The organism is Amycolatopsis sp. NPDC043885 (assembly GCF_056435685.1).
The window spans coordinates 252,528-304,949 of sequence record NZ_JBWKEA010000004.1 but is presented as its reverse complement, the minus strand read 5'-3'; the positions used below and the strand labels follow the sequence as shown (position 1 = coordinate 304,949).

At 68.6% G+C, this 52,422-nt stretch carries 60 protein-coding genes (1 of these 60 cut by a window edge); 23 read left to right on the top strand and 37 right to left on the bottom strand.

The window, feature by feature from the left end:
- Positions 1-209: 209 nt before the first annotated feature.
- The 13 genes from AC069I_RS16490 to AC069I_RS16430 all read right to left on the bottom strand — a co-directional run bounded on the left by AC069I_RS16490 (position 210) and on the right by AC069I_RS16430 (position 14,108).
- Positions 210-539, bottom strand: coding sequence for an avidin-fold protein (locus AC069I_RS16490; protein WP_478230109.1), 330 nt, complete (start codon positions 537-539; stop codon positions 210-212).
- Positions 536-1,780 (bottom strand): glutamate synthase-related protein, encoded by a 1,245-nt coding sequence (locus AC069I_RS16485; protein WP_478265753.1) that lies wholly within the window; start codon positions 1,778-1,780, stop codon positions 536-538. Before AC069I_RS16485 ends, AC069I_RS16490 begins: the two co-directional genes overlap by 4 nt.
- On the bottom strand, positions 1,777-2,772 hold the full coding sequence (locus tag AC069I_RS16480) for an asparagine synthetase A (RefSeq protein ID WP_478230107.1): 996 nt from the start codon (positions 2,770-2,772) through the stop codon (positions 1,777-1,779). The genes AC069I_RS16485 and AC069I_RS16480 overlap by 4 nt, the downstream gene beginning before the upstream one ends.
- Positions 2,769-4,079, bottom strand: coding sequence for a methylaspartate mutase (locus AC069I_RS16475; protein ID WP_478265752.1), 1,311 nt, complete (start codon positions 4,077-4,079; stop codon positions 2,769-2,771). The genes AC069I_RS16480 and AC069I_RS16475 overlap by 4 nt, the downstream gene beginning before the upstream one ends.
- Complete coding sequence (locus tag AC069I_RS16470; RefSeq protein WP_478265751.1) at positions 4,076-4,540, bottom strand: cobalamin B12-binding domain-containing protein; 465 nt, start codon at positions 4,538-4,540, stop codon at positions 4,076-4,078. The genes AC069I_RS16475 and AC069I_RS16470 overlap by 4 nt, the downstream gene beginning before the upstream one ends.
- Positions 4,537-5,817 carry an ATP-grasp domain-containing protein gene (locus AC069I_RS16465; RefSeq protein WP_478265750.1) on the bottom strand — a complete coding sequence of 427 codons (1,281 nt, stop codon included), beginning with the start codon at positions 5,815-5,817 and terminating at the stop codon, positions 4,537-4,539. Before AC069I_RS16465 ends, AC069I_RS16470 begins: the two co-directional genes overlap by 4 nt.
- Positions 5,814-7,565: an ABC transporter substrate-binding protein gene (locus AC069I_RS16460; RefSeq protein ID WP_478232431.1), complete on the bottom strand. Its 1,752-nt coding sequence runs from the start codon at positions 7,563-7,565 to the stop codon at positions 5,814-5,816. Before AC069I_RS16460 ends, AC069I_RS16465 begins: the two co-directional genes overlap by 4 nt.
- Positions 7,566-7,596: 31 nt before the next feature.
- Positions 7,597-8,853 (bottom strand): MFS transporter, encoded by a 1,257-nt coding sequence (locus tag AC069I_RS16455; protein ID WP_478265749.1) that lies wholly within the window; start codon positions 8,851-8,853, stop codon positions 7,597-7,599.
- Between the two features lie 6 nt (positions 8,854-8,859).
- On the bottom strand, positions 8,860-10,479 hold the full coding sequence (locus tag AC069I_RS16450) for a class I tRNA ligase family protein (protein ID WP_478265748.1): 1,620 nt from the start codon (positions 10,477-10,479) through the stop codon (positions 8,860-8,862).
- 2 nt (positions 10,480-10,481) lie between these two features.
- A complete protein-coding gene (locus AC069I_RS16445; RefSeq protein WP_478230100.1) occupies positions 10,482-10,865 on the bottom strand; it encodes a cupin domain-containing protein in 384 nt (127 codons plus the stop codon).
- Positions 10,866-10,888: 23 nt separating this feature from the next.
- Entirely contained in the window at positions 10,889-12,202 is a 1,314-nt protein-coding gene (locus AC069I_RS16440) for a lysine N(6)-hydroxylase/L-ornithine N(5)-oxygenase family protein (protein ID WP_478265747.1), read from the bottom strand.
- A 59-nt stretch (positions 12,203-12,261) separates the two neighbouring features.
- Positions 12,262-13,518: an ATP-grasp domain-containing protein gene (locus AC069I_RS16435; protein WP_478265746.1), complete on the bottom strand. Its 1,257-nt coding sequence runs from the start codon at positions 13,516-13,518 to the stop codon at positions 12,262-12,264.
- Between the two features lie 104 nt (positions 13,519-13,622).
- Positions 13,623-14,108, bottom strand: a complete 486-nt coding sequence (locus tag AC069I_RS16430) for a winged helix-turn-helix transcriptional regulator (protein WP_478230097.1) — start codon at positions 14,106-14,108, stop codon at positions 13,623-13,625.
- Positions 14,109-14,199: 91 nt separating this feature from the next.
- Between AC069I_RS16430 and AC069I_RS16425 the strand changes: the two genes are divergently transcribed.
- Positions 14,200-14,748, top strand: coding sequence for a dihydrofolate reductase family protein (locus AC069I_RS16425; protein WP_478265745.1), 549 nt, complete (start codon positions 14,200-14,202; stop codon positions 14,746-14,748).
- A gap of 159 nt (positions 14,749-14,907) precedes the next feature.
- Here the strand turns inward: AC069I_RS16425 and AC069I_RS16420 are convergent, their stop codons facing one another.
- Positions 14,908-15,315: a VOC family protein gene (locus AC069I_RS16420; protein WP_478265744.1), complete on the bottom strand. Its 408-nt coding sequence runs from the start codon at positions 15,313-15,315 to the stop codon at positions 14,908-14,910.
- Between the two features lie 124 nt (positions 15,316-15,439).
- Here AC069I_RS16420 and AC069I_RS16415 point away from each other — a divergent pair, with 124 nt between their 5' ends.
- The 3 genes from AC069I_RS16415 to AC069I_RS16405 are packed head-to-tail and all read left to right on the top strand — an operon-like array spanning position 15,440 to position 16,876.
- Positions 15,440-16,153 (top strand): GNAT family N-acetyltransferase, encoded by a 714-nt coding sequence (locus tag AC069I_RS16415; protein ID WP_478265743.1) that lies wholly within the window; start codon positions 15,440-15,442, stop codon positions 16,151-16,153.
- Positions 16,154-16,184: 31 nt separating this feature from the next.
- On the top strand, positions 16,185-16,664 hold the full coding sequence (locus AC069I_RS16410; RefSeq protein ID WP_478230093.1) for a DUF2975 domain-containing protein: 480 nt from the start codon (positions 16,185-16,187) through the stop codon (positions 16,662-16,664).
- On the top strand, positions 16,664-16,876 hold the full coding sequence (locus tag AC069I_RS16405; protein ID WP_478230092.1) for a helix-turn-helix domain-containing protein: 213 nt from the start codon (positions 16,664-16,666) through the stop codon (positions 16,874-16,876). Before AC069I_RS16410 ends, AC069I_RS16405 begins: the two co-directional genes overlap by 1 nt.
- Here the strand turns inward: AC069I_RS16405 and AC069I_RS16400 are convergent.
- Entirely contained in the window at positions 16,873-18,186 is a 1,314-nt protein-coding gene (locus AC069I_RS16400; RefSeq protein WP_478265742.1) for a cytochrome P450, read from the bottom strand. The genes AC069I_RS16405 and AC069I_RS16400 overlap by 4 nt on opposite strands.
- Positions 18,187-18,256: 70 nt before the next feature.
- Here AC069I_RS16400 and AC069I_RS16395 point away from each other — a divergent pair, with 70 nt between their 5' ends.
- Complete coding sequence (locus AC069I_RS16395; RefSeq protein ID WP_478265840.1) at positions 18,257-18,877, top strand: UdgX family uracil-DNA binding protein; 621 nt, start codon at positions 18,257-18,259, stop codon at positions 18,875-18,877.
- Between the two features lies 1 nt (position 18,878).
- Here the strand turns inward: AC069I_RS16395 and AC069I_RS16390 are convergent, their stop codons facing one another.
- Positions 18,879-19,070: a hypothetical protein gene (locus AC069I_RS16390; RefSeq protein WP_478230090.1), complete on the bottom strand. Its 192-nt coding sequence runs from the start codon at positions 19,068-19,070 to the stop codon at positions 18,879-18,881.
- An 84-nt stretch (positions 19,071-19,154) separates the two neighbouring features.
- Positions 19,155-20,117: an LLM class F420-dependent oxidoreductase gene (locus AC069I_RS16385; protein WP_478230089.1), complete on the bottom strand. Its 963-nt coding sequence runs from the start codon at positions 20,115-20,117 to the stop codon at positions 19,155-19,157.
- Between the two features lie 111 nt (positions 20,118-20,228).
- Between AC069I_RS16385 and AC069I_RS16380 the strand changes: the two genes are divergently transcribed.
- The 3 genes from AC069I_RS16380 (at position 20,229) to AC069I_RS16370 (ending at position 21,863) form a co-directional block, all read left to right on the top strand.
- The gene (locus tag AC069I_RS16380) at positions 20,229-20,561 is read left to right on the top strand and encodes a plasmid stabilization protein (protein WP_478230088.1); all 333 of its coding nucleotides are present in this window, start codon (positions 20,229-20,231) and stop codon (positions 20,559-20,561) included.
- Between the two features lie 64 nt (positions 20,562-20,625).
- Positions 20,626-21,078 carry an ATP-binding protein gene (locus AC069I_RS16375; protein ID WP_478230087.1) on the top strand — a complete coding sequence of 151 codons (453 nt, stop codon included), beginning with the start codon at positions 20,626-20,628 and terminating at the stop codon, positions 21,076-21,078.
- A complete protein-coding gene (locus tag AC069I_RS16370) occupies positions 21,075-21,863 on the top strand; it encodes a SigB/SigF/SigG family RNA polymerase sigma factor (RefSeq protein WP_478230086.1) in 789 nt (262 codons plus the stop codon). Before AC069I_RS16375 ends, AC069I_RS16370 begins: the two co-directional genes overlap by 4 nt.
- Positions 21,864-22,673: 810 nt before the next feature.
- Here the strand turns inward: AC069I_RS16370 and AC069I_RS16365 are convergent.
- From AC069I_RS16365 to AC069I_RS16355, 3 genes are all read right to left on the bottom strand, one after another.
- Positions 22,674-23,003, bottom strand: coding sequence for a DUF3140 domain-containing protein (locus AC069I_RS16365; protein ID WP_007030250.1), 330 nt, complete (start codon positions 23,001-23,003; stop codon positions 22,674-22,676).
- Positions 23,004-23,033: 30 nt separating this feature from the next.
- A complete protein-coding gene (locus tag AC069I_RS16360; RefSeq protein ID WP_478265741.1) occupies positions 23,034-23,495 on the bottom strand; it encodes a hypothetical protein in 462 nt (153 codons plus the stop codon).
- Between the two features lie 95 nt (positions 23,496-23,590).
- Positions 23,591-24,052 carry an SRPBCC family protein gene (locus AC069I_RS16355; RefSeq protein WP_340682898.1) on the bottom strand — a complete coding sequence of 154 codons (462 nt, stop codon included), beginning with the start codon at positions 24,050-24,052 and terminating at the stop codon, positions 23,591-23,593.
- 136 nt (positions 24,053-24,188) lie between these two features.
- On the opposite strand from AC069I_RS16355, the gene AC069I_RS16350 reads away from it, so the two are divergent.
- From AC069I_RS16350 to AC069I_RS16325, 6 genes are read left to right on the top strand one after another with little or no spacing between them, the layout of a single operon-like run.
- Positions 24,189-24,602, top strand: a complete 414-nt coding sequence (locus tag AC069I_RS16350; protein WP_340682899.1) for a phage holin family protein — start codon at positions 24,189-24,191, stop codon at positions 24,600-24,602.
- Positions 24,599-24,904, top strand: coding sequence for a DUF3618 domain-containing protein (locus AC069I_RS16345; protein ID WP_125674610.1), 306 nt, complete (start codon positions 24,599-24,601; stop codon positions 24,902-24,904). Before AC069I_RS16350 ends, AC069I_RS16345 begins: the two co-directional genes overlap by 4 nt.
- On the top strand, positions 24,901-25,167 hold the full coding sequence (locus AC069I_RS16340; RefSeq protein WP_478230081.1) for a DUF4235 domain-containing protein: 267 nt from the start codon (positions 24,901-24,903) through the stop codon (positions 25,165-25,167). Before AC069I_RS16345 ends, AC069I_RS16340 begins: the two co-directional genes overlap by 4 nt.
- Before the next feature lie 2 nt (positions 25,168-25,169).
- Positions 25,170-26,465: an NAD(P)/FAD-dependent oxidoreductase gene (locus AC069I_RS16335; RefSeq protein ID WP_478265740.1), complete on the top strand. Its 1,296-nt coding sequence runs from the start codon at positions 25,170-25,172 to the stop codon at positions 26,463-26,465.
- Between the two features lie 12 nt (positions 26,466-26,477).
- A complete protein-coding gene (locus tag AC069I_RS16330) occupies positions 26,478-26,981 on the top strand; it encodes a hypothetical protein (RefSeq protein ID WP_478265739.1) in 504 nt (167 codons plus the stop codon).
- 29 nt (positions 26,982-27,010) lie between these two features.
- Complete coding sequence (locus AC069I_RS16325; protein ID WP_478265738.1) at positions 27,011-28,801, top strand: thiamine pyrophosphate-requiring protein; 1,791 nt, start codon at positions 27,011-27,013, stop codon at positions 28,799-28,801.
- A 3-nt stretch (positions 28,802-28,804) separates the two neighbouring features.
- On the opposite strand, the gene AC069I_RS16320 is transcribed toward AC069I_RS16325, so the two are convergent.
- The 3 genes from AC069I_RS16320 to AC069I_RS16310 form a co-directional block, all read right to left on the bottom strand.
- Positions 28,805-29,566, bottom strand: a complete 762-nt coding sequence (locus AC069I_RS16320) for an SDR family NAD(P)-dependent oxidoreductase (RefSeq protein ID WP_478230077.1) — start codon at positions 29,564-29,566, stop codon at positions 28,805-28,807.
- 35 nt (positions 29,567-29,601) lie between these two features.
- Positions 29,602-30,198 carry a TetR/AcrR family transcriptional regulator gene (locus tag AC069I_RS16315; protein ID WP_478265737.1) on the bottom strand — a complete coding sequence of 199 codons (597 nt, stop codon included), beginning with the start codon at positions 30,196-30,198 and terminating at the stop codon, positions 29,602-29,604.
- 94 nt (positions 30,199-30,292) lie between these two features.
- A complete protein-coding gene (locus AC069I_RS16310) occupies positions 30,293-30,661 on the bottom strand; it encodes a winged helix-turn-helix transcriptional regulator (RefSeq protein ID WP_478265736.1) in 369 nt (122 codons plus the stop codon).
- A gap of 79 nt (positions 30,662-30,740) precedes the next feature.
- On the opposite strand from AC069I_RS16310, the gene AC069I_RS16305 reads away from it, so the two are divergent.
- Positions 30,741-31,265, top strand: coding sequence for a GNAT family N-acetyltransferase (locus tag AC069I_RS16305; protein WP_478230074.1), 525 nt, complete (start codon positions 30,741-30,743; stop codon positions 31,263-31,265).
- On the opposite strand, the gene AC069I_RS16300 is transcribed toward AC069I_RS16305, so the two are convergent.
- Positions 31,262-32,338, bottom strand: coding sequence for a TetR/AcrR family transcriptional regulator (locus AC069I_RS16300; RefSeq protein ID WP_478232414.1), 1,077 nt, complete (start codon positions 32,336-32,338; stop codon positions 31,262-31,264). The genes AC069I_RS16305 and AC069I_RS16300 overlap by 4 nt on opposite strands.
- A gap of 106 nt (positions 32,339-32,444) precedes the next feature.
- Between AC069I_RS16300 and AC069I_RS16295 the strand changes: the two genes are divergently transcribed.
- Entirely contained in the window at positions 32,445-33,635 is a 1,191-nt protein-coding gene (locus AC069I_RS16295) for a cytochrome P450 family protein (protein WP_478265735.1), read from the top strand.
- Between the two features lie 26 nt (positions 33,636-33,661).
- Positions 33,662-34,519: an LLM class F420-dependent oxidoreductase gene (locus AC069I_RS16290; RefSeq protein WP_340682911.1), complete on the top strand. Its 858-nt coding sequence runs from the start codon at positions 33,662-33,664 to the stop codon at positions 34,517-34,519.
- Here the strand turns inward: AC069I_RS16290 and AC069I_RS16285 are convergent.
- Positions 34,494-35,888, bottom strand: coding sequence for a serine/threonine-protein kinase (locus tag AC069I_RS16285; protein ID WP_478265734.1), 1,395 nt, complete (start codon positions 35,886-35,888; stop codon positions 34,494-34,496). The two genes, AC069I_RS16290 and AC069I_RS16285, sit on opposite strands and share 26 nt — an antisense overlap.
- A gap of 229 nt (positions 35,889-36,117) precedes the next feature.
- Here AC069I_RS16285 and AC069I_RS16280 point away from each other — a divergent pair, with 229 nt between their 5' ends.
- Together AC069I_RS16280 and AC069I_RS16275 are read left to right on the top strand one after the other, a co-directional pair.
- Positions 36,118-36,810 (top strand): IclR family transcriptional regulator, encoded by a 693-nt coding sequence (locus tag AC069I_RS16280; protein WP_478230069.1) that lies wholly within the window; start codon positions 36,118-36,120, stop codon positions 36,808-36,810.
- Positions 36,811-37,156: 346 nt separating this feature from the next.
- A complete protein-coding gene (locus AC069I_RS16275; RefSeq protein ID WP_478265839.1) occupies positions 37,157-38,719 on the top strand; it encodes an amidase in 1,563 nt (520 codons plus the stop codon).
- A gap of 227 nt (positions 38,720-38,946) precedes the next feature.
- On the opposite strand, the gene AC069I_RS16270 is transcribed toward AC069I_RS16275, so the two are convergent.
- Entirely contained in the window at positions 38,947-39,486 is a 540-nt protein-coding gene (locus AC069I_RS16270; protein ID WP_478230068.1) for a TetR/AcrR family transcriptional regulator, read from the bottom strand.
- Between the two features lie 90 nt (positions 39,487-39,576).
- A complete protein-coding gene (locus AC069I_RS16265; RefSeq protein ID WP_478230067.1) occupies positions 39,577-40,176 on the bottom strand; it encodes a TetR/AcrR family transcriptional regulator in 600 nt (199 codons plus the stop codon).
- Positions 40,177-40,213: 37 nt separating this feature from the next.
- Here AC069I_RS16265 and AC069I_RS16260 point away from each other — a divergent pair, with 37 nt between their 5' ends.
- Complete coding sequence (locus tag AC069I_RS16260) at positions 40,214-40,723, top strand: anthrone oxygenase family protein (RefSeq protein WP_478230066.1); 510 nt, start codon at positions 40,214-40,216, stop codon at positions 40,721-40,723.
- 65 nt (positions 40,724-40,788) lie between these two features.
- Positions 40,789-42,084, top strand: coding sequence for a pentapeptide repeat-containing protein (locus tag AC069I_RS16255; RefSeq protein ID WP_478232572.1), 1,296 nt, complete (start codon positions 40,789-40,791; stop codon positions 42,082-42,084).
- A 4-nt stretch (positions 42,085-42,088) separates the two neighbouring features.
- On the opposite strand, the gene kstD is transcribed toward AC069I_RS16255, so the two are convergent.
- From kstD to AC069I_RS16230, 5 genes are all read right to left on the bottom strand, one after another.
- Positions 42,089-43,834, bottom strand: a complete 1,746-nt coding sequence (kstD, locus tag AC069I_RS16250; protein WP_478230064.1) for a 3-oxosteroid 1-dehydrogenase — start codon at positions 43,832-43,834, stop codon at positions 42,089-42,091.
- Between the two features lie 130 nt (positions 43,835-43,964).
- Positions 43,965-45,002: an LLM class flavin-dependent oxidoreductase gene (locus AC069I_RS16245; protein WP_478265733.1), complete on the bottom strand. Its 1,038-nt coding sequence runs from the start codon at positions 45,000-45,002 to the stop codon at positions 43,965-43,967.
- Positions 45,002-45,520: an SRPBCC family protein gene (locus AC069I_RS16240; RefSeq protein ID WP_478265732.1), complete on the bottom strand. Its 519-nt coding sequence runs from the start codon at positions 45,518-45,520 to the stop codon at positions 45,002-45,004. Before AC069I_RS16240 ends, AC069I_RS16245 begins: the two co-directional genes overlap by 1 nt.
- 48 nt (positions 45,521-45,568) lie before the next feature.
- Entirely contained in the window at positions 45,569-46,084 is a 516-nt protein-coding gene (locus AC069I_RS16235) for a winged helix-turn-helix transcriptional regulator (protein WP_478230061.1), read from the bottom strand.
- Positions 46,085-46,144: 60 nt separating this feature from the next.
- A complete protein-coding gene (locus AC069I_RS16230; RefSeq protein ID WP_478230112.1) occupies positions 46,145-47,068 on the bottom strand; it encodes a tetratricopeptide repeat protein in 924 nt (307 codons plus the stop codon).
- Between the two features lie 538 nt (positions 47,069-47,606).
- Here AC069I_RS16230 and AC069I_RS16225 point away from each other — a divergent pair.
- Positions 47,607-48,020 carry an SsgA family sporulation/cell division regulator gene (locus AC069I_RS16225; RefSeq protein ID WP_478230060.1) on the top strand — a complete coding sequence of 138 codons (414 nt, stop codon included), beginning with the start codon at positions 47,607-47,609 and terminating at the stop codon, positions 48,018-48,020.
- Positions 48,021-48,075: 55 nt separating this feature from the next.
- Here AC069I_RS16225 and fgd read toward each other — a convergent pair whose 3' ends face one another.
- The 5 genes from fgd to AC069I_RS16200 all read right to left on the bottom strand — a co-directional run bounded on the left by fgd (position 48,076) and on the right by AC069I_RS16200 (position 52,170).
- Positions 48,076-49,080: a glucose-6-phosphate dehydrogenase (coenzyme-F420) gene (fgd, locus tag AC069I_RS16220; protein ID WP_126730730.1), complete on the bottom strand. Its 1,005-nt coding sequence runs from the start codon at positions 49,078-49,080 to the stop codon at positions 48,076-48,078.
- Positions 49,081-49,434: 354 nt separating this feature from the next.
- On the bottom strand, positions 49,435-49,911 hold the full coding sequence (locus AC069I_RS16215) for a DIP1984 family protein (protein WP_395875435.1): 477 nt from the start codon (positions 49,909-49,911) through the stop codon (positions 49,435-49,437).
- Positions 49,912-49,954: 43 nt separating this feature from the next.
- Entirely contained in the window at positions 49,955-50,401 is a 447-nt protein-coding gene (locus AC069I_RS16210) for a hypothetical protein (protein ID WP_478265731.1), read from the bottom strand.
- A 98-nt stretch (positions 50,402-50,499) separates the two neighbouring features.
- A complete protein-coding gene (locus tag AC069I_RS16205; protein ID WP_478230058.1) occupies positions 50,500-50,916 on the bottom strand; it encodes a CBS domain-containing protein in 417 nt (138 codons plus the stop codon).
- 60 nt (positions 50,917-50,976) lie between these two features.
- Positions 50,977-52,170 carry a zinc-dependent alcohol dehydrogenase gene (locus AC069I_RS16200; RefSeq protein WP_478265838.1) on the bottom strand — a complete coding sequence of 398 codons (1,194 nt, stop codon included), beginning with the start codon at positions 52,168-52,170 and terminating at the stop codon, positions 50,977-50,979.
- Between the two features lie 90 nt (positions 52,171-52,260).
- Between AC069I_RS16200 and AC069I_RS16195 the strand changes: the two genes are divergently transcribed.
- On the top strand, positions 52,261-52,422 hold the 5' end (the start) of the coding sequence (locus tag AC069I_RS16195; protein ID WP_478230057.1) for a VOC family protein. Its footprint extends 198 nt past the window's final position; only the first 162 of its 360 coding nucleotides appear in the window; it begins with the start codon at positions 52,261-52,263; its stop codon lies beyond the right edge, outside the window.

Below are 52,422 nucleotides of genomic sequence, written 5' to 3'. Positions count from 1 at the left end.
GTGTCCTGAGGGGGACGGGACCGCGGTGGGGGGGGGGGGGGGGGGGGGGGGGGGGGGGTTTTGGGGGGAAAACCAAAAACCCCCCCCCCCGACCCCCCCTGACCCAACGCCTGCCGCCGGCAAGCCCGCGGGTTCGCGCCCCGAACGCGCGTGAAGGCCCCCTTCCCTCGGCTGACCCAAGGGGAAGGTGGCCTTCACGCGCAAACGAGCTACTCGGCCACCTCTTCGATGGCTGAAGTTCCGCGGGAGCCGGGATTCCCATACCGTTCCCACACCTCGTTCAGCCGGATCCGCCCGTCCGGCAGGAACTCCGGCGTGTTCGTGCTGTGCCCCGCGATCACCTGACCGCTGACCAGCACCATCGTGTAGGCCATGTCGATCGTCCCGTCCTCGCCGCACTTCCCGGTCAGCGAGCCGAGCCGCACACCGCCGCCGGTCAACTCCGCCCACACCAGGTCGTCCTTCTGCCGGTACAGGGTGACCGGCGCGTTCGGATCCGTGCTGACCTTGCGGAACCGTTTACCGTCGTAGTTGATCATTCGTTCTGCTCCGTCCGGGTCGGGAACCAGAGGTCGTCCGAGGTCAGATCCGCGAGGTCGTACTTCCCGAGCGCGCTGGTGAGCAGCCGCAGCTCGAGTTCGAGGCAGCGCACCAGCCGCACGAGCCCTTCGGCCGCGTCCTCGTCGACGGCGAGCAGCGCCGCCCGGCCGAGGCCGACCGCGGAAGCGCCCATCGCCAGGCACTTGAGCGCACGGGCCCCTTCCCAGATCCGCCCCGACACCAGCAACGACGCGTCGTGCTTGCCGACCCGGCGCAGGCATTCCACCAGCGGCAATCCCACCTGGTCGAGGAAGACCGACGGCGCCCAGCCGGTGCCGCCCTCGGCACCGTCGACGGTGACGGCGTCCGCCCCCGCCGCCCACGCGACCCGCGCGGCCTCGCCGACGTCGCGGCCCGGATGCAGTTTCACCCAGGCCCGGGCCCGCGGGTAGTTGTTGCGCATCAGGTGGATCTGCTGGCGCAGGATCTCCCCGGTGAAGGTGCCGGGGCTGCTGGAACGCAGCACCATGGCCTGTTCCTTACCGAAGGCTTCGTCCACTGTGTACTGTTCGGCGATCTCGCCGGCGGCCGTGCGCGAGAGCACGGTCATCCCGCCGAGCCCCGGTTTGGCGCCCTGTCCCACCTTGAGCTCGAACGCCAGCCGCCCGGTCTCCAGCAGTTTCGTCGCGGACGGGTCACTGTAGACGAGGTTCCACACCTCCGCGTCGGCGTCTTCGGTGCTCTGCTGCACGACGACACCGCCCAGCCCGTCCGGTACGGCGTCGGCGTACGCGCGGATCCGTCCGAGCAGGCCGTCTTCGGCGCTTTCGCCCATCCGGCCGTATCCGTGCATCGGCACGACGTTCTCGCCGATCACCATCGGCATCCCGAGTCTGCCCGCCTGTTCGCTCGCGGCGATCCCGAGCCCGCTGCCCGCCACCTGCGTGGAGCCGAACGCGCACAGGAACACCGGCGACGGCGCGGTGAACCCGCCGAGGACGGTCGACAACCCGACATCGCCGTACACCGGTTCACGCGCGAGGTCGAACATCTTCTCCAGGCGCCGCGGGACGAACACCGGCGGCACGATCCGCGCGCGGTCGAGTTCATCGGTACCCGAGTCGACGTCCGCGCCGAACAGCGACCGGCCGTATCCCGCGACGTCGGGGAAGACAGCCGCGCTGCCTTCCCGCGCCCTGGCCCGGATCGCGTCTTCGGGGAGCTGCCGCGCGGTGATCACGGCGCCGCGATCCCGGGCAGCTTCGGGTACGCGTTGGCCTGCCAGATCGCGTCCAGCCCGGCGATGTACCGCGTCACCCGCTCCAGCCCCATCCCGAAGCCCGCGCTCGGCGGCAGCCCTTCGCGCGCGAGGTCGAGGTACCAGGCGTACTTCGCCGGGTTCTCCCCCGTTTCCCGCATCCGCTCGATCAGCCGCCGGTACTCGTGCGTGCGCTCACCGCCACTGCAGAGTTCGCCGAACCCGTCCGAGGCGATGAGGTCGAAGTTCCGCAGCACCCCCGGTTCGGTGCTGGACTCACCATCGGTGAACCCGCGCGAACCCTTGGGGTAGTCGACGATGAAGAACGGCCGGTTCGTCTGCTCCGAGATGATCCGCTCGCCCTGCCAGTCGATCTCCGCGTCGGCGCTCTGCCCGTGCCGCAGGCCCTGCAGCCGCGACACCGCCTCGCGGTGCGTCATCCGCTCGAAATCCTCTTCCAGCAGCGCCGTGAACGCTTCGGGATCCCGGCCGAGCGTGGCAAGGTCCACTTTGGACTCTCGCAGGGTATGGGCGACCACGTGCCGGAGCAGGCCCTGAGCGACGTCGAGGACCTCCTCGCGGCTCGCCCGCGCCACTTCGACGTCGATCTGGGTGAACTCGACCAGATGCCGTCCGGTGGTCGAGGTCTCCAGCGGCTCCAGCCGCACGTTCGGGGCGACATAGAAGATCTTGTCGAACGCGAGCAGCGAAGCCTGCTTGTACAGGATGACGCTGGTCATCATCTTGTACTTGTGCCCGTAGTAGTCGACGTCGACCTGCTTCGCACCACGGCATCCCGGGTCGGTGACCGGCCCGATCAGCGGCGGTTGCAGTTCCACGAAACCGTTCATGCCGAGGTATTCGCGGGTGCCCGCGGTGATGCTGTTCTGGATGCGCAGCGCCGCCTGCGTCACCGGCGACGTCAGATGCTCGCGGGTGCCCGGCGGCAGTGCCGCGGCCGATGGTCCGGTCATGTCCTACTCCCCTGTGTCAGTCGGTTCACGGGCTCGATTCCCGGCAGCCCGTACTTCTCGTCGAACGACCGCTCGACGTAGCGGAGCGCGTCCAGCAGATCGCCCGAGGTCATCCGCCGTTCCGCGGGCAGGTCGACGAGGTCGCCCAGCGGCATCGCGCCGATCCGCTGCCACTCCAGGCGGCCGCCGGCGTCCAGCCGTCCGCGCGCGCGGCCCGCGTTGTCCGGGTGCAGGCAGAACGGGACGTCCAGCTGCCCCCGCGCGAACGCCGTGACCAGCGCCCTGCCGAGGTCGGTGTCGAGCGAAAGAACGTTGTCCACCAACGCTTTCGCCTGCGCGTGGATCCCGGTGTCACCGAGCCTGCCGATCCGGGACGCACCCCGCGCGGCCTCGGCGGCGTGCTCCAGCGCGGTCACGTTCTCCGCCACGGTCGGCAGCCGGTGCGCTTCGGCGGTGGTCTTGACGATCAGCCTGCTCGCGCCGGTGCGGGTGGCCAGCCGCGCGGACTCCGCGATCAGCTCCAGCGCGCCGCCCGGTGTCCTCGGGTGGACGCCCATGTAGCCGTAGATCACCACATGCGTCCGCGCGTGCGGCACGTATTCCGCGATCAGCGCGTGCAGCGCGGCGACGGCCTCCTCGTCCTGCCCGGCGTGGGTCTGCTGCGCGTAGCTGAAGGACAGGCAGCGGATCCCGTGCCGCCAGAAGAACATCCCCTCCAGCACGCTCAGCGCGACCAGCAGCGCCGGTGGGCACAACTGACCCATCATGCAGCCGCCGAAGGTCTCCAGGTGCGGCTCCAGTTCGGGACCGCGGGCCTCGGCCAGCGTTTCGCACGAGCGCCGCCAGTTGTCGACGGCTGCCGAAAGCGGCATGCGGCTGTACGGCAGGCAATACGACACCGGACCGCCCTCGGTCGCGTGCAGCCCGAAGTCCAGCAGGGACCGGACGATCCGGCGGGGGTCCGCCGAACCGTGCCGGACCTGCACCGGGAAGTCCCCGGTCAGCACTCCGTCGAGCAACGCCGTCGTCGTCGCGGGATCGTGGTCGACGAGCGGGTACCCGTTGAGATCGGCACCGGCCGCCAGCGCCGCGCGAGCCGCCTCGTGGTCGCCGACCCTGGTGTAGCTGTCGATCGTGATCGTGCCGACCGTCGCGGCCCGCGCCGCCCTGGTCGCCAGCAGTCCCCGGGTCATCCGCCCCGGATCGGCGAACCCCATGCGGGGCTGGACGACCAGGTCACCCCTGGCGTGGTGGCGCGCGACCACCTCGCCGAACGAATGTCCCCGCCGCGGGGTGAGCACGCTCATCCGGCACCCAGCGGGACACCGGGGGCGCGCACGGACAGGGTGCGGAGGAAGGTCCGGAACGGCGTCAGCCCGCCGGAGTCCTCGAACACCGCGTCGAAGCCGGCCTCCAGCAGCCGCGCCGCGTTGCTGCCGCCCGTGACGTCGAGCTTCCCGCCGATGACGACCGGCATCGTGACCAGCTCCGCCCGCGCGCGGAAGGTTTCCATCAACCGGACGCCGTCCTGACGGCCGTGCCCGTTGAGGCTGCTGATCACCAGCAGGTCCGGCCGCCGGGTGACGCATTCGCGCACGATCGTCGCGTCCGGGACGCAGGCGCCGAGGTTGGTGACCCGGCAGCCCAGTTCCTCCAGCAACAGCTCCAGGTACACCAGGTTCCAGGTGTGCGCGTCGGACGAGAGCCCGGTGACGAGCACGTCGAGACCGGCGTCCGGGAGCGTGGGCTGGACGGCTTCGATGGTCATGGTGCGGCGCTCTCCCTCTCTCCTCGGTCCGGCCGCACGTCGATCTCGATCAGCGCGACCGCCTCTTCGGCCAGGCGCGACGCCTCCGCCGGGCTGTCCGCGGTCACCATCAGATCGCCGACGCGGTCCCACGAACTGCGCAGCCCGTCGAACCGGTCACCCGCCGAAACCCCGACGTCGCACAGGAACACGCCTTCGGCCTGCGACGCCTTCTCCACGCCGCGCACGTCCTCGATGAGACCGGGCTCGATCGAGAGGAACCGGACCGCGGCGCCGCCTTCGGCCCTGCGCGGCAACACGTCCACGACCGGTTCGTCCTTCATGACCGAGAAGTAGGCGCGGTTCAGCTCCACCGGATAGGCGCGCTGGATCAGCTCGATGATGCCGTCGCCCGCGAACCTGCCGGCGCATTCGACCAGGTACGGGACGCCGTCCGAGACGATCCATTCGCAGTGGACGATCCCGGTGCGGAACCCGGCCGCCGACGTGAGCCGCCGGGTCTCCTCGGTCAGCGTCACGGTCAGCTCGTCCGTGATGTCGGCGGGGACGATATGCGCGAGCTCGATCGGGCGCGGCCCGGGGAACAGCCGCTTGCCGGTGACGTTGGCGAACAGCGGCTCGCCGTCCCGCAGCAGCATCTCGACGCTGTACTCGTCGCCCTCGACGAAGCTCTCGGCCAGCATCTTCAGTTCCATCGCGCGGTCCGGGACGAAGATCCCCTCGTCCTGCACGACACAGTTCGCCCACGCCTGCTCGGCTTCCGCCGGGTCGGTGAGCACCTGCGTCCCCACCGATGCCTGCCGGTTCGCCGGCTTGAGCACGGTCTTCCCCGGATGCCGCGCCATGAACTCGCGGACCTGGTCCGGGCTTTCGACGTGCGCCGACGCCGGATTCGCGATCCCCGCCGCCCGGCTGACCAGGCGCAGCACCGCCTTGTCCCGCAGGATCTGCGCCGCGCCGAACCCCGCGCCCGGCAGGCCGTAGCGCTCCGCGAGCCGGGCCGCGAACGGGGTCGCGTACTCGGTCAGCGGGACGACGGCGGCCGGATCGAGGTCGTGGTGGACGTGGTAGAACTCGTCCGCCTTGCCGGGAAGGTGGAATTCCCACTCGATCAGCTCGCGCACCAGCGCCGAACCGGCCACCGTCGTCCGTGCGTCGCGTTTGCGGACGACGTCGGGTTCTTCGACGAAGATGACCGAGCCGTTCGGCTGGAAGTCCTTGATGGACGAGCCCAGGGCCGCGGCCACGAACCCGACCAGCACCACCGGCCGCGTCATGACTCGTCCTCGACGTAATACCAGTTCTCCGGATTGATCAGGCCGTACGGGTTGATCGGCGAGAACCCGCGCAGGTTGCCCGCGACCTCGAACAGCCGCCGCGGGAACGTCGGCATGAAGATCACCGGCGCCTGGTCGGCGATGTACTCCTGGTACTCGTAGAGCGCTTCGAGGGAGTCGGTGGTGACGGTCTTCGCGATCAGCTCGTCCGCTTTGGCGTCCCGGTAGTTGCTGAAGTTGCAGGCGGCGCCGCTCTGGAAGAGGTTCTCGCCGGTCGGGTAGTTGTAGACCCAGCCGCCGCCCCAGCAGGACAGCTGCCACATCCGCTTCTCGCCGGGGCCGTCCTCCGCCACCAGCACCGACCCCATCACCTCTTCGAGGCGGATCTCGATCCCGGCCTTGGCCGCGTCGTCCCGGAACTGCGCCATGAGCCGGGCCAGCGAGGGCCGCCCTTCCCAGTAGCGCAGGGAGAAGCTCAGTTCGGTGCCGGCCGGGATGCCCTCGCCCGCTTCACCGGGGCCGGTGCCGGGCCGGACGCACACCGCGGGTGAGGTGGTGACGTCCCAGCCGTTGTCGGCGAGCAGCTGCCGCGCCTTCTCCAGGTCGAACGGCCAGAACCCGCCACGCTCGGCGATCTTCGGCGAGACCAGGTCGCTCTTGGGCAGCACCGGGATCGACCCCGTCTGGCTCCAGCCGTAACCCTGGTAGACCTCGCGGGCCCCGTACTCCTGGTCGAAGCAGCTCTGCAACGCCTGCCGGACGTAGGGCTGCCTGATCATGTTCCCGGCGACGGTCGGGTTGCTGAAGTTGACCGCCATGAAGTTGATGTTGAACAGGATCTGCGGTTCCAGCTGGAAACCGTCGCCGAGCGGGTTGGGCCCGCCCTTCGTCGGGTCGCCGTCGGGCTGGACGCCCATCCCCGGTGGCAGGAAGCCGACCTGGACGTCACCGGACTGCAGCAGTTCGTACTGCTGCTCGTCCGACGTCGTCGAGACCTGGCGCAGCTCGTCGAGATGCGGCGGGTTGGGCCCGCTGTAGTGCTCGTTCGGGACGAAGGTGACGACACCTTCCTCGGTGTAGCTCTTGAGCCGCCACGGCCCGTTCACGACACTCCACACAGGACTGTCGGCCCAGCGCGTGCGGTGCGAGTTGTCCTCCTCGACGACGTCACCGTTCTCCGCCATCAGGAACTCGTAGACCGCTTCCGCCTGACCGATGTCGTGCGTCGCGTCGGCGGGCCCGGCCGCGGTGCGGTCCCATGCCTTCGGCATCGGGGTGATCATGGTGAGCTGGTTCAGCAGCACCCAGTTCTTCGAATACGCCTTGTCGAACGTGAAGCTCACCTTGTCGTCGGCGACCTTCCCGAACGACACCAGGTTGTCCGGGAAGTAGCCCTCGGAGTACGCGCCGAACCTCGGCCCCTTCACTTTCAGCATGTTCATCCAGAAGATGACGTTGTCCGCGCAGACCGTCTCGCCGTTGGACCACTTCCACGGTTTGATCCGGACCACGCAGGTGCGGCCGGTCTCGTCCCACACCGGCTCTTCACCGACGCTGAGATCCCAGTCGATCTCCGGCGCGCCGTCCCGGCCCAGCCAGTACAGCGGCCGGTACATCAGCATCTGGAACTCGTAGAGGCTCCGCACGCCGAAGCGCTCGCCCGGGGTGAAGGGGAAGATCACCGCGGGCGGGAACCCGGGCAGGCAGGCCCAGGTCGCCACGCCGCCCTTGATCGGCTTGTCCGTCATGACTTTCGCTTCCTCCGAATGTCGGCCGCGCTCAGGCGGCGGTCGCCTCGAGTACCTCGGCCGGCCGCTTCTCCTGCGCCGACAGCGGTTTCGCCAAGCTGAAGTAGGTGCCGATCACGATCGCGCCCTGCAGGATCGCCAGCCCCCAGAAGGCGTAGGGCACGGTGGTCGCGTCCGCCAGCGACGACAGCGCGACCGTCGCGCCGACGCCGAGCCCGAGTCCGAGGGCCTGGGTGCTGCCGAAGATCCGGCCGACCCGCTCCTCCGGACTGGCCCGCATCAGCAGTGTGCGCGCCGCGATCCGGCCCTGCGCGAAACAGAAGCCGGCGAACGGGATCGCCGCCATCAGCGCGATGTAGTGCAGCGGCTGGATCGCGAGGCAGATCAGGTTGCCGAGCGTGCCGAGCACGGCCAGATGGATGCCCTTGAACCGCTTGCTGACCTTGCCGTACGCGGCGGCGCCGACGATGAAGCCGACCCCGGCCAGCGCGTCGACCACACCGATCATCCACGCACCCTGGTCGAAGGTCTGCAGGATCAGCGTCGTCAGGATGACGTTGGCGACCATCAGGCCGATGTTGCCGTTGGCGTAGAGCAGCGCGAGCCGCTTGATCGGCTGGCGCACGGGGGCTTCGACCGGCGCCGACGGGTCGGTGGCCGTGGTCTCCTCGGTCACCGGGGCCTTGGCGGGTTTACGGCCGATCGCGTAGACCAGCACGGCCGAGAGCACGAAGCTCAGCGAGTTGAACACGAACAACGGTGTGGGGCCGAACCAGATCACCAGGAAGCCCGCGAGCGAGGAGGCCAGCAACATGCCGGAGTTGCTCGCCATCTCGAAGTGGGAGTTGAACTTCCCGAGCCGCTCGTCGCGGATCCGTTCCTTGATGAGGCCGTTGCTGGCGGGCATGAACAACGCCGTGGTGCAGGCGAGCATGAAGTTCGCTATGTAGGAGCCGAGGTTCGCCGGACCACCGATCCACAGCCACACCGGCAGCGCGAACGCGGTCATCGCGCTCACCAGGTCCGCCGCCACGCACAGCATCCGGCGGTCGACCTTGTCGACCAGCTTGCCGAACAGGACCGCGAGCGCGACCTGCGGGATGGACACGGCGATGAACAGCCAGCCGACCGCCAGGGTGGTCTGTTCGGCGTGGAAGACCAGGATCGCGGCGGCGGTGATCTGGAACGCGTTGCCCGCGGTGGTGATGAATCCCGCCGGGACCAGCAGGCGTTCGGCGAGCCGGGAACTCCGGGCCGCGTCGGTGGTGAGGGTGCTGTCGAGTGACATGGGGGGTCAGACCTCGCTCGTCGGAGGGAATTCCAGTGGTGGCACGGTGAAGGCCGCGGTGTGCGTGACGTCGAAGGCGGCCGGGGTGATCCGGAGTTCGAACCCGCCGGCTTCGGCGGCACGCCCGGCGAGGTCGATCAGGATCGGCGAGGCACAGCCGATCAGGGCCCGCAGTTCGAGGAAGAGGTCACCGAGCCGGGCGCGGAGCATCTCCTGGTCGAGGTTGCCCTTCAGCGTGCGTTCCGTCGCCGCACGCAGGCGTTCGACGTGCTGCACCACCAGATCGGCGGCCCGGCTGAGGCTGAAGTCCTCGAGTTCGTAGTTCAAGGAGAACCGGGAGACCATCGCCGCCGCGCGTTCCGTGGCTTCGGTCGACACCGGGAGCGAGCCGTTCTCGCCGCCGACCTCGGCGGTGAGTTTCGCCAGTGTCTCGGCGAGTTCGTTCCAGGGCGTGACCAGCCGCTCCCCCGCGACCTTCTCCAGCGCGGCACGGGAGAAGTTGGTCCGCGCGAACTCGGGGGCGGTGAGGTTGAGGTGGAACCGCGCGATGTCTCGGGGCACCTCGGCCGCCAGCTCACGGGCCCAAACCACGTGTCCCTTGCTGGTGGAGAACTTCTCGTTCTCCAGTTCGTAGAACTCGTTGACGAGCAGGGTGTCCGGAAGGACGTAACGGCCTTCGAGGGCTATCAACTCGGCGACGTGGACGACACCCCAGGTGAACAGCGGATCGAACCCCATGAACACCACGACCCGCGCGTCGTTCTCCGCGAGCCAGGCGTCGTCGTCGGCGACCTTCGGCTTCCCGTTGCGCCGCAACGCGTACTCGGTGCAGTACATCGAGGCGGGCATGCCCTCGACCCAGGCGTTGAGCCGTTGCCCCGGCGTCTGGAGGAACGGCGCCGGCAGGCCCCATTTCACCGGATACGTGATCGCGAAGTCGGGCAACGGCCCGGACAGCAGTTCCCGCATCAGCCCGAGCACGTGCGGCCGCCACGCGGGACCGCGTTCCTCGTAGTAGGCGAGGAGTTGCTCGCGGTACTCCGAGACCGGGAAGACCATGATCTCGGTCTCGCGGTAGGTCACCTCGTCGGCCGGGTCGAGCACCGAGTACGGCTCGATGAGCGCGTCGAAGTCGATCGGATGCCCGCAGCCCTCGCAGAACCCGCCGCGGCTGTCGGCGAGGCACGTCGGGCAGCCACCGCCGACGAAACCCTCGACCAGGAACTCGCCCTTGCTCTCGCTGTACGGCAGCCGCACCTTGCGCAGGCGAAGCTTTCCCTTGTCGTACAGGCGTTTGACGTAGTCGTAGACGAGCGTCTTGTAGCCGTCGTCCGTCGGCGAGAAACCGTCGACCTCGACACCCATCGCCTTGAACGTGCGCTGGATGTTCTCGGTCGACTGCTCCACCAGTTCGGGCGGCGTCAGCCCGACCCGGGCCGCGCTGGTGACGAGGTAGGTCTGGCTGTCGTCGGTGCAGGAGGCGAACACGGCCTCGCGGCCGGCCGCGCGCAGGTACCGCCGGTGCACGTCGGCACCGAGGTACGGGCCGGCGATATGCCCGATGTGCAGGTCGCCGTTGGACGTCGGGGGGCCGCCGATGATCACCACCGGTCGCTTGTCGGCCATGGTCATGCCCCTGCCCGGTCGGACGCCCGCGCTGCATGCCGGGCGGCGAACTTCGCCGTCATGTCGGAGTCCCACCAGATCGCGTACATCTCGAAGTCCTCCGCACCGTCGTTGAGGATGCGGTGCTCGGTGCCGGGCCGGTGGAACTCGATGTCGCCGGGTTTGAAGGCTCGGCGCTCTCCCCCGGCCTCGACGACCGCTTCGCCGTTGACGGCGATGAAGATCTCGTACTCGTGGTGGGAATGCGCACCCGTCGCGCCGTGCGCCGGCACCGTCACCCAGGCGCCTTCGAACGGCGCGTTCAGTGCCGCCCACGGCAGGAGCCGCTGGCCGTAGGCGCCGTTCTCGAAGACCATCTTTTCCCGCTCAAGCGGACGGATCTCCATGACTTTCTCTTCCTTCTCGTGGATCAGCGGGTGGCGACGATGGGGGCGGTTTCCGAAGTCGGCTGCGGTGGCACCGAAGGGTTTTCGCCGCGGTGGGCGAGGATGTCCTGCAGAATGTCGTTGGCTCGCGGGGCGAGGACGCTCAGCAGCGAGTCCGCGATGCCGTGTGTGGCCTCGTTGACGCCCTGGAGGTACACGGCCGTCGTTGCGGGCTGGTCGATCTCCAGCCGGTAGTCGCGGGTCACCTTGATCTCCGACAGGCCGATCGACTTCGCGATCTCCTGGACCATCCTCGGCATCTCAGGGGAGAAACCGGTGCCGAGCAGCACGAGATCGGTGCGCAGTTCCTGGGTCTCTCCGGTGCGCCGGTCGGTCAGCTCCAGCACGATCTCGTCGCCCTCGTCGCGGGCGTCGGTGATGTCGTTCATCGTGATCATCTTGAGCCGGGAACGGCCGGAGAGACGGTCCAGGTAGACGGAGCGGTAGAGCGCGTCCATCGTGCCCGGCGCCAGCCCGGAGTAGTTCGTGTGGTGCATCTCCTTGAGCATCTGCTCGCGTGCTTCCGGTCGCGCCTCGAAGAACTTGTCCACATGGGACGGGAAGAACAGCTCGTTGTTGAACTTGCTGCTCTCGTAGTAGTTCAGGCCGATCGAACGCATCACCATCGTCGGCTTGCATTCGGGCAGGTCGGCCTGCACCGAGCTGAACAGTTCCGCCGCGCTCTGCCCGGCCCCGATCACCGCGACGCGGTACGGAAGGTCCTTACGCAGCTTCGCGATTCTCGGCAGGTACTGCGTGCTGTGGATGACGCGATCCTGGTTCACCGTCCGGAGCAGGTCGGGGATCCGCGCGTCCCGGCCGGCGCCGACCACCAGGTACCGGCTGCGGATGACCTCGCCGTCGGCGACACGCGTGTCCCAGCCGGTGAGCGTGCCGTCCGTCCACACGGGAGTGATCTCGCGGCATTCCCGGCCGCGTTGCAGGTCCACCAGGGAAAGCGAGTCCGCCGTCCACTTGAGATAGTCGGCGAGTTCGACCCGGTACGGGACGAAACTGCCCATGTTCACGAATTCGTTGAGCCGGTTCGTGGCGTGCAGGTAGTTCAGGAACGAGAAGCGGCTGCGCGGGTTGCGCAAGGTCACCAGGTCCTTCAGGAACGAGACCTGTGACAGTGCCTCCGGCAGGAGCATGCCCCGCTGCCAGGAGACCTCTTCGTCCCGTTCGAGCAGGACCGATTCGCGGGCCAGTCCGGGCGCGAGCTCTTCCAGTGCCACTGCGAGCGCCAGGTTGGACGGTCCTGCTCCGACTGCGAGCAGCTCGACATCACGGTTCGCCATTTGTTTGCTCCGCCATCGTTGAGAGTGCTGGGAAGGTGTGCTGCGGTGCCGGTGCGCGGTCAGGCGCCGGCGGCCACCGAGGGCAACAGGGGATGCGCGGTCAGCCGGACCTGGGCCATGGCCTTGTCCAGCACCGCTTCGCAGTCTTCGGGGTCGGCGCCCGCGCAGATCACGTACGCGTGCCGCGAGATGAACTCCGCCGGCGGCAGCCGCATGCGCGCACCTGGCTCGACGAGCACGTCGGCGGCGAGGATTCCGTTGTTCCGCAAGGTATCCGGTACGGACACGGACTCGACGACACAGTCCTGTTTCGGGTAGCCGAACCGCACGCCGACCCACCGGGGCTCGGCCTCGTGCGGGATATGGGGACGCATGCCGAGCGCGACGTCGACCGCGGCCGCGCCCGGGTCGACCCCGGTCGCGAACTTGGCGAGCAACGGGATCAGGTCTCCGCCGAGCCTGCCGTTGATCTCCACGATCACCGGTCCGCGTCCGGTGAGCTTGAGTTCGGTATGCGTGATGCCGTAACGGAAGTCGATCGCGCTGTGCGCGTGGGCCAGCGTCGAGCGCAGTGCCGGGTCGGCGAGCAGTGCGTCCGCGGAGCTGACCAGGTGGCCGAGTTCCTCGAAGTACGGGTGCATGCCGACCGTCTTGTGTGCCACGAACATCGGCGTGTACTCGCCGTCCACGACGGCGCCGTCCACGCTGATCTCCGGGCCGCTCAGGTACTCCTCGACCAGCGCCCCGCCCTTGTAGGCGGGAGAGCCGCCGAAGCTGGCGTCCTCCGCGGTCCGGAACGCCTTCCGCACCGCGGAGGCGTCTTCCGCGAGGCTGACGCCGATGCTGGCCCCGCCCCCGCGTGGCTTGACGACGACCGGGTACCCGATCCGTTCGGCCACGCGGACGGCTTGGTCGTCGTCGTGCACGAACCCGAAATCGGGCTGCGCGACGCCGGCCGCGGTGAGCGTCCGGCGGCTGAACCACTTGTCACGGCAGCCTTCGATCGCGGAGATCCCGGCACCCGGCACCCCGAGTTCGTCCGCGACATGCGCCGCCGCGACGATCAGCGCCTCGTCCCAGGACACCACGCCGAGCACCGGCGTCGCGGCGTGGAGCGCACGGGCCGCGGCCAGCACGGCGTCCTGGTCCTGCGTGTCCAGCACCGTGGCGCCGGTGATGTAGCGCTCCTGCCACGTCGGCTCGGTCCCGGTGAACAGCCACAAGGGATGCCGATGCCCGGCCGACGCCAACAGGTACTCCCGGTACGGCCGCATCCCGCAGCCGATCACCAGGACAACACCCTCCGCTGAGCTCATTCCCTCTCCCCACCAGCCCGTCGCTCCGTCGCGGGCTACTACATCTCGGGGGCGGGTTGACCGGAACCCTTGATTCGGGAAGAACAATCAACGAGGGCGTGGCTTCAGACGGCCGCTTCGTACGCGGCGGCGAGGCGCTGCAGCACGCCGGGGCCGTCCTTCTCCGGCGCCGGCTCGCCGAGGTGGACGACCCGAAGTTCGGCCATGAACTCCGACCACAGTTCCGGCCCGCCCGCGGCGAGCAGTTCGGCCCGCACCCGCAGGCGCTCCGTCGTCGGACGATGCTCGATACCCCAGGCCCCGAGGTGCGCGAACACGGGCACCAGCTGGATCGACGCCTCGGTCAGGCTGTACGCGGCCCGCTTGCCGGGCCCGGCGTCTTCGCGGGTCAGCAGACCGGCCTTGACCAGCCGCTTCAACCGGTCCGCGAGGATGTTGGACGCGATCCCCTCCTCGGATCCGGCGAGCAGCTCCCGGAAGTAACGCCGGGTGCCGAACATGATGTCCCTCAGCACGAGCAGGCTCCAGCTGTCGCCGAACGCCTCGACCGCGGCGTTGATCGGGCAGCCGGAACGGGCGGGTTCCGCCATCCCTTACCTCCACAAGAAGTGGTTGCAATCTACCATCGCTCACTTTATCGTGAACCGGCCGATTGCAGAACGCAAGCACTAGGGGGCCGGCATGCTCGAACCACAGACCGCGGACGGGAAAGTGCTGTGGCACTTCACGATGTCCCTCGACGGCTTCGTCGCGGGCCCTGGCCACGGCATGGACTGGATGACCGGCGTCACTTCCCGGCCGGACCTGATCGACGAATACGCCACGACCACCGGCGTCGTGCTCGGCGGCCGTGATGGCTGGGACGCCTACCCCGACCCGAGCGGTATCTACGGCGGCGCCTGGAAAGGGCCGCTGTTCGTCTTGACCCACCACCCCGAAGACGCCACACCCACGGACGGGGTGACGTTCCTGAACTGCGGCGCGGACGAAGCCGTCCGGATCGGGCTGGAGGCGGCGAACGGGAAGAACCTCGAGGTGTTCTCGCCGGACATCGGCCGCCAGTTGCTCGCGCTCGGGTTGATCGACGAGATCGACCTGCAGATCGCGCCGGTCCTGCTCGGCGACGGCATCCGGCTGTACGACAACCCCGGTGGGGCACCGATCCACCTCCGCGGACTCGGCCGGGAAGACCCGCGAGGCGTGCTCGACGTCCGGTTCCGGCCTGCCTGATCGCGCGCCCCGGTCGTGGGTGATTCCGGTCGGCAGAACGACCGGGTCTCAGGTACGTACTGCCGGTGCGCGGATGGCGGTTTCGCGTGACTGGCCGGACGAAACCGCCGGCATCGGCGCCGGCCTCGTGACCACCGACGCGAGCAGGGCTGGAAGTCCCTAGGACAGAATGATGTTCACCATCCACGAGATGCCGAACCTGTCGACGCAGGCACCGAATTCGTCGCCCCACATCTGCTTTTCGAGAGGAACCGAAACGGTGCCGTCGGCGGAGAGCTTCTCCCAGTATCCGCGCAATTCCTCGCCGTCGTCGCCACTGAGGCTGATCGACACGTTGGTGCCCGGATTGTGCTCCATTCCCGGCGGCGTGTCCGACGCCATGATCGTGTAGCCGCTCGGGGAATCGAGCCGGCTGTGCATGATCTGATCCTCCGCCGGCGTTCCGGCCATACCGGACTCACCGAACGTATTCAGCGTCAGTTCTCCGCCGAACACCGACTTGTAGAACTCCATGGCCTGCCGGGCGTCGCCGGCGAAGCTGAGGTAGGGATTGAGACGGGAAGCCACTGGAACGCTCCTTCTGGTCGGGTCACGAGCATCCTGGCAGACCCCTCCCGGTGCGACAACGGCTGGACTACGGCCGGATGAATTCCTTCGCACAACGAAAATTCAACCCCGTTCACCGAATGCGGTGAGCAATTTCCCGAGTGCCACTTTAGGGTCCACGTATGCCCGCATTCCGGATCCGCCCCGGTTCGGCGACGGCGCGACGATCCTCAATCCGAAGGGGAACGACCGCGCTTGCCGGCGTCTCGCCTACCGCGCGAAATCCGCGGACTACAGCCGGTTGCGCGGAGACGAACGCGCCGAGCACGTCCGAGGCCTGTGCGCGGCGGATCCCGCACCCGGTGTGCTCGCCTACGACGGCACCACCCCGGTCGGCTGGTGTGGCGTCGGGCCGCGCGCGCACCTGCACCGCATGACGCGTTCCCGCACGATGCCGCCGATCGACGACGTTCCGGCGTGGACGGTCGTCTGTTTCGTCGTCCGGTCCGACCATCGCCGCAAGGGCGTGGCGCACGCGCTGCTGGACGGCACGGTCTCCTACGCCCGGGCGCACGGCGCACCCGTCATCGAGGGCTATCCCGTCGATCCCGGCGAGGGGCGGATCAACTCGTCCGCGGCACACGTCGGGACCATCGGGCTGTTCGCCGCCGCGGGGTTCGAACTCGTCGCGCCCGACACCGTCCGGACGTGTCGCGAAAGCCATTTTCGCAACCCCTCCCAGGGCGCGTCCCGACCGCCGCGCCCTGAACCAGCCCGAAGGGCCCTTCGCCGCATCAGATGCGGCGAAGGGCGCCTTCAGCCCACCCAGCAGCATCGAAAACCGAGAGCTAACGATTGACTTTCGATAGATAACGCGTGAAACTCGATGCATGATCACAGGGCAACGGGCGGTCGCGCCCCTCCGAGTGTTCCTCGTGCTGCTGTTCGGGGTCCTCGTCCTCTTCCAGACCATGTCCCTGCCGGGGCAGTTCGCGCACATGGCACGGCAGGACCCCGAAATGGCGTACCTGCGCTGGCCCGCGACGGCGGTCTCCGTCTTCTGGGTGCTGTGCGTCCAGGTCGTGGTCGTCGCCACCTGGCACCTGCTCACGCTGGTCAAGAAGGACCGGATCTTCACCGAAGCTTCCCTGAGATGGGTGGACGCCATCGTCTGGGCCATCCTCGCCGGTTGGGTGGTGCTGGCGGGCGTGTTCCTCTACGTCGGCTTCAACGCCGAAGACCCGGGCCTGCCGCTGCTGTTGTTCCTCGCGTTGATCGGCGTCGCCGTGCTGGGCCTGCTCATCGTCGTGATGCGCACGCTGCTGCGGCAAGCCACCACCCTGCGGTCCGACCTGGAACAGGTGATCTGATGCCGATCGTCGTCCGTATCGACGTCGAGCTGGCCAAGCGCAAGATGAGTGTCGGCGAATTCGCCGAACTCGTCGGGCTCACCCCGGCGAACGTGGCGGTGCTGAAGAACGGCCGCGCCAAGGCCGTCCGGTTCAGCACCCTCGAAGCGATGTGCCGGGTGCTCGAATGCCAGCCCGGCGACCTGCTCGAATGGGTCGAAGAGGAGCACTAGACCGTCGAGAACTTCAGGTGGAAGTTGTCGAGCGTCGCGGGCAACGGCCGCTCCGGCCCGAGGACGGCACCGGAGACCAGTTCGAAGCGCCGGTCCTTGATCAAATGCGCCAGCATCGTGCTCGCGCAGAACAGCACGAGATCCCGGCCGGGACAGATGGCCGGTCCGGCGCTGAACGGGACGAGCGCCGGATTGGCCGCCGCACTGCCGTCCAGCCAGATCCCGGGTTCGAACCGGTCGGCGTAGGGCAGGGATTCGGGGTCGCGGTGGAAGAACGGGGTGAAGATCAGGACCGTGGTCCCCGCGGGGCCCCAGGCGGTCTCGGCCGTGCTCTCGCGCAGCAGCGCGGGCGTGGTCGGCCACAGCCGGACCGATTCGAGGGCGCAGGCACGCAGGTACGCGAAGGGGCCGGGCGCGGTCAGGTCGGCGGCCGCGACCTCTTCGTCGGCACGTTCCCGTGCGCAAGGGTGGGTGGCCAGTAACGCGAGCGCGCGGAAGGTGACGATCCCGGCGGCGTCGAACGCGAAGAGCCAATGGGCGACCTGGTCGGCGACGACGTCCATCGTCCGCTCGCCCGACGGACCCGCCGACGCGATGGCTTCGGCGAGGCTGCCCGGTTCCGCCCGTTCCAGATGGCCGATGAGCCGGGTGCGGAACTGATCGTGGAGCCGGTCTCGCCGAGGGTGCGCGTACGCCCAGTTCGCGTCCTTTCGCAGGCGGGCGAGCGCGTCGGTGAGGCCGTCGTCGCCCGCCGCGGACTCGCCGAGCGTGACCCGGCGGACCATCCGCCACCAGGCCACGTTGAAGGTGTCCCAGTCCAGCGTGCCGCCGTCCCAGAGTGACGCCGCCTCCTCGGCGATCGCCGCGGCGAAGGGCGCGGCGAGGTCGTGCAGCGTCTTCCCCGGTTCGAGGACGTCCTCGTTGAACCGGCGGCGCGGCACGCGCTCCGTCGCGTCCGAGATCAGCACGCCGTGCGGCTGGAAATGTCCCAGCGCCGCCCGCTTCTCCTCGGTCGACGGGCTGAACGGGACCGGCGCGGCGGCGAGCACCTCGCCGACGTCCTCCCCCGACAGCGCCAGGTCGATCGTGCGACCGGGCACCCGCAGCCGCAGCGGGCCAGGACCGTAGTGGGACCGGAGCCGCCCCAGCAGCCGCACGGCAGCGCGGTCGAACTGGAGTTTCTGCGCCGCGGCCATCCCCAGCGGCCGCCGTTTGATCACCCCGCCGGCGAGCGTGGGCAGGACGACCCGCAGCGCGACGCGCACGGTGTCCTGGACGGAAGCGGTGGCCGGTTCGGTCGAAGTCGCCATACCCGGGGCTACCCGCCGCGGCGTGCGCATAACCGGTTTGTCCCACGTCCGGGCGGGGAATCCGGCCGCCATGGCGACCAAGGCACCCGGCGCGGATCCACCCGAGACAGCGGATCTGGACAGGCTCCGTTCGGCGGCGTCCGGCTGCCGCGGCTGCGATCTCTACCGCGACGCCACCCAGACCGTCTTCGGTGAAGGCTCCCGCACGGCGGAGATCATGGTCGTCGGCGAACAACCCGGTGATCAGGAGGATCGGCAGGGTGCCCCGTTCGTCGGGCCCGCCGGAAGGCTGCTCGACCGAGCCCTCGACGAAGCGGGTTTCGACCGCCGGAAGATCTACGTCACCAACGCGGTCAAACATTTCAAGTTCAAGCGGGACGAACGCGGCAAACGGCGGATCCACAAGACACCGTCCAAGACCGAGATCGTCGCCTGCCGTCCGTGGCTGCACGCCGAACTGGCGGCGGTACGTCCGGAACTGCTGATCTTCCTCGGCGCGACTGCGGCGAAGGCGCTCCTCGGCGATGACTTCCGCATCACCCGGAGCCGCGGCGAGCGGATCGACCTCGCCGAGTTCGCCACCACCGCGGCCGCCACGGTGCACCCGTCCGCGGTGCTGCGCGCGCCGGATCGCGACGAGGCCTACCGGGCCTTCGTCGCGGATCTCGTGGCGGCGCGCGGCGACCGCTGAATCACGCCACTTCGGAGCTGCGGCCGCCGTCGTGCAGGCCGAGCATGTCCAGCAGGGTCGCGCAGTCTTCGGCGCTCGTCGCCCGCGAAGCCACGGCGAGCGCCGCCTTACGACGGATCGCCTCCTGCTCCGGCGTCTCCTGGCCTTCCGGCAGCAGGTCCGGTACGGGATGAAGTCCGAGTTCGTTGTTCATCTGTTCCCCCTTGGCTGAAGGATGTGTCGGTCTGGTACCCGCGGTCCGCGGGTTTGAACACGGGTGACCCCGTTCGAGGGTGAATCAGCTCCGCAACGCCGGGAGCAGCGTGTCCTCAGCGAAGCGGAGGAAGCCTTCCTGCTGGTCACCGCCGATCTGGATCAGGGCGAGGTCGGTGAACCCTGCCGCCTCGAACTCGCCGGCCTGCTTCACGATCCGGTCGACGTCGGGCCCGCACGGGATCGCCTCGGCGACGTCCTCCGGTTTGACGTACTGGGTGGCCCCGGCGAACCCCGCGGGCCCCGGCAGTTCGGCGTTGACCTTCCAGCCACCACCGAACCAGCGGAACTGCTCATGCGCCCGCCGGATCGCGGCGTCGCGATCCTCGCCCCAGGACACCGGCAGCTGGGCGATCTTCCTGCTTGGCGGGCCGAGTTTGGTCGCGTCCCACTCGCGGCACAGCGACCCGTCGGGCTCCACCGCGATCATCGCGTCGGCGATCGGCGCGAACCGGGTCACCGACTGCGGCCCGGACACCGCGACCCCGATCGGGACACGCTGCTCCGGCAGGTCCCACAGCTTCGCGGAGTCCACCCGGAAGTGGTCACCCTTGTAGTTGAAGTAGCCGCCGTCGAACAGCCCGCCGATGATCTGGACCGCTTCGGCGAGCATTTCGTGCCGGACGTTAGCCGGTGGCCAGCCGCGTCCGACGACGTGTTCGTTGAGGTTCTCACCCGCGCCGAGGCCCAGGGTGAACCTGCCGTCCGACAACGCCTGGACGGTCGCCGCCTTCTGCGCCACCACCGCCGGGTGATAGCGCATGGTCGGACACGTCACGAAGGTCATCAGTTCGACCCGTTCGGTGCTCTGGGTGACCGCTCCCAGCACGCTCCACGCGTACGGCGAATGCCCCTGCTCGTCCAGCCAGGGCGAAAAGTGGTCGCTCATGACCTCGAAGTCGAACCCCGCTTTCTCCGCTCCGGCGGCGTATCCCACCAGGTCCTTCGGTCCGGCCTGCTCGGTCATGAGGGTGTAGCCGATGCGCATAGAAGCCTCCTTCGCGTCCGCTCCCCGCGTACCCGCCCGCCCCCGGGATCAACCGGACGTTTATCCGGCGAATCGAACGGGGTACCTGACCGGGGGAAGAAAGGAGCCGCGATGCCGCAGCAGGCTTGGAGCGACAAACGAGAACGTCAGTACGAACACATCAAGGACTCGGCGAAGGATCGGGGCGCGAGCACCGACCGGGCCGAGGAGATCGCCGCCCGCACCGTCAACAAGAACCGTGCGCAGGCAGGCGAGTCACACGAGGCCAGCCGCACGTCCCTCCAGGACATGTCACCTCAGCGGCGGGGTGGCAAGCGCTCCGGGAACCGGTTGGGGCCGAACGGCCCGACCAAGGACCAGCTCTACAACGAAGCGAAACAGCGCAACGTCGAGGGCAGGTCGAAGATGTCCAAAAAGGAGCTTCAGCGAGCCCTGGGCCGTTGATCACGCGTCACGCGGCGGAGCACCGCCGCGGTCACCCCACGGCCACGGACGGATGGGTTTCGTAATGGATGCACACGGACGGGGCGGCCTCACCCCCCAGACCCGATCCGGATCGGACGGTCTGTCCGACCGGGTCGAACTCCGCCTTCCCGCCGAGGCGGAGCAGATCCCTCTCGTCCGCACGCTCACCCATGGTGTGGTGGCCCGTGCGGACTTCGGCTTGGACGCCATTTCAGACGCGAAGATGGCCGTCGACGAAGCCTGTTCCCAACTTGTCCAGCCCGCTGAACTGGGAGCCGTTCTTTGTTGTGTCTTTCACGAGATACCGGAAGGAATCGCCGTCTCGATCTCGACCCGGACGAACAGGCCCTACCTGCCGAGCGAGACGACTTTCGGCTGGCACGTCTTGACGACGTTGACCCACTCGGTGCGGGCGCGGTGCGAACCGATTCCCGGCGAAACAGGGGGCACGACGACGATCGACCTCGTCCTGGCCCCGGGAACGAGCGACGGGTGAGTGGCGAGCGCAAGACACTCACCCGGCAGGCGGACGACTACGCCCATTGCGAACCGCTCTTCGAGGAGATGACCTCCCTGCCGGAGGATTCCCGGCGCCGCCGGGAGCTGCGTGCCCACCTCGTCACCGAACTGCTGCCGCTCGCCGAGCACATCGCCACCAGGTTCTCCGGCCGCGGCGAGCCTCGCGAAGACCTGGTCCAGGTGGCGCGGATCGGCCTGATCAACGCGGTCGACCGGTTCGACCCCGGCCGTGGGCACGACTTCCTCTCGTTCGCCGTGCCCACGATCATGGGCGAGGTCCGGCGGCATTTCCGGGACACCGGCTGGTCGGTCCGGGTGCCGAGGCGGCTCAAGGAGCTCCACGTCTCGCTCAGCCAGGGCACGGCCGCGTTGTCCCAGCGTCTCGGCCGCGCGCCGACTCCCACCGAACTCGCCGAATACCTCGGGCTCGAGGTCAACGACGTGCGGGAAGGATTGCTCGCCGGCCAGGCGTACCAGACGTTGTCGGTCGACAAACCGGTCCACGACAACGCCACCGAGGCCCTCTCGCTCGCCGACACGATCGGCGAGGAAGACCACGAGATGGCGCTGGTGGAAAACCACGAGGCGCTGCAACCGCTGCTGCGGGAGCTCCCCAAGCGGGAACGCGCGATCCTCGTGATGCGCTTCTTCGGGGGCTATACCCAGACGCAGATCGCGGAACGGATCGGCATCTCACAGATGCACGTTTCACGGCTCCTGTCGCAGACGCTGGACCAGCTGCGCGGGAAGCTCTCCGAGTAACACCGGCCTCTCCAGGCGGAACACGCGTGATCGAAGGCGGAACTCTCTCATCCGTCCCGAAGCACGCGTGATCCGCCTGGACGCACGCGTGATCCGCCTCCAGACACAGGACCGGAAAGTACGTGAAGGCCCCTTCGCTGCGTCCAGCGCCAGGTCCCGGCGGCCGGTGTCGCTCTTGGTGATTCGAACCGGACTCCGAACGGGACAGATGACAGAGGACCTGAACGAACGATGTCCATAAAGGACACCAGAAGACAGGTGAATGTCCGTTTTGATGCTTATCTGTACGGTTTTGGCTGAGGTCGTGAGTGATAAAGAAGGTTAGGACCCAATGCCACGTAGCTTAAGTTGATCTTGAATGAGGGTCTTGATCGTAAGCGGCGAGGGTTGCCACAGGTCACGCGCCCGGTTGCCCTGGCCGGCGATTTCACGAGGGGGTCGTGGGGGGGGGGTTTTGGGGGGGAAAACCCAAAACCCCCCCCCACGACCCCCTCGACCCACGACCAGGCCGAAGGCGCCCCCTTCGTCGCATCAGACGCAGCGAAGGGAGCCTTCACCCCACCCGTCAACCTCGCCCAAGATCAACTTAAGCTACGTGACATTGGGCTCTAACCCTCTTTATCACTCACGACCTCTCCGCAAAATGCCCGAATCGGGCACGACCACTCGGAAAGTGTCCCCTGTGGACAGTCGAGTAGGTGTCAGGCCACAGTGACGAGCCCCTCCACCACCCACATGACCAGCGGATAGACAACTTCGCCGAGACCCTGGCGTCCAGCGCGGTGAAGGGGCCCTTCACGTACTTCTGAGTTACACAGGTTTCAGTGGGTCGTGCCCCATCGACATCAGCTTGTGCCGCCAGTGCGCCTCGCCCGCGACCGGTTCGAGGTCGTCACGCCGCTGGTCCTCGACCCGCCGGACGACCGAGCGCATCACCCGCTCGTCCTCGGCGGTGAGGTCGGTCCGGCGCTTGCCGAGGATGCCGAGCACGTGCCGTCCAGTCGGCGTGCCCGCCTGGTCCGGCAGCGCTTCGTCCTCGTCGTCGGCCGACCTCGTGCGCAGCCAGTCGGCCAGTTCCCGCGAGGTCATGTTGACCACGCGATGGAATTCGTCCCACAGTTCGTCATCGATCTCGTGCACGGCGAAAACCTCCTGCCAGCACTCGACTTCTTACGGCGTCGTGTACGGCGCCTGCTGTTCGATGGACGGGCTCGCGGCCGGGTAACGGCCCTCCTGCCCGGGAACCGGCGTCACCGTCGTGCCCTGTTGCTCGGGTTCGACGCGCCTCGGCCGGTTGATGACCGCTTCGGCCTCCTGCTCACCACGGATCCGCGAGAGCACGCTGAGCGTGATCGCGTGGGCGATGGCCAGAACCAGCAGCAGGACACCCAGCCTGCCCACCACACCAGGAAGGTCGCTGCCCCCGATGTCGACGGTCGACAGCAGCGCCAAGACGCCCAGCGTCGCGAGATGGAACAGCACCGTGACGAGCCACGTCATGGAAGCGCCCGCGGCCGGATCGCCGTGTGAACCGCGCAGGTAGCGCTTACCGCTCTGGTAGATGATCAGACCGTCGAGCATGACCAGCGCCACCCCGATGACGAGGAAGGCCACGTATGCGTTGGTAGTCATGCCGGAACGCTCCCTTCGTAATGGACCTCACCCCAGGAGATACCCGGGACCTCCCCCAGGAAAACGCGTCTTCCAGGGGAGGTCCCGGGTACCGGTCAGCTGCCGGGGCGGTCCACGTCACCGCGCCAGGCGCCGGACTCGTGGCCCCGGCTCTCGATGAACTCCTTGAACCGCTTCATGTCGCCCTTGACCCGGCGGTCGAGCACACCGAGTTTGTCGGCGACGTTCTCGGCGAAACCTTCCGGATCGATCTCCATCTGCGCCGTGACCCGGGTCTTGTTGTCGCCCAGGCGATGGAACGTGATGACACCCGCGTGGTCGGGGCCGGAGTCCGACGTCCACGCGACGCGCTCGTCGGGATGTTGTTCGGTGATCGTCGCGTCGAATTCCCGGCTCACCCCACCGAATTTGGTCACCCAGTGGGTGTGCGTCGCGTCAATCTGGCGGATCTCTTCGACACCTTCCATGAACTGCGGGAAGCTCTCGAACTGAGTCCACTGGTTGTACGCGGTCGTCACCGGGACTTCGACGTCCACCATTTCGGTGATCGTGCTCATGCATCCTCCTGTCGGTTGGGTGCTTTTCGAGCCGGCACTCCCCGGCTACCCGGCGCTCAGCGAGGCGAAACACGCTGTGATTGACCGGCCGGGCCGCCGGGTACCCGGCGGGCAGAACGCTCCGAGGAGGTGCCCCATGATCGAAGAGACCCACCGGAAGCCGTCCGCAGAGAAGTCGGTCGGCGAACTGGTTTCCGATCTCAGCGACGAGGTCAAACACCTCGTCCGCGACGAGATGCGGCTGGCCGTGTTCGAGTTGCAGCGCAAAGGGAAGAAGATGGGCTTCGGTGCCGGTTTGTTCGGCGCCGCGGGCGTATTCGCGCTTTTCGGGCTGGCGACCCTGATCGCCGCGGTGGTGCTGGCACTCGCGCTGGTGATGCCCGCGTGGCTGGCGGCCGTGGTGACGGGCGCGGCGCTGCTGCTGATCGGCGGCCTTTCGGCCGTCGTCGGCAAGAAGGAGGTCACGAACGCGACCCCGCCGGTGCCGGAAGAGGCCATCGAAGGTGTCCGTGAGGACGTCGACACCGTCAAGCAAGGAGTGCGGTCATGACCGATTTCCCCAAGAACGCCGAAGAAGCCCGCGCGGATCGCGACGTGACGCGAGAGGAACTCACCGAGACCCTCGACGCGCTGGGCAAGAAGATGGACGTCAAGGCGAGGGTCAACGACAACCTCGATACCAAGGTCGACGAGGCGAGCGCCAAGATCTCCGAGAAGGTCTCCGAGCCCGCGGCGGAGAAGTTCCGTCAGGGCACCGAAGTCGTCCGCGCGAATCCCCTGCCGATCTTCGCCGGTGTCCTGGCGTTGCTCTTCACCATCCGGCTGATCATGCGAAAGAGGTCTTCGTCGTGAACAAGGTTCTCTACAAGCCGCTCAACATGGTCGTGAGCGCCGCGGGCGGTGTGCTCGCCGGGATCGCGTTCAAGCAGATCTGGAAGCGCGTGAGCGGTGAGGAAGACGCGCCGGACGCCACCGACCGGGACTTCACCTGGACCCAGGTGATCGTCGCGGCCGCCGCGCAGGGCGCGATCTTCGGCGCGGTGAAGGCCGCCACCGAACGGGCGGGCGCGGTCGGCTACCGCAAGGCGACCGGCGACTGGCCCACGGAGGACTGACGATGCGCGTGGTGATCATCGGAGGCGGGTTCGCCGGCTACAACGCGGCCAAGACCCTCCTCAAATCGGTCGGCGACGATACGGAAGTCGTCGTGCTGAACCCGACCGACTACTTCCTCTATCTCCCCCTGCTGCCCGAAGTCGCCGCCGGGATCCTCGAACCGCGGCGGATTTCGGTGTCCATCCCCGGCACGTTGCGCGGTGTGCGCCTGGTGCTCGGAACCGCCAAATCGGTCGACTTCGACGATCGCAGCGTCAGCTACACCGACCCCGAGGGCCGCGAACACTCGCTCGGCTACGACCGTCTCGTGCTCGCCGCGGGCAGCGTCAACAAGCTGCTGCCGATCCCCGGCGTTCCCGAGTACGCCCGCGGTTTCCGCGGTCTGCCCGAGGCCCTCTACCTGCGCGACCACGTCACCCGGCAGATAGAACTCGCCGCCTCGGCGCAGGATCCGGCCGAACGCGACGCGCGCTGCACGTTCGTCGTGGTCGGCGCCGGCTACACCGGCACGGAGGTCGCCGCGCAGGGGCCGGCGTTCACCGCCGCACTCGCCGCCCGGCATCCCGAACTGAAGGATCAGAAGATCCGGTGGCTGCTGCTGGACGTGGCCGAGCGGGTACTGCCGGAACTCGACCGGCGGCTCGGCGCCACGGCGGACGAGGTGCTGCGCGAACGCGGCGTCGAGGTCCTGATGAAGACGTCGATCGACAACGCCGGCGAGAAGGGGGTCACGCTGACCTCTGGTGAATCCGTGCCGACCCACACCCTCGTGTGGTGCGTCGGGGTCCGGCCGGACCCGCTCATCGAGCAACTGGGGCTGAAGACGGCCAAGGGCAGGCTCGTCGTGACAGCGCAATTGAACGTCCCCGGACGGCGCGACGTCTACGCGTGCGGGGACGCGGCGGCCGTCCCGGATCTGACCAGGCCCGGCGAATACACGCCGATGACGGCCCAGCACGCCGAACGCCAGGGCAAACTCGCCGGGCGGAACGTGGCCGCGTCGCTCGGGTACGGCTCGCACGGCACCTACCGGCACCACGACCTCGGCTTCGTCGTCGACCTCGGCGCCCACCAGGCCGCGGCGAATCCCTTGCACATCCCGCTTTCCGGATTCGCCGCCAAGGCGGTGACCCGTGGCTACCACCTGCTGGCCATGCCGGGCAACCGGCTGCGCACCGCCACCGACTGGGCGCTGGAAGCGGTGACGAAGCGGCAGACAGTCCAATTAGGACTCGTCCGCTCGGGTTCGGTGCCGCTGGACACGGATTCCCCCGAACTCCCCCGCACCAACTGCTAGAGGAGAGACGCCATGACCACCGAATCCGATCCTGTCCGCGCCGAAGGCCCCTCGGTCGTCACCGACGGCGGCGTCGAAGGGGCGAAACTGCTGGTCCTCGACCCTGCGGGCGAGGGCAAGCACGGTGAACTCCCGGCGACGTGGCGGCCGCTCGCGGCCCAGCGTCAGATCATCTGGTGCAGGCTGCCGGTGGACGGCGCGCTCAGCCAGGCCGAAGACGTGCTCGGCGACGCGGAACCCGGTGGCCCGCCGATCGACGTCGTGGCCGCCGGCGACTCGGCCGAGGACGCGCTGCGGCTGGCCGAACGCCACCCCGGCGCCGCGTCCCATGTCCTCCTGATCGACCCGGTGCCGGACGAGTCGTCCGACCTCGCCAAACGGGTGCGCTCGTCCGGGACCGCGGTGGACGTGCTCCCCCACAGCACCGGTGAGCCGTACAACCGGGTCCCGCCGCCGCTGCCGCTCGGGCATCCGGACGTCGTCGCGGGGATCACCAAGATCCTCGAGGACGTTTAGCCGCCGGAGGGCGGCGGTATCCGGCGACCATGAGCGAAACCGTTGCGGACCATGTTCTGACCAGGCTGCGCGAATGGGACGTGGAGCAGGTCTTCGCCTATCCCGGCGACGGGATCAACGGGCTGGTGAGCGCGTTCGGCGCGGCGGAGAACAAGCCCCGTTTCGTGCAGACGCGACACGAGGAGATGGCGGCGTTCGCGGCCGTGGGCTACGCGAAACTCAGCGGACGGCCCGGGGTCTGCATGGCGACGTCCGGCCCGGGGGCGATCCACCTGCTCAACGGTCTCTACGACGCCAAACTCGACCACGTGCCGGTGGTGGCGATCGTCGGGCAGACGGCGCGCAGCGCGATGGGCGGCAGCTACCAGCAGGAGGTGGATCTGCAGGCGTTGTTCAAGGACGTCGCGAGCGAGTACCTCGTCGAGGTGAACGTCCCCGAACAACTGCCGAACGCGCTCGACCGCGCCCTCCGCACGGCCATCGCGCAGCGCGCGCCGACGGCGGTGATCATCCCGGCGGACCTGCAGGAGGAGACCTACCAGCCGCCACAGCACGAGTTCAAGCACGTGCCGTCGTCCCCGCCCGATCATCCGCGGGCCAGTGTCATCCCGCCCTCGGAGGAAGTCGCCCGCGCCGCGGAGGTGCTGAACGCGGGCGAAAAGGTCGCGATCCTGATCGGACAGGGCGCGCGCAACGCCGTCACCGAGCTGCGCGAGGTCGCCGATCTCACCGGCGCCGGAGTGGCGAAGGCGTTGCTGGGCAAGGATGTCCTGCCCGACGACCTGCCGTACGTCACCGGCTCCATCGGCCTGCTCGGCACGCGGCCGACGTACGAGATGATGCGGGACTGCGACGTGTTCCTGATCGTCGGCTCGAATATGCCGTACGCGCAGTTCCTGCCGGAATTCGGTCAGGCCCGTGCGGTCCAGATCGACATCGATCCCCGGTTCCTCGGGCTGCGGTATCCGACCGAAGTCAACCTGCTCGGTGACGCGAAGGGCACGTTGCAACAGCTGATTCCGTTGCTGGAGCGCAAAACCGACCGCCGCTGGCGGGAAAAGATCGAGAAGAACACCGGCGAGTGGCAGGAGACGCTGACCCGCCAGGCGATGCTGGAGGCATCTCCGGTCAACCCGATGCGGATCGTGCACGAACTGTCCGAGCGGATCCCCGAAGACGCCATCGTCACCGCGGACTCCGGTTCGGCCACCAACTGGTACGCCAGGAATCTCCGGATGCGCGGCCGGATGCGGGGCACGCTCTCCGGCACCCTCGCGACGATGGGCTCCGGCGTCCCGTACGCGATCGGCGCGAAGTTCGCCCACCCCGACCGGCCGGTGATCGCCCTGGTCGGCGACGGCGCGATGCAGATGAACGGGATGGCGGAACTGCTGACCATCGCCCGGTACCGCGAACTGTGGGCCGATCAGCGATGCGTCGTCTGTGTGTTCCACAACGGCGATCTGAACCAGGTCACGTGGGAACTGCGCGCCATGGGCGGCTCGCCGAAGTTCGAGCCGTCGCAGACCCTGCCGGAAGTGTCCTATGCGGACTTCGCGCTGGAGATCGGCCTCGGCGGGATCGCCGTCGACGATCCCGCCCGGCTCGGTGAAGCGTGGGACGTCGCGCTGTCGACCAACGTGCCGACCGTGCTCGACGTCCGCTGCGATCCCGAAGTGCCGCCGATTCCGCCGCACGCCACCTTCGAGCAGGTGAAGGCCATGACCGAAGCCGTCCTGAAGGGCGAGCCCGACGCCTGGCACCTGGTGACGCAGGGGCTCAAGACGAAGATGCAGGAACTGCTGCCCTCGCGCCGCTGATCCTCAGGCGCTGGCGCCGCCGTCGAGGACGATGTCGTGCCCCACGACGTACGCGGACTCGTCCGAAGCCAGCCAGAGGACCGCCGCGGCGATCTCCTCGACCGCGCCGATCCGGCCGAGCGGAATGACCGAACCGAGCCGTTCCGCGCGGTCGGCCTCGGATTCGCCGGGCCGGAACGACATCCCGGTGTCGGTGGCGCCGGGGCTGACCGCGTTGATCCGGATCCCCTCGCCGATGTGATCGCGGGCGGCGGTGCGCGTCAGCACGTCCACGGCGGCCTTCGAAGCGGCGTAGGCGGCCATTCCCGGCAGGCGGGTGTGCGAGCCGATGTTGGACGACATGTTGACGATGACTCCCCCACCGCCCGCCCGCATCTGAGCGATCTCGTGCTTCATCGACAGCCACGTGCCCGTGAGATTCGTCCGCACGACGGCCTCGAAGCCCTCTTCGTCCAGATCCGCCGTCGGCGCGGGACTGCCGAGGATGCCCGCGTTGTTGAAGGCGATGTCGAGTTTGCCGTGCCGGCGCACGGTCTCGGCGACGAGACGCTCGACTTCGGGACCGGCGCTCACGTCGGCGGTCACCGCGTCGGCGGTTCCGCCGTCGGCCTCGATCTCCTTCACCGTCTGACGGAGCTTTTCGCCGTCCCGCCCGGAAACGACGACCTGAGCGCCTTCACGCGCGAACGCCGCCGCCGTGGCGCGGCCGATCCCGGAGCCTCCTCCGGTGACCAGGACGACCTTGCCGCTGAATCGCTTCCCCACAGTAGTAACCACTTTCTGGTCCGATCGTTCCATTATTAGTGTTTGCGAGCGGCGTCGAGTACCGCGATGGCCTGCTTCGCGGTAGCCCTGACCCGCGCCGCGGGATCCGGCCCCTTGCCCAGCACCCGCATGCCCTGCAGGACGGTGAGCAGGAAACCGGCGAGCTCTTCCGGATCCGCGGCGGCGTCGAGTTCGCCCTGCGCCTTCGCGCGGCTCAACGCCATCCGCACGGCCAGTTCGAGCGCGTCCCAGCTGCGTTCGACCACCCGCGCGACCTCGGGATCCTTCGGCATCATCTCCATGGCGGCGTTGACCACGAAACAGCCTTTACGACCCGATTCGCCCAGTATCTCGGCGAGATACCGGTCGATGAGCCGTCGCACGCCCGCGAGCGCCGGGCCCGGCCCGGCGAAGTCCTCGACGAACCGCTCGTTACCCCTGGCGATGTAGCGGTTCAAGGCCCTCAGGTACAGCTCGTGCTTGGTGCCGAACGTGGCGTAGAGGCTCGCCTTGCCGATGCCGAGTTCGGCGACCAAGTCGCTGATCGAGGTGGCCTCGTACCCCTGCCGCCAGAACAGTTCCAGCGCGGCTTCGCAGGCCGCGTCGACATCGAATTCCTTTACTCGGGACACGAGAGAAGCCTAGCCACATCTGGACCGATCGGTCAAGAAAGCGCCCGCCGCAACTAGTCACCTACTTGCGGGGGTTGGAAGCGACAGAGCCGGCTCAGGAGGCGGAATCGTAGGCCGACCGGGCCTCTTCCACCTTCGGCAGGTTCTCCGTCGACCAGTCCGCGAGGGTCGCGAAAAGCGGCGCCAGGCTCCGGCCGAGGTCGCTGATCTCGTACTCGACCCGGGGCGGCACCTCGGCGTGATAGGTCCGGGTCAGCAGGCCGTCGCGTTCCAGTTGCCGCAGCCGTTGCGTCAGCACCTTCGGCGTGATCGAACCGATGTGCCGCTCGAGTTCGACGAACCGCTGCCTGCCGAATTCGTTGAGCGCCCACAGGATCGGCGTGGTCCAGCGGCTGAAGACGAGGTCGACCACCGGGGCGATCGGGCAGGCCTGTTCGGGGGTCGTCGAGGCGTCGGCACGCATGAGGCCAAGGTACGCCGGGTTGCCGAGTTGTCATGATCCGGACACCCCACGGCCCCGCCGGTGCGCGTAACGTTCTGTCATGGACTTGACCACCGAAAGGCTCGTCGTCCGTGATTGGTCCGAGGACGACGCCGGAGCCGCGCTGGCGATCTACGGCACCACCGACGTGACCCGGTGGCTCACCCCGGCGATGGACCGGGTGACCGACGCCGCCGCAATGCGTTCGGTTCTGCAGGCCTGGCAACAGGCGCAGCCGAATCTCGTGCCGCCGCGCGGGAGATGGGCGGTGCAGCGCAAGGAGGACGGCCTGGTCGTCGGCGGGCTGAGCATCCATCTGCTGCCACCGTACGAAGAGGACCTGGAGATCAGCTGGCAGCTGCATCCGGACGCCTGGGGCGAGGGTTACGCCTCCGAGGGCGCCCGCGCGCTGATCGGCTGGGCGTTCACTCAGGACACGGACGAACTCTTCGCCGTCGCGCGGCCGAACAACGTGCGTGCCATCGCGACCGCGAAACGGCTCGGGATGATCTGGGTCGGGGAAACCGACAAGTACTACGGGCTTCGCCTGCAGGTGTACCGGATCCGGCACACCGACATCGTCTAGGCGCTGTCCACACGGGACACTTCGCCCGAGACGGCGTGACCCGCGCCGCGCCCGTCCGCCGTGGCGACGATCCGGCCTCGTTCGACGCGGATCGCGACCTCGGTCTCGTCGCTGACCGCGAGCACCCCCGCGGCCGCCGCCAGCGTCCCGGTCGCGTCGCACACCACGCGCAGTCGCGGCCGGAATGGTTCCGGGAAGGCTTGCCGCAGACCGCCGCACACTTCCGCGACGATCAGCCGGGTCAGCGGCACCAGCTCGGCGGGCTCACTGGTCACGACGACGACGGTGACTTCGCCGCCGGAGGCCCGGACGGCCTCTTCCGCGGCGGCCAGCCGGTGCGTGCCCAGAACCACGACCACGCCGTCGGCGGGTACGAAGGATTCGGCGCGCACGAGATCGACGGCCCCGGGCGGTGACCAAGGCCGGTCGGCCGCCTGTGCCGCGGGCGCGATCACCGGCGGCGCCCACCAATCGTTGAAGGCCAGCCCCGCCAGCCGTTCGCAGGCGCTCACGACGTCGAAGGGTTCGACGAGCCCCGGCGCGGCGGCCGCCAGCTGGCCGGCGCCGTGCAGGGTGGTCAGCACGGTCTCCGCGAGCCGGACCCGGCGCGGAATCGGCGACCCCGGCGGCCGCTCCGGCGGGTCGAGCCGCTCCAGCGCGAGCCCCAGCAGGAGGCCGTTGAGCTTCACCAGCTGAGCGAACGGCCGCCGGACGCGCTCGTCCGCGAGTACTTCCGGCATCAGGTCGCGCGCGAGGCCGGCCTGATCGTCGTCCAGGGGAAATGCGGCCACTCTCGACCTGGCCAGTGCGCCCAGCGCGCCCTCGAGCGTCTCGCCGGGCACCGCGTGCGGCGCCCCCGCGGCCTGTTCGGCCAGCTCGGCCAGAACGGCGAAGTACAGCGCACGTTTTCCGGGGAAGTTCGAGTAGACCGCGCCGCGGGTGAGCTCCGCCCGCTCGGCGATGACGTCGATCTTGGCGTCCCGGAAGCCCTGTTCCGCGAACTCGTCACGCGCGGCGGCCAGCACCTTCGCGCGATTGCGCTCCTGCGTCTCCGCCCTGCTCAGCCGGACCATCGGCCTCCCGTCTGCCGGCACGTTGCCCTCGGACCCGGATCAAGATACCTTGACCATTCAAATGATGAGAACATCTGTTTTGAACATCCGAATTGGGAGAGCCACCTTGACCGACGTTCCCGAGATCCTCCTGACCGACCCCGAGGTCCTGCGCGACCCGTTCACCGCCTACGGACCGGTCCGTGAGCGCTCCCCGATCGCCAAACTCAGCGCACCCGGGTTCTCGATGTGGGCGGTGCTGCGCCACGAAGAGGCGCGGAAAATGCTGAGCGACCCGCGGTTCGCCCTGAGCGCGAACAGCTACCAGCGGATGGACATCCCCGACCACTGCCGCCCGTACATGCGGACGATGCAGGAGGCCGAGGGCCCGGAACACCTCCGGCTCCGGCGGCTCGTCGCCCCCGCGTTCACCCCGCGCAAGGCCGCCGCCCTCCGCCCGGGGATCGAGCGGCTCGTGGACGACCTCCTCGACGAACTCGCCGGGCAAGACCGGATCGACCTGGTCACCGCCTTCGCGCGTCCACTGCCGGTCGACGTGATCTGCGCACTGGTCGGCATCCCCGCGGCCGACCGCCCGCGGTGGCGCGAATACGGCGCCCTGGTCTCGGCAGGCGACGGCGCGGGACTCGCGAAAGCGGTCCCCGGGATCGTCGAGGGCGCGCTCGCCGCCATCGCGGACCGGAAACTCGACGCGGGCGAGGACGTCGTCTCGCAACTGCTCCGGATCCAGGCCGAAGACGGCGACCGGCTCAGCGAAACCGAACTGGTCGCCCTGGTCTGGCAACTCGTGCTGGGTGGCCAGGTGCCCGGCAACCTCATCGCCAACGCCGTCGAAATCCTGCTCTCCCATCCCACACAGCTGGCCGAGCTCCGCGAGGACCCGGCGCTCATGCCCGGCGCGGTCGAGGAAGTGATGCGCTGGCAGAGCCCGCAGCTGCTGACGATCCCCCGGTTCGCCGCCACGGACGTCCGGATCGGCGATGTCGTCATCCCCGAAGGAGAACCTGTTACCGTCGCGATCGCGGCGGCGAACCGGGACCCGAGAGCCTTCCCGGACCCGGACGTCTTCGACATCCGGCGCGCGGCGGGGCCCGCCTGGCATCTCGCCTTCGCCCATGGGCCGCACTTCTGTCTCGGCGCTTCCCTGGCCAGGGTTCAGGCCGAGGTCGCGCTGACCGCCCTGCTGCGCAGATTCCCCGATCTCGCCCTCGCCGACGGCCTGCTGCGGATCCCGGACCCGGGCACCTGGCGGCTGAACGCCTTGCCGGTCACCCTGCACACCACGGTTGCGAACTGAAACACGTTCTAATAGCGTGACCGGATGTGAGACACGGGATAGTGCTGTTCACCAGTGACCGGGGTATCAGCCCGGCGGCCGCCGCGCGGGCGGCCGAAGCCGCGGGCTTCGACACCTTCCACGTGCCGGAACACACGCATATCCCGGTCAAACGGGAGGCACCACATCCGCGCACCGGCGACTCGTCGCTGCCCGACGACCGCTACCTGCGGACGCTGGACCCGTGGGTCGCGCTGGCGACCGCGGCCTCGGTGACCACCCGGATCCGGCTCGCGACGGCGGTGGCCCTCCCGGTCGAGAGTGATCCGATCACGCTGGCGAAGACGATCGCCAGTCTCGATCACCTCTCGGCCGGGCGGGTCACCCTCGGCGTCGGCTTCGGCTGGAACGTCGACGAACTGGCCGATCACGGCGTCCCCGGCGGCAAACGGCGAACGGTCCTGCGCGAGTACCTGGAAGCGATGCGCGCGCTCTGGACACAGGACGAAGCCTCGTACGAGGGAGAGTTCGTCTCGTTCGGCGCCAGCTGGGCGTGGCCGAAACCGGCTCAAGCGCATATCCCCGTGATCGTCGGCGCCGGCGGCACGGAGAAGACGTTCCGCTGGATCGCGAAGTCGGCCGACGGCTGGCTCACCACGCCCGGCGACACGGACATCGAGGACAAAGCCCGGCGGCTGCGCGAGATCTGGCGCGAGGCGGGCCGCGCCGGCGAACCGGAGATCTCGGCGCTCGGCGTCCGTCCGGATCCGGAGAACCTGGCCAAGCTGGAGGCGGCCGGGGTCACCGAGACGATCTTCGGCCTCCCGGACCGCTCCCCCGACGAGGTCGAGGCATGGCTTCAGCGCCTCGCCGGGAAACTCAGCCTGCCCGCTGGGAGTCGATGAGGTACCGGCCGCCCTGCTGGACCAGGACGAAGGTCTCCCGCTCCGTCGTGGTCCCGCCGGAGGCCCGCACGTAGGTGAGCGTCGCCGTCACCGTGTTGCCGGATTCGGTCACGTTCGACACGGTCACCGCGCTGAACTGCTTCCAGTAGTTCGAATACCGCTCGAAGCTCTGGTTCCTTTTCTGCTTGAAGTTGTCGCTCAACGTCGCGAACCCCGCCTGGAGGTTCCCCGGGATGAGCGCGTAGTACGCCGTGAGCGCCTGACCCGGCGTCTGCGCCGGAGGCGGCGCGGACGAAGACGACGAAGACGGTGTCGAGGTCGGCGCGGACGACGGCGATGGCGGCGGCGCGACCGGCTCCGACGTGGTCGGGACGGCCGACTGCGACAGGGAGGGCGGCGGCGCCTGGCCGGACGGGGTCTCCTCGTCGCGGCTGAGCACCACGACCACGGCCGCGGCGGCGGCCGCCGCGAGCACGAGGAACACGGCGATCACGCCGATCAGCATTCCCTTGCGCGCCTTCGGCGGCGGTTCTTCGGCGACGAGCGTCGTCGGTTCCCCCGCCGCGAGCGCCCGCAACTCCCGCTCGGTCTCGGCCATCGTCGGCCTGCTGTCCGGCCGGACGTCGAGGAGCCAGTTCAGCAGCGGCGTCAGGATCCCCGATCTGGTCGGCGGGGTGATCTCGCCGCTCGACGCGCGGTACAGCAACGCGATCGGGTTCTCGGCCGTGCCGTACGGCGTGCCGCCTTCGAGGGCGGTGTAGAGCGTCGCGCCGAGCGAGAACACGTCGGAGGCGGACGTGGCGTCCTCGCCGCGGGCCACCTCCGGCGCCAGGAACGCCGGTGTCCCGGAGATCTCGCCGGTCGCGGTGAGCTGGACGTCGCCCATCGCCCGCGAGATCCCGAAGTCGGTGATCTTGACGGTGTCGTCGTGGCCGAGCAGGACGTTGCCGGGCTTGATGTCGCGGTGGACGATGCCCGCCCGGTGCGCGGCCGCCAGCGCCGAGCACAGCTGGATGCCGAGGCGGATGACGTCGTCGACCTCCATCGGCCCTTCGCGCAGTTTGTCCGCGAGACTGGTCGAAGGCAGGTACTCCATGATGATCCACGGGCGGTCCTGCTCGTCGATCACGCCGAAGACGGTGATGGCGTGCGGATGCACCAGCCGCGCGGCGATCCGCGCCTCGCGCAGCGCGCGGTTCTTGGCCTCGTCGGCCTTCTGCTCACCGGCTCCGTGCGGCAGAAGGAGTTCCTTGACCGCGACCGTGCGCTCCAGGTTCTCGTCGCGCGCCCGCCACACGGTGCCCATGGAGCCACCGCCGACGGGCTCGATGAGATCGAACCGGTCGGCGAGACGGCGGATCTCCTCCATTATCGACGTCCCCCTGGAGCTGTGGTGTTCGCGCGAACCTTGCCAGCATGCCAGGAACGCGCCGGGAGGCAGGACCCGGCAGGGTGGTTCGCGGCGCGGTGTCGGTCACGTCGACGGAGGGGCCGTTCAGCGGAACACCACCCCATCGGCTGCCCGAAAGTTCGTATCCCGGCCTGTCGGGGGCGCACTTTACTTCTCCGGTGTGACCTTTTTCCGGGAAAGGGGGGCGATGCGGGAACCCATCGGCGGACGCGGCGTGCTCGAAGGCGCGTTCGCGTTGCTCGAAGCGCTCGACGAACACGGCGGGCAGGCCGGGCTGACCCAGCTCGTACGGGCCACCGGACTGCCGAAGACCACCGTGCACCGGCTTCTGGACCAGCTGGCCGACCTGGGCGCGGTCGAGCGGGCGGGCCGCGGCTACCGGATCGGTTCGCGGGTGTTCCGTCTCGGGCGGTTCTGGCTGCCCGAACTCCGGGGTCTGGCCAAGGAGCGGCTGCCGTCGCTTTCGGCGCGGATGCGCGCGAGCCTGGTGCTCGTGGTCCCCAGGGAAGGTCGCGCGCTGGTCGCCGCGGGCGCCGTCCTCCCCGCCGACGACGTCCCCGTGTGGCCGGGCCGCCCGCTTCCGCCGGGGACCGCCGCCGGACGGCTCCTCGCGGCTCATCACCCCGCGCTCGCCGAACCGGACACGGACACGCTGGAGATCCGCGCGGCCGGGTACGCGGCCGAATCGGAGACGATCACGGAAGGACTCTGCTGCGCGGCCGTCGGCATCAGGACCCCGGACGGCCGGGTCGGGGCGGCACTCGCCGCCGTCCTGCCCGCCCGCCGCGACCCGGTTTCCGCGGTGGCCGGGCTGACGAGCACCGCACGCTCCTTCGGCGCCGCGCTCGCGGAATGTTCACGACCGGACCGGGCCGGATGATCGGCGAACCGCGAACAATCCGCGATCAACACGGAACCGGATGCCGCGCCGAAAGCAGACGGAATATTTCCGACGAAATCACCGATATCCCCTCACCGTGCGTCCGCGACCGGCGCCACCCAGTGCCGAAATCATGATCACCCTTGCCCAGCAGGCTGTTTGCGTGACCGATCGCGTACCGGATCCGCGGCCGCGCGGCGATCAATTCACCGTTCCCCGCTTTTCGGGGCCGGTTCCGAACCGGTGCCGCGCACGTACTGTTCAGGAATTCTTTCGAACAGGAGGGAATTCCTTGACAAGACATTCCTGGAAAAAACGTGGCGCGGCCGTGGCCACGTTTCTCGTCATGGCGTCGGCGGTGTCGGCCACCACGGCCGTCCCGGCGTGGGCCACGGGACCTTCCGGCCGCCCCGTGGTGGCCGGGATCGACCTGGAGCGGGCGACGATCCCCGATCTGCAGCGGGCGATGCGCTCCGGACGGCTGTCCTCGGTCCAGCTGACCGCCTTCTATCTGCAGCGGATCCGCAAACTGAACCCGACGCTCCACGCGGTGCTCACCACGAACCCGGATGCGCTGCGGCTCGCCGCGGAGAGTGACGTGCGACGGCACCGGCACCGGTCGAAGGGCCCCATGGACGGTATTCCGGTGCTGCTCAAGGACAACATCGACACCGCGGACCGCCAGCCGACCACGGCAGGCTCGACGGCACTGCTGGAATCCCGCCCCTACCGCGACGCCGGAGTGGTCGAAAACCTGCGCGAGGCCGGAGCGGTCATCCTCGGCAAGGCCAACCTGTCGGAGTGGTCGAGTTACCGCTCCACGAGCTCGTCGAACGGCTGGAGCCCGCTCGCCGGGCAGACCGCCAACCCCTACGTTCTCGACCGCAACCCGTGCGGCTCCTCGTCCGGCTCGGGTGTGGCCGTCGCCGCGCACCTGGCGACCGTCGCCGTCGGGACCGAGACGGACGGTTCGATCTCCTGCCCGTCCGGCGCCAACGGCATCGTCGGGGTCAAGCCGAGCCTTGGGCTCGTCAGCCGCAGCGGGATCGTGCCGGTGTCGAAACAGCAGGACACGGCGGGTCCGATGGCACGCAACGTGGTCGACGCCGCGATCCTGCTCGCGGCGCTCAACGGGGCCGACCGTCGTGACCCGATCACCGTCGACGCCGCCCGGCAGTCACTCGACGACTACACGCGATTCCTGCGCCCCAACGCTTTGCGCGGAAAACGCATCGGAGTCTGGCGCGAGGTCTACACGCCGGACGACACGACGAAGGCGGCGTTCGAGCAGGCGCTGAGCAGGCTCCGGAAGCTCGGCGCGACCACGGTCGAGATCACCATCCCCTATCTGGACGTCATCGCGGCCAACGAGTTCCCCGCGATCAGGACCGAGTTCAAGCACGACATCAACGCCTACCTCGCTTCCACCGGCGGCAAGCACCCCGCCGACCTGGCGGGGCTGATCCAGTACAACCTGGACCACGCGGCGGTCGAAATGCCGTACTGGACCCACAACCTGTGGGACCGGTCCCAGGCGACCACCGGCGATCTCACCGATCCGGCGTATCGCGCGATGCGGGAAGCCGCGACGAGCGCCGCCCGGCGGGGCCTCGACGAAACACTGCGCGGCGAGAAGCTCGACGCGATCGTGGCACCGACGAACAACGCCGCGTGGAAGACACAGCTCGGTGTCGGTGACGGCGCGCTGTTGATCGACTCGTCCGGCCCGGCGGCCGTGTCGGGCTACGCCAACATGACCGTTCCGATGGCGTACGCCGGACCGTTGCCGCTGGGTCTGTCGATCATGGGCGGGCGGTTCAGCGAACCGTCGCTGCTGGCCATCGCCTACGCCTTCGAGCAGGACACGAAGGTCCGGCGGCTGCCGACCTTCATCCCGTCCATCGGCTGAACCGCGGGTCGTGGGTGATCCAGGGCGCGGATCACCCACGACGGCCTTGTCGAGGGGTAGCGCAAAGGGGTGGCGTGGTCCCCATGTGGTCACTCGGCGTGGCCGGTGGGCGCGTGGGTGTGACCGTCGTGACCGGACCGGTCACGCGGGCACTGTGTGGATTTCAGGTCATCCAACGCCCCGAAATCCACACAGTGCCCCCTGAGGCAGACGCACCACGCCCCCGTCTAGTGGACCAGGAGCCCGAGGCTGCGCTCGGCCTCGGCGACCGCGGCGTCGCGCTCGACGTGGCCGTCGATCACGAGCGTGGCCAGCCCGTGGAGCAGGCACCAGAGCGTGACCGCGAAACCATCCGGATCGTTCCGCTCCCCCACCCGGTCGGCCAGCAACGCACAGGTCACCCGGTGCGCCTCGGCCAGTTCCGGGTACGCGGCACGGTCACCGATCCCGGCGCCCGCCATCAGGCGGTACAGCGCCGGATTATCCAGGGCGAAGCCGAGGTAGGACCGGCCGAGCGCGGTCACCGTCCCGGGGCCGCAGGCCCGCAGGCGGCCCTGCACTTCGGCGTGCCCCTCCAACGCGACCGCCACCAGCAGCGCGTCCTTGTCGCGGAAATGCCGGTACGGCGCCGCGGTGGACGCACCCACCTTGGCGACCGCGGCGCGCAGACTCACCCCCTCCGGACCTCGTTCGACGAGGAGCTCCCGTGCGGCGAGGACGAGCGCACGACGAAGATCCCCGTGGTGATAGGCACGTTTGATGATCATGGCGGACCCCCCAGCCCTTGATGCCACGCGAACGCCCCACCTTAACGGGTGCGGAACCGGCCGTGAGCGCTTCGGGGCGTTCCGTGTCCGTCAGTCCCGCCGAGCGGCACCACAAAGCCGCAGGACGCTCTCGGCGAGCGCGTCGACGCCGTCTTCGAGCGTCAGCTGCTGCGCGTCGACGGCGTGGCCGGCGGCGTGGCCGAGCGCCACGATCGCGTTGACGAGCCAGGGATTCGCGAGGTCCTGGTCGAACTCCCCCGACGCCTTGCCCCTGGTGAGCAGCCGGTCCAGATGATCGGCCACCGCCGAATGCCGGTCCCGGTCGGCTTCGGGATCGTTCTCTTCGGCGGCGCCGGCGGGCAGCAGCGGGTAGCGCCGGAACATCCTCCAGCCGACGTCGAGCAGGCGCAGCATGGCGTCGGCGGCGGGACCCTCGTCGAGCCGCGCGGCGTCCATCTCGTTCGCGGCCTCCTCGGACACCGCGTCGATCACCGCGCTCAGGAGCGCCTCGCGGGTCTTGAAGTGCGCATAGACGGTCTGCCTGCTCACCCCAGCCGCTCTCGCGATGTCCTCGACGCTCGCATGGGCTTGTGTGCCAAGGACTTCCTTGGCCGCGGCGAGGATCGAAGCGACACTGCGATCGGCGTCGGTCCGCCGCCGCCTCTGCCGCCCCTCGGCTAGCTCGGACATGTTGTCAACCCTAACTCAGGTCACTATGTTTGACAGCATGTCAAAGATAAAGTCGGGTCTCGTCACCGGTGTCGCCCTTTTGTCGACAGGTCTGCTCGCGGGGGCGTTCGGCTACGGCGCGGTCAACGTCGCCGCCACGTTCGACGTCGTCCCGCTCGACGTGCGGCTGACCTTCCACACCGCGCTGATGCAGCGGAACGGCGTCGTCATGCAGACCGCGATGGCGCTCGCGGCGATCAGCTCCCTCGCGCTCGCCTTCCTGAGCCGAGGACGGCCGCGACAGCTGGCCGGCGTGGCCGCGGCACTGGTCGTGACGTCGTTCCTGGTCACCCGCTTCGGGAACGTGCCCATCAACGGCCGGATCAAGGTCTGGGCGACCACCTCGGCACCGGCCGACCACGCGGCGATCCTCGATCAGTGGGAGACCTACAACGTCGTCCGGACCGTCGCCGCGCTCATCGCTTTCGTGCTCGTCATCGCCGTTTCACGGCTCAAGCTCGCCGACCGCGTCCTCACTCCGGCGCGAGAAACGTCCCGACCAGTCTGAACACGCCCGGACGTATCACGTATTCGCCAGATTCGAAACCGGCCTCGCGCTGCGATCATGGTCCGATGGCCGATGATTCCCACGCTCCGGAGAAGTCGCGAACCCGACCGACCGGCGCCTCCGAAGGGAAACATCGAACCCTGTCGAATCGCACCATCACCCTGTGCGCCGGACTTCTCCTGATCTTCGCCGTCGCCGCTTGCTGGGTGCTGTTCTTTCTCTACGGAAAAGGGACAGACGCCGACAAGGCCCGATTGGAGGGTGTGCGCACCGTCGGCACGATCGTGCTCGGAGCGGGCGGCGCCATCGCGCTGCTCCTGGCCGCTCGACGCCAGCAGACCGCGGAACAGGACCTCATTACCAAACGCCATGACCTCCAGCTGCGAGAACAGGCCAACGACGACGCTCGCCACGATGCCGCGGAGCGGCGGATCAGCGACCTCTACCTCAAAGCAGTCGAGCAGCTGGGAGCCGACAAGGCGCCCGTTCGGCTCGCCGGGCTGTACGCCCTCGATCGCCTGGCGCAGGACAATCCTTCACAACGTCAGACGATCGTCAATGTGATCAGTGCCTATCTGCGCATGCCTTACGAACTACCTGACAAGCCTCCCGATCCCACCGCAGAGAAGGAGATCCACGACGAATACCGAAGTGAACTTCAAGAACGCGAAGTACGAACGACCGCCCAACGCATCCTGGCCGACCATCTCGACCCGAACTACCAGGACGGGAAACGGTTCTGGCCGGACATCGACCTGGATCTCAGCGGCGCGCTGCTGATCGACGTCATGCTCCGCGACTGCCGGCTCAACAACGCCCGCTTCTCGAACGCCCGGTTCTGCGGTGACACCTTGCTCATGGGCATCCACTTCGATGGGGAAACCAGGTTCGACGGCGTCACGTTCACCGGCGACTCCTGGTTCTCGGAAGCACGGTTCACCGGCAACGTACGATTCGATCAAGCGACCTTCGAAGCCATGGCCAGATTCGACGCGGCCACCTTCAAAGGGACCGCCACATTTCGCTCCGCCTCGTTCCTGCGCAAGGCTCGCTTCACGAACACGACGTTCACCGGCAGCGTGGTGTTCAGCAAGGCCACCTTCGCCGACAGTGCGACCTTCGATGACGCCACGTTCTTCGAAGACGCTTACCTTCCCGGTGTGACGTTCGCGCATCGGTCCTATTTCACCGAAGCCGCGTTCGCGGGTGACGCCTGGTTCAACCAGGTAACCTTCAGCAGCTACACCACGTTCGACGGAACGACGTTCAGCGGTGACATCAGGTTCACCGACTCCACCTTGGACGGCGTTCCCTTCGTCCCATCACAACTTCGACCGCACAAGGCACTCGAAGACGAATGAAGCCTCAGCCCGGCTGATCCGCGAGATCGTTCGCCGCGACATACCCGAAGGTCATCGCCGGGCCGATCGTCGACCCCGCCCCCGCGTAACTGTTGCCCATCACCGCCGCGCTGGCGTTCCCGGCGGCGTACAGGCCGGGGATGACCGAGCCGTCCGCCCGCAGGACCCGCGCCCGCGCGTCGGTGCGCATCCCGCCCTTGGTCCCGAGGTCGCCTGGGACGATCTTGAAGGCGTAGAAGGGCGGCTCCCAGAGCGGCGCGAGGCACGAGTTCGGCAGGACGTACGGATCGGTGTAGTAGTGGTCGTAAGCGCTGGCGCCCCTGCGGAAGTCACTGTCCACACCGGACAGCGCCTGCCCGTTGAACCGGTTGACCGTGGCGCGCAACGCCTGCGGCGGAACGCCGATCGCGCTGCCGAGCGACTCCACGGTCCACGCCTTCTTGACCGCCCCCGCCGAGTACCACTCGCCGGGAAACGGCAACAGCGGCGCGATGTCGCGGAAGAGATACCGGTTGCGGTAGTGCTGGTCGACGACCAGCCACGCGGGGATGGTGGGCGACGTCGGGTTCCGGTCGTACATCGTGTGCACGACGTCGCTGTAGGGCGCCGCTTCGTTGACGAATCGCTTGCCGGCCGCGTCCACCATCAGCCCGCCGGGCAGGGTCCGCTCGGCGAGGCAGAAGTACGGTTCGCCGGGGAGCGGGATCGCCGGTCCCCACCAGGCGTCGTCCATCAGGTCCAGCGCCGCTCCAGCACGCTTACCCGCCAGGATCCCGTCCCCGGTGTTCGACCGGGCGCCGACAGTCCATTGTGTACCGATCGGCTGGCGCTGGTATTCCGCCCGCATGGCGGCGTTGTGCTCGAACCCGCCGGAGCCGACGATGACGCCGCGCCGGGCTTTCACCACGCCCGCCGCGACGGTCACGCCGGTGACCTTCCCGTTCTCGATGACGAGATCGGTCAGGGGCGTGTTCAGCCAGACCGGGACCCCGGCGCGCTGCAATCCGGCCCGCAGTCCCGCGGCCAGCGACTGGCCCATGGTGAGCGGTTTCTGCCCGGCCAGCGCGGCGGCCGTGCCGCGCGCGAGGCAGGCGGCCGCCACCGCGGCGCCCTTCGGGTTGACTGCGGCCAACGCGAGCCACTTGTAGTCGGCGCTGAAGACGACCATCCCCGCGGGCGTGGCGAGGTAGGGCGGGTTCAGATTGGCCAGTTCGGCGCCGAGGATGTTCCCGTCGAGCTGGTCAGGCTCGATCGAGCGGCCGCCGGGCATCCCGCCGGGCAGCTCCGGGTAGTAGTCGCTGTAGCCCTCCATCCAGCGGAACCGCAGCGGGCTGTTGGCCATCACGAACGACAGCATCGCCGGACCGTTGGCGAGGAACGCCTGCTGACGCGAGGCGGGGATCGACGGGCCGACCACGGCGGCCAAGTACCGGGCGGCCTGTTCCGGGGTGTCGCGGACGCCGGCCTCGGCCAGCACCGAATTGCACGGAATCCAGATCCCCGCCCCGGACCGGGCGGCCGAACCACCGAACTTCGCCGCCTTCTCCAGCACCACGCAGCTGAGGCCGCGTTTCGCCGCGGTCAGCGCGGCGGTCATCCCCGCCGCGCCCGCCCCGACCACGACGACGTCGTACTCACCGAGCACCGTGGAGGCGGCCGAAGCCGTCCCGGCGAACGGCAGTCCCGAAGCGAGCGCGAGCCCGGTGCCGAGCAGGACCTGGCGCCGGGACAGACCGGAATCGGGACCCATGAATCCTCCTCGCGTGGGGATCGAGCGAGGTCATGTTCTCCAGTCGGCCGGAAAAGTGAAACAAGTTCTACCCGCTTGGAGCAGGCGGGACCCGCCGCGCTCGGCCGGTCACCTCAACCGGCGCGGACATTCAGCCCAACGCACGGACCAGATCCAGCGCCCGGCCGAGAGTGGTGAGCCGGTCGGCGACCGCCTCCCCCGCCGGGTACAGCCGGACCGTGTCGACCCCGGCGTCCCGCCAGACGCGCAGCCGGTCGGCGACCATCGGTTCGGTGCCGATCAGTGTCGTGCCGAGCACCATCTCGTCGGTCACCAGTGCGGCGGCGCCTTCCCGGTCGCCCGCCTGCCATCGCTCCCGCACCGCCGCGGCCGCCTCGGCCCAGCCTTGCCTGCTGTAGGCGTTGTTGTAGAAGTTCGTCTTCGCCGAACCCATCCCGCCGAGGCTGAACGCGAGTTCGGCCTTGCGGGCCGCGACCGTCCCGCGCAACTCGTCCTCGTCCGCGGCGAAGGCGACCTCGGCACCTTGGCAGACTTCGAGGTCCGCGCGCGATCGGCCCGCCTTCGCGAGGCCGGCGTCGAGATGCGAGAAATAGGCCTGTGCCCCCTCGGGGACGAAACTGGTGCCCAGCCAGCCGTCCGCGATCTCGCCGGTCAGCTCCAGCAGCTTCGGCGAGAGCGTGGCCAGATGGATCGGGATATCCGGATTCGGCGCCGTCGACAGCCGCATCGGCTTGCTCTCCCCCGGCAGCGGGATCTCGAATACCTTGCCGGAGAACGAGATCTTCTCCCCCGCGAACGCCTGGCGGATGATCGCGACCGTTTCCCGCATCCGCGTCAGCGGCCGCGCGAACGGAACCCCGTGGAGCCCCTCGATCACCTGCGGTCCCGACGCGCCGAGCCCGAGGGCGAACCGGCCGCCGGAAAGCTCCGAGAGGGTCAGCGCGGTCTGCGCGATCGCCACCGGGGTCCGGGTGCCGAGCTGGATGATGCCCGAGCCGAGCCGGATCCGCTCGGTCCGCGCGGCGAGATAGCCGAGCACGGACGGCGCGTCCGAACCCCAGGCCTCGGCGACCCAGCACTCGTCGAGACCGAGCTTCTCGGCCTCCAGCACGAAATCCAGCGTCTCCCGCCAGCCGCGGGACGCCTCGACCGTGGTCGCCGTCCGCATCACGTGCCGTCCGCCTCGGCGCGCTCCTTGATCGCGGCGAGGGTCCCGGTCATCGCGTTCTCGAACTCGCGCAGCCGGACGAAGACGATCTTCTCCTCCTTGTCCGGCATCTGGTCGATGGCCAGCGAAAGACCGGACCGTCCCGGCCCCATCTGCATCCATTGCTGGAGCTTCGTCCCGCCGTTCTCGGGCTCCAGCGTGAAGCGCCACACCGCGGTCGGCGTTTCGGGGTCCTGCACCGCCCAGGCGAAGACACGCGGCGCCTCACATTCGACGACATACGACGTCGTCTCCCATTCGCCGAACGCGTCGTGCCTGCTGTGGCCGACGAACCGCCTGCCGACCGCGGCTTCGCCGGTCGCGCCGTCGCACCATTCGGCCGATTGGAGTTCCCGGCTCATTTCGGGCATAAGCCGTACATCGGACACGATCGACCAGACCCGCTCCGGAACGGCGTCGATCCACGCCTGCACCTCGACCGTCGGCTTGTCGGCGTACTTCGCACCCGTCCACTCCATCGTGGTCACCCTCCCATGCCCGTGACCTCGATAGTTGCGTAGATGAACTTACGTTGTCAAACCCTCTTGTGTGGCGAATCGACGTACGACGTCGGGGCGGCTCGCGAGCTTCGGCGGGTAGCCGCTACCGAGCCGGGCCCGCGTGTTCTCGGCGGTGAGCGGCCGGGCGCAGTGCGCGCAGACGACCTCCGCGTGAGTCTCGTGCCCGCAGGTCTCGTGGTGGAGCGTGATCGGCGGCCCGTCGTCCCCGGAGAGCCAGCGGTCGCCCCAGCGCGACATGGCGGCGAGCACCCCGTAGAAATCCGAGCCCTTCTCGGTCAGCACGTAGTCGTAACGGACGGGGTCGGCCTGGTAGGCGCGCTTTTCCAGCAACCCTTCCGCGACCAGGCGGCGCAGCCGGTCGGCGAGGGTGTTCCGCGCGATACCGAGCTGCTGCTGGAACTCGTCGAACCTGCGGATCCCATAGAACGCCTCCCGCAGGACCAGCGGCGTCCACCAGTCGCCGAGCAGGTCCATGGTGCGCGCGATCGAACACGGCCACTGCGCGAACGAAGTCCGTTTCATACCCGCGAGCCTACGCCCGGCGGAATTGATCCGGCCGTTCCCACACTCATTCTCCGGCACTCAGGCACTGGCACGAAATGTTGCGATCCGGTCAAGGATATCTCGCGCGTCAATATCGCCCACCCGCTTCCGCAGGCTTTCCGACAGTGGCCGTAAACGATCTCGCGTCCGCGCGGAACGGATTCCGTCCGCGATGTCCATCGCGGCGAGACCGACCTCCGCCGCCCGGTCGAGATCACCCTCCAGCGCGTGGTCGACCGCGAGCCAGATCATCGTCAGCGACCGGCTGCGCACCATGTCCGGCCCATAGCCCTCGATGGCTTCGGTGAGCGCGGGAATGGCCTTCCGGCTGTGGCGGACGTCGACGAGCCTGGCGAGTTCGGTGCGCACCGTGCCGATCATCGCGGCCAGGTCGTTGGCCGTGAAGAAGGCCGACCACGACGGGACGGCGTCGCCTGCGGAGTCCGCGAATTGTTCCGGGGCAAGGGAAATCTTGTCGAGCGCCTGGCGGACGTCCCCGAGCAGCGCATAGGCCCACGCCTCGTTCGCCGACAGGATCGCCTGCGACAACGGCCGTCCGGCGCGGCGTGCCGCGACCTGTCCCTGACCGAACTGCTCGAGCGCCTCCGTCGGCGACCGATGATGCAGGTACATCCGGCCGAGCCGGTAGCGGATGTTGGCGAGGAGGTCGTCGTCACCCGCCTCCGCCGCGAGGTCGAGCGCGCGACGGAAGTGCCGCTCCGCCCGCACCGGGCGACCCGAGTCGAACTCAGTCCAGCCCTTCAGGTTGTGCAGGTCCGCGACCACGCCTGCCAGCCGCCGGGCCAGCGGGTCGGACATCATCCCTCGCCGCAGCGCGGCACCGTACGGCTCCAGCACGCGCAGCAGCTCCCGGCAGGACCCGCCGCCTTCCCGGTAGTCACGCGCCCGGAGCGCGGCGATGACGCTCTCCAGCCGGTCGATGTCGGCCTGCCCGACGCGCATCGGGAGCCGGTCAATCACGGCGACACCCCTGGACGCAGGGCACCGACGGCGCGGTCCCGAAACCCGGCGAAGAAGAAACACGTCCGGGTATCGTCCGCCCACCTGGCCCTTGATTCGTTTCCCGCCGCGCGAGGTCTTCCCTGGGAATTACGACGGCGATCCGTACGCCCATTACCGCTCCCTCCCGATCCGCAACGATCACGCTCGCCGAGGTCCAGGACTGAGCCGCGCCGGTCTCATGGAAACATTTGAACGACGCGTGCCGATCTTAAACCGCCAAGAATATGGATTCACTCCGCCAAATGGCTGCCCATATTTCCTTCATCGGAATATGCACGTGCGAAGTCTCTTTCTTTTGCACGACTGGTCGCCTTTCCGCTTGCTCACCGCACGTGCCCACCGAAGACGGTGAGTGAGCACATGAGACGCAGCTCTCAGCCGAACGTGTGAACCTTGTCAACTCGGGTCACGAAAAGGCTTCACATTGCGTTATCCATAGCTGAAGATCAACAGCAACCGAACGTAAGGGGCTGAAGCATTGGACAGGGAAAGCGACCTCATCCGGGGGACGATCGTCTTCGGCCTGCGCACTTTCGGTGCGGACCCGCTCCCCGTGCGGGCCGACCTCGAATACGACCCCCAAGACCCCTACGCCGTCGTGGTGGCCTACCACTCGGGCGGCGGGACGGTGCGTTGGATGTTCGGCCGTGACCTCCTCGCGGACGGACTCCTCACCCCATCGGGTGAGGGCGACGTGATCATCAGCCCGGCCGACGACACCTCGATCGTGATCTTCGCGCTCAGCGCGCCCGACGGCTGTGCCGTCCTCGAAGCTCCGGCGCAGGAGCTGGCCGAGTTCCTCGACCGCACCTACGACCTCGTGCCCGCCGGCTCCGAGCCGGAATGGTTCGACTTCGACCAGGAGATCGGCAAGCTCGTCACCGAGTCCTGACACGCCTGACCCCAGTGGCGGCACCGCCTCCCGCGATGCCGCCGTCCGCGCCGGGTCAGCCGAGTTCGCGGAGCCCCGGGACGACCTGTTCGGAGAACGAGCGCAGGAACCGCTCCTGGTCGTGGCCGGGACCGTGGAAGACGAGGTGGTTGAAGCCCGCCTCGACGTACGGCTTGATCTGCTCGACCGCGTCCGCCGGGTCGGAAGTGACGATCCAGCGGCGGGCGACCTGCTCGATCGGCAGCGCGTCCGCGGCCTTTTCCATTTCCGCCGGGTCCTCGATACCGGCCTTCTGCTCCGGCGTCAGCGAGAGCGGCGCCCAGAACCGGGTGTTCTCCAGCGCCTGCGCCGGGTCCGGGTCGTAGGACAGCTTGATCTCGATCATCTTGTCGATGTCGCCGGTGCTGCGGCCCACCTGCTCCGCGCCTTCCGCGACCGCGGGCAGCAGCTTGTCGGTGTAGAGCTCCATACCCTTGCCGCTGGTGCAGATGAAGCCGTCACCCTGCTTGCCGACATACTTCGCCATCACCGGGCCACCGGCCGCGATGTAGATCGGCACCCCGCCCTCGGGGCGGTCGTACACGGTGGCGTCCGTGGTCTGGAAGTACTCGCCCTCGAACGTGACACGCTCCTCGGACCACAGCTTGCGCATCAGCTCGATCGCCTCGCGCAGCCTCGCGAACCGCTCCTTGAACGCAGGCCACTCGATCCGGGCGACCGCGACCTCGTTGAGGGCCTCGCCGCTGCCGACGCCGAGCAGCACCCGGCCCGGGTACAGGCTGCCGAGGGTGCCGAACGCCTGTGCCACCACGGCCGGGTTGTAGCGGAAGGTCGCCGTCAGCACGCTGGTGCCGAGCACGACCCGCTCGGTGCGCTCACCGACCGCCGCCATCCACGCGAAGGAGAACGGCGCGTGCCCGCCCTGGTGCCGCCAGGGCTGGAAATGGTCGCTGACCATCACGCTGTCCAGCCCGACTTGCTCGGCGAGCACGGAGTACTCGACGAGGTCGCGCGGGCCGAACTGCTCGGCCGACGCCTTGTAACCGATCTTCAGTGCCATCCGGGGTCACCACCTGGGCTCTTGGGTTGTTCCGCTCTTCACCTTGGCACAGAGTCGATCAGCTCCGCCCATGCCTCGACGGGGTGAAGAGTGTCGGGAAGACCACTGTGTCACCGGGAATGCGTGGAAAGACGTCACCGGGAATGCGTGGAAAGACCCCGTACCCGCCCTCACCTTCCGGGACCGGCACGTGGTGATGAACTGTGCCGTTTGCGCCGTCACCTGTGCGTCGTGCTGGGCGGAGTTGTGATCGGGGAGTCGAACCCCACGCTGCCCGCCACGTACCAGGCGAGCCGGAATACCGCCGGCCCTCGGCTTGTGCCCGCTTCCCGGAGGGCTACCTGCTTTCCACGTTCAGTCCAGGAGGTCGGTCTCCCAGTTGGTGCGCTGGATCTCGACGTCGACCGCCCGGATCTCCCCCGCGACCCGGTCCGCGCGGGACCGCAGTTCCGCGACCGGGAGCGCCGAGAGGTACCGCAGCTCCGACCGGAGCTGGCGACCGTAGCCGCCCTGGTTACGGCCGGCCGCGGCGTCGGCGGCCGCGGTGAGGACGCCGTGCCTGAGCCGGAGGACGTCGCGGCGCGCGATCGCGTCGGTGATCGTGCCTTCCCCCAGCGGGGTCGCGGCGTTGGTCCGGTTGATCCGCTGGATCAGCGATTCCAGTTCGTCCAGCGCGGTTTCGGCCTCGACGAGCAAGGCGGACGCGTCTTCCGACGGTTCCTCGCCCTCCTGGTGCCGCGCGTTGTCGACGATCCGGGAGCGCAGCGCCTCCACCTTCTTGGTCGCGTCGGCGCGCGAGACGAGCGCTTCGGCCAGCTTGATCCGGGACATGCCGGGAAGTATCACCAAGATCGAAGACCGACGCATCCCGTTTTCAGCCCGCCAGGGAATGCTTCTGATAGGAGCAGTCCGGCTCGGTGAACTCGATTCCGTTCTCGTCCAAGGCGTTGAAGACGGTGAACCGGCCTCGCGGGAAGACGAAACCGAGCGCCACCATGCCGTTCGCCATGTCCCGCGTCGCGCAGTCGAGCAGCTCGACGTCCTGGAGCACCTGACCCTCCAAAGCGGACAGTTCCGGAAAGACGTCCTGTCGCCACCGGAGCGGGCTGGGCTCGGCCGGATCACCCCAGTCCCATGAGGACTTCCCGTACGGGTCGATCGTGTTCCAGGTCAGGGAGAGCTCGTCGAACTTCCAGTGCGTGATCTCCAGCCGTTCGGCACCGAAGTCCACCACCACGGGCGCGTCCGAGAGCCACTCGGCGTACTCGACGAACCAGGTGAGGTGGACATGCCGCAGCCGTTTGCCCACCAAAGCACGCAAACGATCCCCGTGGGCTCTCCGGATCGTGTCGAGTCCGGAGAGCCACACGGGTGCATAGCCTTCGATGTCGAAGAACGCCACCGAAGGAGTATGGCGGGTCAGTCGTGGGACAGCGCTTCCACCAGCTCGCCGCTGTCCGGGTTGGGCAGGGCCCTCGCCACGTCTGCCTGTGCCACGATGCCGACGAGCTTGTGGCCGTCGATCACCGGCAGGCGCCGGACCTTGTGGTTCGCCATGGTGCGCATGATCTCCTCGGCGTCGTCGTCCGCGCCGATCGTCACCGCCTCGCCCTGGGCGAGTTCCGAGGCGTGCAGTGCCCTGGGATCCTTGCCCTCGGCCAGCACCTTCACCACGATGTCGCGGTCGGTCAACATGCCCTTGAGCTTGCCGTCCTCACCGCAGATCGGGACCGCGCCGACCGACTCGGCGGCCATCTTCTTCGCCGCGTCGAGCACGGTTTCGGACGCGGACACGCAGGTCGCGCCCGCGGTCATGATCTCTCGTGCCGTGGTCATCGCATCGCTCCTTTCATCAGGATCCGCATACCGGATACCCGGCATCCGCGTGCCGACACCTCAAGCCGCCGACGGCTCCAGCAGGATCTTGACCGCGCCGTCCTGTTTCTTCTGGAAGATCTCGTAGGCGTGCGGTGCCTCCGCCAGCGGGAGCTTGTGCGTCGCGAAACCCTCGACGCCGAGCGGGTCGGCGGGGTCGGTGATCAGCGGCATGATGTCGTCGATCCAGCGCCGGACGTTGGCCTGCCCCATCCGCAAGGTGATCTGCTTGTCGAACAGCTCCATCATCGGCAGCGGGTCGAGCATGCCGCCGTAGACGCCGCTCAGCGAGATCGTCCCGCCGCGCCGCACGCAGTCGATGGCCGCGTACAGCACGCTGAGCCGGTCGATGGCGGCCTTCTCGGTGATCTTCGCCCCGATCGGATCGGGCAGGAGTCCGACGAGATTCTGCGCCAGCCGCCCGATCGGGGCACCGTGCGCCTCCATCCCGACGGCGTCGACCACCGAATCCGCGCCCCGGCCGCCGGTCGCCTCGCGGATGACCTCACCGAGGTACTTGTGTTCCCGCGTGTCGTAGGTGACGACGCCGGCCGCGGCGGCCTTCGCGAGCCGTTCCGGCACCAGGTCGATGCCGATCACCTTGCCCGCGCCCCGGTGTTTCGCGATCCGGCAGCAGAACTGGCCGATCGGGCCCAGCCCGAAGACCACGACCGTGCCGCCCTCGGGGATGTTCGCGTAGTCGACGGCCTGCCAAGCCGTGGGCACGACGTCGGAGAGGTACACGAAACGCTCGTCCGGCGGGCCGTCCGGCACCTTGATCGGGCCGTAGTGGGCCTGCGGGACGCGCAGGTATTCGGCCTGGCCGCCCGGGACCTGGCCGTAGAGCTTGGTGTAGCCGAGCAGCGCGGCGCCCTTTCCGCGGTCGGTGACCTGCGTGGTCTCGCATTGCGACTGAAGGCCGCGGTCGCACATGAAGCAGTGGCCGCAGGAGATGTTGAAGGGGATCACGACGCGATCGCCGGGCTTCAGGTCCGTCACCCCGGACCCGACCTCTTCGACGACACCCATGGGCTCGTGACCGAGGATGTCTCCCTCGTCGATGAAGGCGCCGAGTACCTCGTAAAGGTGCAGGTCGGAACCGCAGATCCCGGTCGAGGTGATCCGCACGACGGCGTCGGTCGGTTCGACCAGTTTCGGATCCGGGACGGTGTCGACCCGGACATCGCGTTTCCCGTGCCAGGTGACGGCCTTCATGGTGCTCCCTTCGGCGGGTGTTTTCCGTTGCCCGCCGGATGCCCGTCCGCGCATCCGGCAAACCTCGCCGTTCCGTGCCACCGTGGAGCCATGCGAACCCGGATGCTCGCCGTCACCGTCGACTGCCGTGAGGCCGAAGCGCTGGCCGCGTTCTGGAAGGAAGCACTCGGCTACCCCGAGACCGACCGGTGGACCGACGGTCACGGGGTGACCTATGTCGAACTGAAGAGCCCCGATGTGCCGAGCCTGCTC

Coding starts and splice junctions, on each gene's coding strand:
- AC069I_RS16440 (WP_478265747.1), bottom strand. CDS start 12,202: ATGGCGAACCGTGATGTCGAGCTGCTCGCAGTCGGAGCAGGACCGTCC.
- AC069I_RS16300 (WP_478232414.1), bottom strand. CDS start 32,338: ATGGTCCGGCTGAGCAGGGCGGAGACGCAGGAGCGCAATCGCGCGAAG.
- AC069I_RS16200 (WP_478265838.1), bottom strand. CDS start 52,170: ATGAAGGCCGTCACCTGGCACGGGAAACGCGATGTCCGGGTCGACACC.
- AC069I_RS16255 (WP_478232572.1), top strand. CDS start 40,789: ATGGCCGATGATTCCCACGCTCCGGAGAAGTCGCGAACCCGACCGACC.
- fgd (WP_126730730.1), bottom strand. CDS start 49,080: ATGGCACTGAAGATCGGTTACAAGGCGTCGGCCGAGCAGTTCGGCCCG.
- AC069I_RS16375 (WP_478230087.1), top strand. CDS start 20,626: ATGGATGCACACGGACGGGGCGGCCTCACCCCCCAGACCCGATCCGGA.
- AC069I_RS16310 (WP_478265736.1), bottom strand. CDS start 30,661: ATGCGTGCCGACGCCTCGACGACCCCCGAACAGGCCTGCCCGATCGCC.
- AC069I_RS16450 (WP_478265748.1), bottom strand. CDS start 10,479: ATGGCCGACAAGCGACCGGTGGTGATCATCGGCGGCCCCCCGACGTCC.
- AC069I_RS16240 (WP_478265732.1), bottom strand. CDS start 45,520: ATGGAGTGGACGGGTGCGAAGTACGCCGACAAGCCGACGGTCGAGGTG.
- AC069I_RS16360 (WP_478265741.1), bottom strand. CDS start 23,495: ATGACTACCAACGCATACGTGGCCTTCCTCGTCATCGGGGTGGCGCTG.
- AC069I_RS16305 (WP_478230074.1), top strand. CDS start 30,741: ATGGACTTGACCACCGAAAGGCTCGTCGTCCGTGATTGGTCCGAGGAC.
- AC069I_RS16350 (WP_340682899.1), top strand. CDS start 24,189: ATGATCGAAGAGACCCACCGGAAGCCGTCCGCAGAGAAGTCGGTCGGC.
- AC069I_RS16435 (WP_478265746.1), bottom strand. CDS start 13,518: ATGAGCTCAGCGGAGGGTGTTGTCCTGGTGATCGGCTGCGGGATGCGG.
- AC069I_RS16235 (WP_478230061.1), bottom strand. CDS start 46,084: ATGAAACGGACTTCGTTCGCGCAGTGGCCGTGTTCGATCGCGCGCACC.
- AC069I_RS16475 (WP_478265752.1), bottom strand. CDS start 4,079: ATGAGCGTGCTCACCCCGCGGCGGGGACATTCGTTCGGCGAGGTGGTC.
- AC069I_RS16470 (WP_478265751.1), bottom strand. CDS start 4,540: ATGACCATCGAAGCCGTCCAGCCCACGCTCCCGGACGCCGGTCTCGAC.
- AC069I_RS16275 (WP_478265839.1), top strand. CDS start 37,157: ATGGCGTCGGCGGTGTCGGCCACCACGGCCGTCCCGGCGTGGGCCACG.
- AC069I_RS16230 (WP_478230112.1), bottom strand. CDS start 47,068: ATGCGCGTCGGGCAGGCCGACATCGACCGGCTGGAGAGCGTCATCGCC.
- AC069I_RS16405 (WP_478230092.1), top strand. CDS start 16,664: ATGCCGATCGTCGTCCGTATCGACGTCGAGCTGGCCAAGCGCAAGATG.
- AC069I_RS16395 (WP_478265840.1), top strand. CDS start 18,257: ATGGCGACCAAGGCACCCGGCGCGGATCCACCCGAGACAGCGGATCTG.
- AC069I_RS16445 (WP_478230100.1), bottom strand. CDS start 10,865: ATGGAGATCCGTCCGCTTGAGCGGGAAAAGATGGTCTTCGAGAACGGC.
- AC069I_RS16480 (WP_478230107.1), bottom strand. CDS start 2,772: ATGACCGGACCATCGGCCGCGGCACTGCCGCCGGGCACCCGCGAGCAT.
- AC069I_RS16285 (WP_478265734.1), bottom strand. CDS start 35,888: ATGGAGGAGATCCGCCGTCTCGCCGACCGGTTCGATCTCATCGAGCCC.
- AC069I_RS16325 (WP_478265738.1), top strand. CDS start 27,011: ATGAGCGAAACCGTTGCGGACCATGTTCTGACCAGGCTGCGCGAATGG.
- kstD (WP_478230064.1), bottom strand. CDS start 43,834: ATGGGTCCCGATTCCGGTCTGTCCCGGCGCCAGGTCCTGCTCGGCACC.
- AC069I_RS16215 (WP_395875435.1), bottom strand. CDS start 49,911: ATGTCCCGGATCAAGCTGGCCGAAGCGCTCGTCTCGCGCGCCGACGCG.
- AC069I_RS16455 (WP_478265749.1), bottom strand. CDS start 8,853: ATGTCACTCGACAGCACCCTCACCACCGACGCGGCCCGGAGTTCCCGG.
- AC069I_RS16385 (WP_478230089.1), bottom strand. CDS start 20,117: ATGCGCATCGGCTACACCCTCATGACCGAGCAGGCCGGACCGAAGGAC.
- AC069I_RS16460 (WP_478232431.1), bottom strand. CDS start 7,565: ATGACGGACAAGCCGATCAAGGGCGGCGTGGCGACCTGGGCCTGCCTG.
- AC069I_RS16260 (WP_478230066.1), top strand. CDS start 40,214: ATGTCAAAGATAAAGTCGGGTCTCGTCACCGGTGTCGCCCTTTTGTCG.
- AC069I_RS16355 (WP_340682898.1), bottom strand. CDS start 24,052: ATGAGCACGATCACCGAAATGGTGGACGTCGAAGTCCCGGTGACGACC.
- AC069I_RS16425 (WP_478265745.1), top strand. CDS start 14,200: ATGCTCGAACCACAGACCGCGGACGGGAAAGTGCTGTGGCACTTCACG.
- AC069I_RS16465 (WP_478265750.1), bottom strand. CDS start 5,817: ATGACGCGGCCGGTGGTGCTGGTCGGGTTCGTGGCCGCGGCCCTGGGC.
- AC069I_RS16330 (WP_478265739.1), top strand. CDS start 26,478: ATGACCACCGAATCCGATCCTGTCCGCGCCGAAGGCCCCTCGGTCGTC.
- AC069I_RS16410 (WP_478230093.1), top strand. CDS start 16,185: ATGATCACAGGGCAACGGGCGGTCGCGCCCCTCCGAGTGTTCCTCGTG.
- AC069I_RS16345 (WP_125674610.1), top strand. CDS start 24,599: ATGACCGATTTCCCCAAGAACGCCGAAGAAGCCCGCGCGGATCGCGAC.
- AC069I_RS16390 (WP_478230090.1), bottom strand. CDS start 19,070: ATGAACAACGAACTCGGACTTCATCCCGTACCGGACCTGCTGCCGGAA.
- AC069I_RS16205 (WP_478230058.1), bottom strand. CDS start 50,916: ATGACCACGGCACGAGAGATCATGACCGCGGGCGCGACCTGCGTGTCC.
- AC069I_RS16400 (WP_478265742.1), bottom strand. CDS start 18,186: ATGGCGACTTCGACCGAACCGGCCACCGCTTCCGTCCAGGACACCGTG.
- AC069I_RS16270 (WP_478230068.1), bottom strand. CDS start 39,486: ATGATCATCAAACGTGCCTATCACCACGGGGATCTTCGTCGTGCGCTC.
- AC069I_RS16430 (WP_478230097.1), bottom strand. CDS start 14,108: ATGGCGGAACCCGCCCGTTCCGGCTGCCCGATCAACGCCGCGGTCGAG.
- AC069I_RS16280 (WP_478230069.1), top strand. CDS start 36,118: ATGCGGGAACCCATCGGCGGACGCGGCGTGCTCGAAGGCGCGTTCGCG.
- AC069I_RS16265 (WP_478230067.1), bottom strand. CDS start 40,176: ATGTCCGAGCTAGCCGAGGGGCGGCAGAGGCGGCGGCGGACCGACGCC.
- AC069I_RS16245 (WP_478265733.1), bottom strand. CDS start 45,002: ATGCGGACGGCGACCACGGTCGAGGCGTCCCGCGGCTGGCGGGAGACG.
- AC069I_RS16380 (WP_478230088.1), top strand. CDS start 20,229: ATGCCGCAGCAGGCTTGGAGCGACAAACGAGAACGTCAGTACGAACAC.
- AC069I_RS16335 (WP_478265740.1), top strand. CDS start 25,170: ATGCGCGTGGTGATCATCGGAGGCGGGTTCGCCGGCTACAACGCGGCC.
- AC069I_RS16490 (WP_478230109.1), bottom strand. CDS start 539: ATGATCAACTACGACGGTAAACGGTTCCGCAAGGTCAGCACGGATCCG.